Genomic DNA, 55,997 nt, shown 5'->3' with positions numbered 1-55,997 from the left:
GGAAATCGGCCTGACCCCGCAGACCCTGGCGCGCTTCCGTGGGCGCTTGGGCATTCCGGTACACGCGCTGCATTCGGGTCTGAATGACAACGAGCGCGCACGCGTGTGGGCCGCTGCGTCGCGCGGTGAGGCACGGGTGATCGTCGGCACCCGTTCGGCCGTGTTCACCCCGCTGCCGCAGGCTGGCCTGCTGATCGTGGATGAAGAGCACGACGGCAGCTACAAGCAGCAGGACGGCATCCGCTACCACGCGCGCGACTTCGCCCTGGTGCGGGCCAAGGCATTGGGCATTCCGGTGCTGCTGGGCAGCGCCACGCCCTCGCTGGAATCGCTGCACAACGCCTATGGCGGCCGCTACACGCACCTGCGCCTGAAGCAGCGCGCCGGCGAGGCGCGGCCACCGCGGGTGCGCATTCTGGACGTGCGCAAGCGGCCGCTGCGCGATGGGCTGAGCGACGAAGTGCTGGCCGGCATTGGCGAACACCTGCAGCGCGGCCAGCAGGTGCTGGTGTTCAAGAACCGCCGCGGCTACGCGCCGGTGCTGCTGTGCCACGACTGCGGCTGGACCGCACCGTGCCAGCGCTGCGATGCGCCGATGACCGTGCATGGCGGCGGCCGTCGCCTGCAGTGCCACCACTGTGGCGCCCGCCAGCCCGCACCGCTGGCCTGCCCGGCCTGCGCCAGCCTGGCCCTGCAACCGCAGGGCATCGGCACCGAGCGACTGGAAGAACACCTGGTCAGCGCCTTCGCCGATTACCCGGTCGTGCGCATCGACCGTGGTACCACGACGCGGCGCGATGCGCTGGAACAGCAGCTGGCGAACCTGGGCGACCAGCCCGGCATTCTGGTCGGCACGCAGATCCTGGCCAAGGGCCACGACCTGCCCAAGCTGACCCTGGTGGTGGTGGTGGGCATCGACGAAGGGCTGTTCTCGGCCGATTTCCGCGCCAGCGAGAAGCTGGCCCAGCAGTTGATCCAGGTGGCCGGTCGCGCCGGGCGCGCGCGCGATCCTGGGGAGGTCTGGCTGCAGACTCATCACCCGGGCCACCCGCTGCTGGAGACCCTGGTCAGCGGTGGCTATCACCCGTTTGCACAGGCCGAACTGAACCAGCGCCAGGCCGCCGGCTTCCCGCCCTTCGCGCATCTGGCACTGATGCGTGCCGAAGCGCAGCAGGTCGAGCATGCCAACGCCTTCCTGCTGGCGGCGCGGCAGCTGCTGGGCGAACAGAACGTAGTGGAGGCCTATGGGCCGATGCCCGCGCCAATGCCACGCCGCGCCGGTTACCAGCGCACGCAGCTGCTGTTGTCGGCACCGCAACGGCCACCGCTGCATGGAGTGCTGGCGCAGCTGGTGCCGCAGCTGTACGCGCTGCCGGAAGCACGCAAGGTGCGCTGGTCGCTGGATGTGGACCCGACGGATCTGTATTGAGCGGTGCGGGGTGGCCTCCGACGGGCATGGCCCGGCGCTACCGTGGTGGCCGACGGTGCGGGGTCAGAGCCCACCCGACGGGTGGGATCCGACCCCAATCAACGCGCGCTTACCGCCGTTGGTAGAGTCGAGCTTGCTCGACTGAACGTAGCACCGCAGTCGAGCAAGCTCGCAGCGGGGTCAGAGCCACCCGTCGGGTGGGATCCGACCCCACACAACCGGCGCTCAGGTCAACGGTGACATCACGCCGCGCTGGTAGGCCGGGCGTTCGCGCAGGCGTGCGTACCAGTCGGCCACATGCGGCAGGTCCGGACGCTGGATCGGCAGTTCGTACCAGGCATACACCAGCGACCCCAACGGAATGTCGCCCATCGCGAAGCGATCGCCGGACAGCCACGGCTGCGTGGCCAGGGTAGCGTCGGCCATGGCCAGATACTCGCCGGCGCGCACGATGGCTGCGTTGATGCGGGCTTCATCGCGGTCGGCCGGGGCGGTGCGCATGATGCCCCAGATCAGTTCGGAGTACAGCGGCGCCATCCGCGAGGTGCTCCAGTCCATCCACTTCTCGGCCTGCGCACGTTCCATCGCATCTTCGGCGTACAACGTACCCAGCGCGTAGCGCGCGCTCAGGTAGCGCACGATGGTGTTCGATTCCCACAGCGGCAGGCCGTGGTCTTCGATCACCGGCACCAGGCTGTTCGGGTTCATCGCCACGTACTCGGCCGACTGCGTGCCGCCGTGGCTGCCGCCTACTTCGATGGATTCGTACGGCAGCCCGATTTCCTCGGCACACCACAGCACCTTGCGGACATTGCTGGAATTGCGGCGGCCCCAGATCTTCAACATGCGTTTGTTCCTTGCCTGCAGCGGTGCGCCACGCTGGCGCGGAGCCGCTACGATACGCCGATCAAACGCGCTGTGCTGCGCTACCGGTTCTTCTTCGGCAACGCGCGCACGTAGGACGATTTTCCGTCTTTCTTCAGCTCGAACAGGCCGATCGCCGCCAGCAGGTCGCTGAGCTTTCCGTAGCCGTAGTTGCGCGGATCGAACGAGGCCTGGTTGCCGATCTGGCTGCCCACCGGCCCCAGGTGCGACCAGCCATCCTCACCTTCGGCCGACGACACCGCACGGCGCAGCATCTTCACCAGGCGGGTATCGCTGCGCATTTCCGCGCCGCTCTTGCGTGGCCGTGCTTCATCGCTGGCGGCCTGTTCGCTGGCGGTCCGCTCCACTTCGGGCGTGTCGGCATCGGGCACGCTGGCGTGGGCCTGGCCCAGCGCTTCCAGATAGGTGAACTTGGAACAGGCGTTGACGAATGGCTCGGGCGTCTTCTTTTCGCCAAAGCCATACACCTTCACCCCGTCGGTCAGCAGGCGCATGACCATGGGCGTGAAGTCGGCATCGCTGGATACGATGGCGAAGCCATCCAGGTTGCGTGCGTACAGCAGATCCATGGCATCGATCACCATGGCCATGTCCGACGCATTCTTGCCCTTGCTGTAGGCGAACTGCTGGATGGGGCGGATGGCGTACTCGTGCAGCACCACTTCCCAGCCCTTCAAACGCGGGCTTTTCCAGTTGCCATAGGCGCGCCGCACGTTGGCCACGCCATGGCGGGCCACTTCGGCCAGCACTTCGTCGATCTTCGATGCCGGCGCGTTGTCGGCGTCGATCAGCAGGGCAATGCGCTTTTCCGGTTCGGACATGGGTTCCTCGGCGAAGGGGCTGCGGCCTGAACCGAGTATCGCCGATCCCGTTGGGCGGGCATGTGACGTGCGATGATGCCGGGCGACATCCACCCCCTCTGGAGTACGTCGATGAGCCGCGAACCAGTCCCCCACCTGGTCATCATCGGCGGCGGTTTCGCGGGCCTCTGGGCCACCCGTGCCCTGGCACGCGAACGGATCAGGATCACTCTGGTCGACCGCCGCAACCACCACCTGTTCCAACCCCTGCTGTACCAGGTCGCCACCGCGGGCCTGTCCGCACCCGATATCGCCGCGCCCCTGCGGCATATCCTGGGCCACCAGCGCAATGTGGAAGTGCGCCTGGGCGAAGTGGTGAGCATCGAAAAACAGGCCCGCCAGATCACTCTGGCCGACGGCAGCACGCTGGGCTATGACAGCCTGCTGCTGGCCACCGGCGCCACCCACGCCTACTTCGGCAACGACCAGTGGGCCGCCGATGCGCCGGGCCTGAAGACGCTGGACGATGCGATCGCCCTGCGCCGCAAGCTGCTGCTGGCCTTCGAGCGCGCCGAAGCCGAGCCGGACCCGGAGAAGAAGGCCGCCTGGCTGAGCTTTGCGGTGGTCGGCGGTGGCCCCACCGGTGTGGAACTGGCCGGTACGCTGGCCGAGATCGCCCGCCACACCCTGCGCAATGAGTTCCGCCATATCGATCCGGCCAGCGCCAAGGTGCGCCTGGTGGAAGCGGGCCCACGCGTGCTGTCCTCGTTCCCCGAAGTGCTTTCGCTGAAGGCGCGCCGGCAGCTGGAAAAGCTGGGCGTGGAAGTGCTGACCGGCACCCCGGTCAGTGATATCGACAGCCAGGGCTTCAAGCTGGGCGACCAGTTCGTGCCCGCGCGCACCGTGGTGTGGGCCGCGGGCGTGGCCGCGTCACCGCTGGCAAAAACCCTGGACGTGCCACTGGACCGCGCCGGCCGGGTGCAGGTGCAGCCGGACCTGACCCTGCCCGGCCATCCCGAACTGTTCGTGGCCGGCGATCTGGCCGCGGTCAGCCAGGCCGATGGCCGCCCCGTGCCCGGCGTGGCGCCGGCCGCCAAGCAGATGGGCAAGCACGTGGCCGAAACGATCCGCGCACGCCTGCATGGCAAGGCCGAACCGGGCGCGTTCAAGTACGCAGACTACGGCAATCTGGCCACGATCGGCCGCATGGCCGCGATCGTGCACCTGGGCAAGCTGCAGCTGTCGGGCATCCTGGCCTGGTGGTTCTGGCTGGCCGCGCACGTGTTCTTCCTGATCGGCTTCCGCAACCGCATCGTGGTGCTGCTGAACTGGGCCGTGGCGTACTGGAGCTACCAGCGCAGCGCACGCATCATCTTCGGTGATGACCAGGAAGACCGGCGGCCGAAATAGCGGGCGGGAAAACGGGGTCGGATCCCTTTCCACAGGAAAGGGCTCTGACCCCATCCACGCATGGCGTGGATCTACTGGCTATGGCTACCAGCGCAGCGCGCGCATCATCTTCGGTGATGACCGGCAAGACCGGCGGCCCAGGCGCCAGGCCTGGGTCCCAGCGGCCTTCACCTGCAAGCTGCTAGCGTAGGCGGGTCGCTGAGGAAAGGAAGCCGCATGGACCTGCTGAAATGCTTACCCGCGCTGGCCGCAGCCGCCCTGCTCTGCGGCTGTCCGGCAGGGCACTCGCAGGCGGAAGCCTCCGCCCCCGCGCCAACCTCCTCTCAGCGCCTGTCTGCCGGTACGTACGCGACAGAACGAGGGTGGGGGCAACTGCAATTGCAGGCGCGGCCTGGCAGTACCGCGCTGCAGTTCCATCTGGAGACCGAATCCTCCGGTGCTGGATGCAGCCTGGCGGGCACGCTGGGCGACGATCTGCAGTCCGTCAAGGTGGATCCCGCACCCGGCGCGGCGCAATGCCTGCTCACGCTGCACCCTACGCCCCAGGGCATCGAGGTGGGGACGCGCACGGTCGATGCCTGCGCCGCCTACTGCGGCAGCAACGGCGGATTCAGGGGCCACTACCTGGCTGTGACCGACGCTTGCAGCACAGACAACGTTGCCGCCGCGCTGCGCAAGGCCGCTGAAACGACCGGGCCGTCTTCCGCCGCCGGGACCGCCAGCAGGCTTGACGCCCTGCAGGCGTCCTGCGCGGCCACGCTCTCGTTGACCACGATCGGCGATATCCGGCTGGCCATCGCCGCGGCCCAGCACGAGGCAGGAAACAACGATGCCTGCCGGGCGGCACTTTCTCCCTATGCCGAGGACGCCGGGCGCAGCGATGACGAGATCAGCGACGGGATGTCACCGGTTGTGGCGGAGGAATACGTTGCACTCATCGCATCCGTGCGCGACGCCCTGCTGATGTGCGGACACGCCGCCAACGACAAGGAGAACAGCCCATGAGCTCAGCACCGCAGCATGGCCCGCAGCTCAGTGATGCGCAGCTGCGCACACTGGCCTACTTCGCTATCGGCGTGGCCTCCGAGGGCAGCAACGCCGGCCGTAACGTGGCCTATCAGTTGTCCTTTGCCGGCAACATCAGCGGCAATGTCATGACGCCCGTGGGCAACAGTGGTTTCTCAATCGGCACCCTGCAGACCGACCTGGGCCAGCACCCAGAAGTCGCGACCCAGCTGGTGGACGCCTATCAGCGCTGGGCACGCCAGCAGCAGCCCTCGCTGGAGCTCGATGGACGCCAGCAGCAGCAGACGGTGTCCGACCTGCAGCGCGATGGTGCCGCCATCAGGGCGCAGAACGGGCGTGCACTGGAGGGTACTGTCCGCGCACGTCTGGACAATTTCCTCGCATCCAACGAGGGCGTGGCGTTCGTGCATGCACACGATGTCAGCCAGGTCGATCGCCTGCTGCGCCAAGGCGATGGCCGCCGGGATCCTGGCGGCGCGATGCAGCAGCTGCGCGGCACAGACCTGTACCAGCATGCGTCGCTGGATGACCAGGCCAAGCTTGCTACCATGCTGATGAAGCTGGAAAACCAGGCAGGACTGGGCCGCTATCCGGGTGTACTGCGCTCGATTTCCAGCGGCGACCTGGCCAGCGTGGATGACGTCAAGACGCGGATCGACGGCATGCTTCCCAACCGTATCGTGCGCGGCAGGGAGCAGCCCGATTACCTGGAAAGCGGCGTTGAGCATGCCTTGAAGGGCACCGAGGTCTTCAACCGGTTGCGGGCCGCAGGCCCAGGCAATCCGATGCGGGATGTGTTCGCCGGCGTCGCCGCCGCCCCGTTGGCCAGCCCGGTGGTGCTGGCGGCAGATCGCGCACATCCCGAGGCCTTGCATCGCTACGAAGTCGTCAAGACCCTGTTCCTGCAGAACACCGAGGCACCGGCGTACCTCGATGCGCTGCAGCACGGGCGCTCGCACGCCTGGGGCCGCCCACAGGCGGTGGGAAACTCGCCGGCCACCGCCGGCCTGTACGCCTCCGGCAATGATCTGGTCATCTGGAACCGGGATGGTCGCGGCCATGCCTTGATTGATGGCCAATGGTCCACCGTTCCGCGCGCGGAACTGCATCGCCAGCAGAACGCCGATGGCTCCATCGATCTCAACCGCGCCCCGCGCAACGGGATGCCCGAACAGCTGCTTCATGTCGAACCGGCACAACGGGGGCAACGGCATGCAGCGCTTTCCGACCCAATGCTGCAACAGGCCGAGGCGGCGGTTCGACGTTTGCAGGAAAGCCAGGGGCTGCCTTGCGGCGACAGCGCCCAACGCCTTGCAGCCAGCTCGACCTGCCTGGCTCGCGAGGCCGGGATGACACGCATCGACCATGTCGTGCTGGCTGCCCCGTCGTCGCAGGATGGCAGGGCGGAGACACTCTTCGTGGTGCAGGGCGACCCGTCCAACCCAGCCCATGTCAGGGCACAGATGCCGGCGGCGCAGGCATTTGCCACCCCCGTGGACACGTCGTTGGCACAGTTGCAGGCGATGAACGAAGCGCATCAGCGGACAGATGCGCTGTCCAGGCATGAAGAGCTGGATCGCCAGAGCAGCCTGTCGCAGCAGACGCGATCAGTCTGAGCAGCCGGGCGCGGGCCCGGCGCTGTAACCGGAGGTCACCGGCGGCAGAAATCCTCCTTCCTCGCGGTCTCGGCGATCTGCGCCGCACTCCAGTGACGGGTGATCCAGATCGTCAGCGCCGTGCTGCTCAACTGCCAACGCAGCATGCCGTGCCGCGGCTGCCGCATCAGGTGGCGGCGGGCAACCCAGGACGCCTCCTGCTCGGCCACGGGTACCTTCGCTTTCCTCGCGTCCTCGTCGAAGAACTGCGCGGCGAAGTGCCAGGGGTTCATTGGCTGGAACCCTGCGCGCGGTTCACTGCTGCACGCCGCCATGCCACTGGGCGCACGTTCTGCGGGTTGCGGCCAACCGTCCACCAGGGCCAGCCCGAGCAGGTACAGCAGGCCGGGCAGCAGCGCGATGCCGGCTGCCAGCAGGAGGATGGAGAGCCACGCCTTCCCCGCAGCGCGCATCGCGGTCATTCCGCCTTCGGCTTGGGGTACCACAGCGCGTTGACGATGACCCAGCGCTGGTCGAACCGGCCCATGTGGAAGTAGTCGACGAACCACGGGGTTTCCAACCGCACCGAGGCCGCGTTGCCCGTCACGTCGAGCACCGTGCAGCGGCGGTCCCATTGCGCCTTCGGGGTTTTCAGCGCGCCCTGCCTGGTCAGCGCGACCAGCTCCTCCTTCGACATGCGCCGCAGGCCGAGGCGTTCGTCGGGCGTATCGCCCAGCACGGCGCGCTTGGCCAGGTCCGGATGCAGGGAGCGGGCGACCCGCTGCGGGTCGGCTTCCAGCTGGCCATCCACGTAGTCATGGCAGGTCGCTTCGATGGCCGCGAGGGTGGCGGGGTCGGCGGTGGGGCTGGTGGCTGCAGCGACAGCGAACAACAGGGCGACGGTGGACATGGGTGTCTCCAGCGCTGGGCGTGGGGCGATGGTGGCATGGCTGGGGCGCCCCCATCCACGCAGGGCGTGGAGCTACGGGATCAGGCCCATTTCGTCGGCGCCCAACTGCAGGTACATGAAGGCCGCCGCTTCGTTGGGCATCGGCTGTCCCTGCGGGAACGTGTCAAGCCATGCGGTAATGCGCGCATGGCGGCCCTTCAGCGCGTCCGCCATGGCCTTCTTCTCGGCTGCCGTTGCCCGTTGCTGCATCGCGTCGCGCAGCGCGTCATCGGCGATGCCCCACGTTTCCGCCAGCGGGATCAGGTCGACCAGATCAGGGGGTACCTGATCGCGGCGCAGGTGGATCCCTTCGGGCATGGTCGCGCCGCGCTGCGCGGTCAGTTCGGCGGCGCTGCCGATCTGCCCGTGTTGCAGCGGCGGCTGGGCGTCGGCGCCTGCCGGCAGCGCGGTGCAGAGGGTCATCAGCAACCAGCGGGCTTTCATCGGACCGTCCCTGCGTCGATGGGTGTGGCGATGATGGCATGGGTGGGGTATCCCATCCACGCATGGCGTGGATCTACTGGATCGCGGCCTGCAGCCACGCCAGCTTCCGCTCGCGCGGCTGCTGCTTGAGCTGCCATTCGGCGCGCGAGGCAGCCGCACGATCGGGGTACTCGCGCACGGCCAGTATCTGCAGGGGGGGGCGGGCACGGGTATAGCGTGCGCCCTTGCCGGCCTGATGGGCGGCGAAACGGGCCGCCACATCGGTGCTGATGCCGGCGTAGTAGCTGCCGTCGCGGCATTCAAGCAGGTACAGGAACCACGGGCGGGGGGACGGAGCCATGCCGCCGATTATGCCGTGCTGCACTGCAGCGGATATACTGCGGCCCGAATGCAGGAGAGAGGCGCCGCGCTGGCGCCCGCCGAAGGCGCAGGCTCCCATGATCGCTCAGGCCGGTGGGCTGGAATCCCACCAACCATGCATTCGACACGCCGAGCTGGAGAGAGGTCGCCGGGCACGCCCGCCGCGATCCGCCGAAGGGGCACGCGGTTCATCCCGCTGAACTCTCAGGCAAAAGGACAGCGGGAGCGGCACCGGTCATCGTCATTCCGTCATTGCACAGGCAGTGGCGGTATACGCGCATGGCCGGCCCCACCGCGCCCGGAGCCTGACCCATGCTGCTGTCCATCATCTACCTGATCGCCATTTCCGCCGAAGCCATGACCGGCGCCCTGTCTGCAGGCCGCCGCCGCATGGATCTGTTCGGCGTGGTCATGATTGCCTGTGTGACTGCCCTCGGCGGCGGTTCGCTGCGCGACATCCTGCTGGGGCATTACCCGCTGGGCTGGGTGAAGCATCCCGAGTATCTGGCCTTCACCGTCTGTGCGGCGCTGATCGCCACCTGGGTGGCGCGCTGGATGCACCATTTCCGCCGCACCTTCCTGGTGCTCGATGGTCTGGGCCTGATCGCCTTCACCCTGATCGGCTGCGCGATTGCGCGCGAGGCCGGCCACGCGATGCCGATCGTGCTGATTGCCGGCATGCTGACCGGCGCGTTTGGTGGCGTGCTGCGCGACATCCTCTGCAACGAAGTGCCGCTGATCTTCCAGAAAGAGCTGTACGCGATCATCTCGCTGCTGACCGGTGCGGTGTATCTGCTGTTGCTGCACTGGGGCGTGGCCGATGCCACCGCGATCCTGTGCTGCCTGGGCGGTGGCTTCGCGCTGCGCCTGCTGGCGATCCACTACCGCTGGGAAATGCCCAAGTTCGTGTACCACGACGAAGTGCATTGAGCGGCGCGTAGGTCGACGGCCGTGCATTGTAGAGTCGAGCCATGCTCGACTGCTGTGCGTTGTAGAGTCGAGCTTGCTCGACTGCTCCAGGAAAAAGCAGTCGAGCAAGCTCGACTCTACGAATCCAGGCCCCGCCAAGCACCATCGCACACCGCACAAAACCAGGCTCCGCCAAGCACCATCGCACACCGCACAAAACCAGGCCCCGCCAAACAGCCCCGCACGCCGCACGCATGCACGGCCCCGCCCAGCAGCATCGTCAGCCGCACGCATCCATGCTGCCCACAGCCACGCCATGACCTTGGTCATGCGGCAATCGGCAGGCTGATTGGCTACCATGGGCGCCCCGTCGCACGCGCGACGGCATCCAGCCACGCCGCGCTGCGGCCCCGCCAGACAACTCCCCTCCCCCGCTGCCCGCGGCGCCCCCAGTGCGCGCGGGCGTACATGTCCCTGCGCGTGCGCAGGGCGCAGGATGCCCCATGTCCGCTGTCGAGTCGCCCCGTAGCACCCCGCCCCGTTTCCGTCGCGCGTGGCTGATCGCCGTCGTGCTCGTGGCCGCCGCCGCGCTTGCCTGGTGGGCCTGGCCGCGGGCCGATGCGAGCGCGGCCGCCAGCAGTCCGGGCAAGACGGTACCGGTGCGCGTGGCCCCGGCCAGCGCCGAGCCGCTGGTACTGCGCCTGAAAGCGGTGGGCACGGTCACCCCGCTGCACAGCGTGGTGGTGCGCAGCCGGGTGGACGGCGAGCTGATGCGCCTGCACTTCCAGGAAGGCCAGCAGGTGAAGGCCGGCGATCTGCTGGCGCAGATCGACCCGCGTCCGTATGAAGTGAAGCTGGCGCAGGCACAGGGCACCCAGCAGCAGAACCTGGCGGAGCTGGAAAACGCCGAGCGCCAGTTGCAGCGCTACCGCGAACTGCAACGCCAGCACTTCGTGTCGGCGCAGGAACTGAGCGACCAGCAGAGCAAAGTGCGCCAGCTGCAGGGCCGTCGCATCAGCGATCAGGCCGCCGTGGACGAAGCGCGCCTGCAGCTGCAGTACACCCGCATCGTGGCGCCGGTCAGCGGCCGCGTGGGCCTGCGCCGCCTGGACGTGGGCAACCTGGTGCAGGCCAGTGACACCGAAGGCCTGGTCACCCTGGCCCAGACCGCGCCGATCAGCGTGCTGTTCACCGTTCCGGAACCGGAACTGCCCGCGCTGCTGGATGCAGTACAGGCGCAGCCGGCACTGGCGGTGGAAGCCTGGGACCGCGAAGAACGCACGCAGCTGGCGCACGGTGCGCTGTCCAGCGTGGACAACCGCATCGACACCGCCACCGGCACGTTGAAGCTGCGCGCGCAGTTCGACAACGCGGACCAGGGACTGTTCCCCAACCAGTTCGTCAACGTGCGCCTGCAGCTGGGCGAGCACCCGGCGCTGCTGATTCCCGATGCCGCCGTTCAGTTCGGCAGCCAGGGCAACTACGTGCACATCGTAGACAAGGACAACAAGGCGCAACGCCGCACCGTGGTGCTGGGCCCGGCCGATGATGGCCGCGTGGCGGTGCGCTCGGGGCTGCAGGCCGGCGACCAGGTGGTGATCGAAGGCATCGATGGCCTGGAAGATGGCACCGCCGTGGAGATCGTGGCCGAACCCGCTACGCAGGCGAAGGCGGCCAAGGCCGGCGCATGAACCTGTCGCGCCCCTTCATCCTGCGCCCGGTCGCCACCACGCTGCTGATGGTGGCGCTGCTGCTGTCCGGCGTGCTGGCTTACCGGCTGCTGCCGGTGGCCGCGCTGCCGCAGGTGGATTACCCGATCATCCAGATCACCACGCTGTACCCGGGTGCCAGCCCGGAACTGACCACGCGCACCATTACCGCGCCGCTGGAGCGCCAGCTTGGGCAGATTCCCGGGCTGAAGCAGCTGTCGTCCACCAGCTCCGGCGGTGCCTCGGTCATCACCCTGCAGTTCGGCCTGGACGTGTCGCTGGGCGTGGCCGAGCAGGACGTACAGGCCGCCATCAACGCCGCCGGCAGTTTCCTGCCGGACGACCTGCCGGTGCCGCCGGTGTACCGCAAGGTGAATCCGGCCGACACCCCCATCATCACCCTGGCGGTGACCTCGCAGGGCCTGTCGCTGCCGCAGGTGCACGACCTGGTGGATACCCGCATCGCCCAGCGCCTGGCCCAGCTGCCCGGCGTCGGCCTGGTCAGCCTGGCCGGTGGCCAGCGGCCTGCCGTGCGCATCCAGGTCAACGCCGCTGCGCTGTCGGCCAACGGCCTGGGCATGGACCACATCCGCGCGGCCATTGCTGCCGCGAACGTGAACCTGCCCAAGGGCAGTTTCGACGGTCCGATCCGTGCGGTGATGCTGGATGCCAACGACCAGATGCGCAGTGCCGACGAGTACCGTGCACTGGTGCTGGCCTGGCGCGAGGGCGCGCCGCTGCGCCTGGGCGACGTGGCCAGCGTGACCGATGGTGCCGAGAACCGGCAGCTGGCGGCGTGGAGCGGTACCGAGCCCGCGGTTCTGGTGAACCTGCAGCGCCAGCCTGGCGCCAATGTGATTGCCGTGGTCGAACAGGTGCGCGCGATGCTGCCGCAGCTGCAGGCCACCTTGCCGGCCGGCGTGCAGATGACCGTGCTGAGCGACCGCACCGAATCGATCCGCGCCTCGGTACGTGGCGTGCAGAAGGAACTGGTGCTGGCCATCGGCCTGGTGGTGCTGGTGACCTGGGTGTTCCTGCGCAACGCTTCGGCCACGCTGATTCCCAGCGTAGCGGTGCCGCTGTCGCTGATCGGCACCTTCGCGGTGATGCTGCTGGCAGGCTACTCGCTCAACAACCTCACCCTGATGGCGCTGACCATCGCCACCGGCTTCGTGGTGGACGACGCCATCGTGATGCTGGAAAACATCGCCCGCCACCTGGAAGAAGGCGAAAGCCCGCAGGAAGCGGCGCTGAAGGGCGCCGCCGAGATCGGCTTCACCCTGGTGTCGCTGACCGTTTCGCTGATCGCGGTGCTGATCCCGCTGTTGTTCATGGCCGACCTGGTGGGCGCGCTGTTCCATGAGTTCGCGGTGACGCTGGCGGTGGCCATCGGCATTTCACTGCTGGTATCGCTGACGCTGACGCCGATGCTGTGCGCGCGGTTCCTGAAGCCGCATGCGAAGGGGTCAGAGCCCCACGGGGATCTGACCCCGGTCGGGTCTGTGGGGTCAGAGCCCCAAGGGGATCTGACCCCGAGGCGCGATGTGTTCGACCGCATCATCGCCGTGTACGACCGCCAGCTGCACTGGGTGCTGCAACGCCAGCCACTGATGCTGCTGGCCACCGTGGCCACGCTGGCGCTGACGGTCGCGCTGTACTTCGCGGTGCCCAAGGGCTTCTTCCCGGTACAGGATGCTGGCCTGGTGCAAGGCATCAGCGAAGCGCCGCAGGCGATCTCGTTCCAGGCCATGCGCGAGCGCCAGCAGGCACTGGCCGAGGCCATCGAGGCCGATCCGGCGGTAGCCAGCCTGTCGTCCTACATCGGCGTGGATGGCAACAACGCCACGCTCAACACCGGCCGCCTGCTGATCGAACTGAAGCCGCACGGCGACCGCGAACCTGCGGACGTGGTGATGGCGCGCCTGCAGCAGCGCGTGGCAAAGATCCCCGGCATCACCCTGTATCTGCAACCGGTACAGGAACTGGGCATCGAAGACCGCATCAGCCGCACGCAGTATCAGTTCACCCTGACCACGCCGGAACAGCAGACGCTGGAAACCTGGACACCGCGGCTGCTGCAGGCGCTGCGCCAACAGCCGGCGCTGCGCGACGTGGCCAGCGACCTGCAGATGCAGGGCCGACAGGCGCGGGTGAACATCGACCGCGATGCCGCTGCGCGCCTGGGCGTGAGCGTGGAAGCGGTGGCCGATGCACTGTACGACGCCTACGGGCAGCGGCAGATCTCCACCATCTTCACCCAGGCCAGCCAGTACCGCGTGGTGCTTGAAGCCGATCCGGCGCGGCAGCCCGGGCCCGAGGCGATCAGCGGCCTGCGCGTGCGTAACAGTGCGGGGCAGACCGTGCCGCTGGGCGCGGTGGCGCGGGTGGAGCTGGGGCCGGCCGCCCTGCTGCGCAACCATGTGGGCCAGTTCCCCGCGGCGACGCTGTCGTTCAACCTGGCACCCGGTGCATCGCTGGGCGAAGGCGTTGCCGCGGTGCAGGCCGCGCGTGCGGCCATCGCGCTGCCGGCCAGCATCGAACTGCGCCTGCAGGGTGCGGCCGCAGCGTTCAGCAGCTCCCTGTCGTCCACGCTGTGGCTGATCCTGGCCGCCGTGGTGGTGATGTACATCGTGCTGGGCGTGCTCTACGAGAGCTTCGTGCACCCCATCACCATCCTGTCCACCCTGCCCTCGGCCACCGTCGGTGCGTTGGCCGCGCTGTGGGTGAGCGGGCGCAGCCTGGACCTGATCGCGGTGATCGGCATCGTGCTGCTGATCGGCCTGGTGAAGAAGAACGCGATCATGATGATCGACTTCGCACTGGATGCGCAGCGCACGCGCGGCATGACCCCGCGCGAGGCAATCCACCAGGCCGCGCTGCTGCGCTTCCGCCCGATCCTGATGACCACCCTGGCCGCCCTGTTCGGTGCGGTACCGCTGATGCTGGCCAGTGGCTCGGGTGCTGAACTGCGGCAGCCGCTGGGCTGGGTGATGGTGGGCGGCCTGCTGGTCAGCCAGGTGCTGACCCTGTTCACCACGCCGGTGATCTACCTGGCCTTCGACCGTCTGCAGCGCGGTCGCGCGGCCGCCGCGGTCGGGGCTGCAGAGGCACGCGCATGAGCCCCATCGCGCGCCTGGCCCAGGCCTGCGTGCAACGACCGGTGGCCACGATCCTGCTGGCCGTGGCGCTGGTGCTGGCCGGCCTGCTGGCCCTGCGCCTGCTGCCGGTGGCACCGCTGCCGCAGGTGGACTACCCCGCCATTGAAGTGAGCGCCAGCCTGCCCGGTGCCTCGCCCGAATCGATGGCCGCTACCGTGGCCACGCCGCTGGAACGCGCGCTCGGCAGCCTGCCCGGCATCTCGCGCATCGATTCGGCCAGCACCCAGGGGCAGACCTCGGTGGAGCTGAAGTTCGTGCTCGGCCGCGATATCGACGAAGCCGCGCGCGAAGTGCAGGCGGCGATCAACCTGGCGCGCGGGCAGCTGCCCAGTGGCATGCCGGGCATGCCGCAGTACCGCAAGGTGAATCCCTCGCAGGCGCCGATCCTGGCCTTGGCACTGACATCGGACACGTTGCCGCCGGGCCAGCTGTACGATCTGGCTTCCACCGTGCTGGCGCAGAAGCTGTCCCAGGTGCCGGGCGTGGGCGAGGTGCAGGTGGGCGGCAGCGCATTGCCCGCCGTGCGCGTATCGCTGGACCCGAACGCACTGAACCATGCCGGCCTGGCACTGGAAGACGTGGCCCAGGCCATCGCCCGTGCCAATGCCGTGCGCCCGCTCGGCGCGGTGGGCGATGACCGCCAGCAGTGGCAGCTGGAAGCGCCGCTGCAGCTGCGCCAGGCCGCGCAGTACCAGCAACTGGCGCTGAAGGTCAGCGATGACCGCACGCTGCGGCTGGGCGATGTGGCGGTGGTTGCCGATGGGGTGGAAGACCGCTACGCCAGCGGTTTCCACAACGAGCGCCCGGCCGTGCTGCTGATCGTCAGCCGCCAGCCCGGCGCCAACATCATCGCCACCGTCGATGCCATCCAGGCGCAGCTGCCGCAACTGCATGCACTGCTGCCCACCCACGTGGACATGCGCCTGGTGATGGACCGCTCGCCGGTGATCCGCGCCACGCTGCACGAAGCCGAGCTGACCCTGGTGCTGGCCATCGTGCTGGTGGTGCTGGTGGTACTGGCCTTCCTGGGCCACTGGCGTGCCGCACTGGTGCCCAGCGTAGCCATTCCCGTGGTGCTGTTTGGCACGCTGGCGCTGATTGCGTTGATGGGGTTTTCGCTCAACACGCTTTCACTGATGGCACTGATCGTGGCCGCGGTGCTGGTGGTGGACGATGCCATCGTGGTGCTGGAAAACATCGCCCGCCACCGCGAACTGGGCGCCGACCGCTGGCAGGCGGCCGTGCGCGGCGCGTCGGAAGTGGGTGCCACGCTGCTGTCGATGAATCTGGCACTGGCCGTGGTGTTCGTCTCCATCCTGTTCCTGGATGACTTCGTGGAACGCCTGTTCCGCGAGTTCTCGCTGACCCTGGTGGCGGCGATGGGCGTGTCGGTGGTGGTGGCCCTGAGCCTGGTGCCGATGCTGTGCGCGCGCCTGTTCGTGGACGATGCGCAGCACAGCTCGCGCTGGCAGCGTGGCAGCAATGCGTTGTTTGAACGCGTGCGCGCGGCCTACCTGCGCACGCTGCAGGCCAGCCTGCGGCAGCTGCGCTGGCCACTGCTGGCCTTCGTGGCGGTCATCGCGCTCAACGCATGGTTGTTCCAGCAGGTGCCCAAGGGCGTGGTGCCCAAGCAGGACACTGCGCAGCTGCGTGGTTTCGCCCGCGGCGATGATGGCCTTTCGTTCCAGGCCATGCAGCCGAAGATCGATGCCTACCGCACGCTGCTGCTGTCCGACCCGGCCATCGAGGACATCATCGGCTATATCGGTGGCAGCAACGGGGTCAACAACGCCTTCATCATGATCAAGATGAAGCCGCTGGCCGAGCGCAAGGTGTCCAGCCAGGAAGTGATCGACCGCCTGCGCGCGCGCCTGCCGCAGCTTCCCGGCGGCAACCTGTACCTGTGGGTGGACCAGGACATCCGCCTGGAGGGTGGCGGCAGCAGCGGTCAGTACGAATTCCAGCTGCTGTCGGCCGACATGGCGCCGCTGCGTGAGTGGGCGCCGAAGGTGGCCGCCGCGCTGCGCGGCCTGCCCGAGCTGGTGGACGTGGAAGCGCAGGGCGAGGCCGGCATGCGCCAGGTGGTGCTGGATATCGACCGCGAGGCCGCTGCGCGCCATGGCGTGGACCTGCGCACCGTGGCCAACATGCTCAACAACTCCTTCAGCCAGCGCCAGGTCGCCACCCTGTACGACAGCCTGAACCAGTATCGGGTGGTGATGGAACTGGACCCGAAACACACCCAGGACCCCGGCACGCTGGCGCGCCTGCAGGTGATCGACGGCAGCGGCCAGCGCATTCCGCTGTCCAGCATCGCCAGCTGGCGCTACGGCATGGCACCGGATCGGATCTACCACAGCGAACAGTTCGCCTCGATCTGGATCGAATTCGCGCTGGCACCGGGGGTGGGCCTGGAACAGGCCACGCAGGCCATCAACACCGCCATGGCCAAGCTGATGCTGCCGCGTTCGGTGCAGGCCAAGCTGTCCGGTGAAGCCGGCGGCCTGGACAGCCTGCGTTCGCGCCAGCTGTGGCTGGTGCTGGGCGCCACGCTGGCGGTCTACCTGGTGCTGGGTGTGCTGTATGAAAGCTTCCTGCAACCGCTGGTGATCCTGTCCACGCTGCCGTCGGCCGGCATCGGGGCGCTGCTGGCCCTGTGGCTGTTCGGCAACGAACTGAACCTGATCGCGCTGCTGGGGTTGTTCCTGCTGGTGGGCGTGGTGATGAAGAACACCATCCTGCTGGTGGACTTCGCACTGGCCGGCGAGCGTCGCGGCCTGAGCGCGCAGGATGCGGTGATGGAGGCGGCACGCCTACGCCTGCGGCCGATCCTGATGACTTCGCTGGCCGCGCTGCTGGGCACCCTGCCGCTGATGCTGGCCAATGGCGAGGGCTGGGAACTGCGGCAGCCGCTGGGCATCGCCATCGTGGGCGGCCTGCTGGTCAGCCAGTGGTTGACGCTGTACACGACTCCGGCGATGTACCTGGCGCTGGCGAGGATTCGGGCGAAGCGATAAGCGGGTATGCATCGGGCGAGGCATGTAGAGTCGAGCCATGCTCGACTGCCTTTGGCGTTGGTCGAGCATGGCTCGACGCTACAAAAACCGGTATCACCACCCCGGCGATGTACCTGGCGCTGTCGCACTTACGCAGCGCCAGGCGCATCGCCGGTGCGGACGGGTCGGTCTCCAACTCCGACCGACCCTGATCGCGGCCGCACCCCCGCAGGCGCTGGCCGCCATCCACACACGTGCCGCACTCAAGCGGCTTCGGACACCTTTACCTCACGGCGGGCGCGCACGGCAGCGGCCAAGCGCTCCAGCACCTGCACGGTGGTGTCCCAGTCAATGCAGCCATCGGTGATGCTCTGGCCGTAGACCAGCGGCTGGCCTTCCACCAGTTCCTGGCGACCGCCCACCAGATGGCTTTCCACCATCACCCCGACAATGCGCTGTTCGCCATCTTCCAGCTGGGTAGCGATGTCCTCGATCACCTTCGGCTGGTTGTCCGGATTCTTCAGGCTGTTGGCGTGGCTGGCATCGATCATCAGACGGGTCGGCAGCTTGGCCTTGGCCAGCGCCTGGCAGGCCTCGCCCACGCTGGCCGCATCGTAGTTGGGCTGCTTGCCGCCGCGCAGGATCACATGGCAATCCGGGTTGCCGGTGGTGGACACGATGGCCGTGCCGCCCTGCTTGGTGACCGACAGGAAATGGTGCGGGTTCGAGGCCGCACCCACCGCATCGGCGGCGATCTTCACGTTGCCGTCGGTGCCGTTCTTGAAGCCCACCGGGCACGACAGCCCCGAGGCCAGTTCGCGGTGCACCTGGCTTTCGGTGGTGCGCGCACCGATGGCGCCCCAGGCGACCAGATCGGCGATGTACTGCGGCGAGATCACATCGAGGAACTCGACACCGGCCGGCAGGCCCAGCTTGTTGATGTCGCGCAGCAGGCCGCGGGCGATGCGCAGGCCCTTGTCGATCTTGCAGCTGCCATCCAGGTCGGGATCGTTGATCAGGCCCTTCCAGCCCACCGTGGTACGCGGCTTTTCAAAGTACACGCGCATGACGATTTCCAGTTCGCCGGCCAGCGCATCGCGCAGGGGCTTCAGGCGCTGGGCGTATTCGATCGCCGCGTGCGGGTCGTGGATCGAGCACGGGCCAACCACCACGGCCAGGCGGTCGTCGCGGCCGTGCAGGATCTGGTGCAGGGCCGCGCGCGAGGCGCTGACGGTGTCGGAGGCTTCATCGTCGCAGGGCAGCATCGCCAGCAGCTGGGCAGGCGGTGTGAGTGGTTCGATGGTGCGGATACGCAGGTCGTCGGTGTGCGGGGGCATGGTGGGGGGTCTCTACGGAACGTGGGGGTCCGCAGCGTGGCGACAAGAAAAAAGCCGCCAGGTTCGCTGGCGGCTTTCGGGAATGCGTCTGAAGGTTTCTTCAGGGTAAGCGCAGTCCTTCCTCCGCCGGGGGCTTCGGAAAGTAATACCAATAAAAGCTGGCGTGGGCTGCGTTCATGGGATGTATTGATAACACAGGGTTTTGGCAGGTGCCAACTGTTTCATTCGCAACTGGGGCCGCGGTTCAGGCGTGGTGGCATCAGCGCTTGCCGTGGACTTCCAGGTCCAGCAGCAGGCCTTCATGGATATCCACCCAGCGCTCCACCACGCGGTCCAGCTCGTGCCGGGCTTCATCCAACTGCTCGGGATTGAGCAGGGAACGCGCGGTGTAGAGGTCGGACACCAGCCGACGCAGGGTCGATTCCAGGATGGCCACCGACGGCCCGTCCAGCCCCGGCACCTGCAATGCCGGGCTGTCGCCAAGGGTTCCGTACAGCGTGACCTGGAGCTTGCTCTGCATGATCGACTTCCCTGCGGGTGGACATGGGCAATACCCATGTTTACCCGGAATCGATGACACGCGCATGTGCCGATGTGCGGCTGGGTAGAGTCGAGCTTGCTCGACTGAAGCAGCAAGAACCCGAGGTAGAGTCGAGCTTGCTCGACTGGAGCAAACGGCAGTCGAGCAAGCTCGACTCTACGAACGGCAGGAGCAGAAGCAGTCGAGCAAGCTCGACTCTACTTGTCGAGGGAGCGCTGGGCACGCTTGCGGATGTAGGCGTTGGCGGCGCTGCTGTATTCGCGCTGCCAGCGGGCACAGTGTTCGCGTACCCACTGCGGCTGGCTCTTGGCCGCATCATTGAGCCAGTTGCCCACCGAATCCTGCACGTAACGTTCGGGATCATTCGCCAGCGCGTCCAGCAGCGGCAGCGCATGCTCGGGTTGTTGCTTGAAGACGGCGATATGCGTGGCCCAGACCCCGCGTGGTCGCAACGCTTCACAGGCATAGCGGCGCAGGTACGGCGAAGCGTCCCGCGTCCATGGCAGCAATAGCTGCAGCGCCGGCAACGGCTGTGCCACAAGATCGCCGCGCAGCGCCAGCCAGGCCCATTCACGCACGCCGAAATGCGGATCGTCCGCCAGTGGACGGATCGCCTGCAGCTTGTCGGCCAGCCCCTGCGTGGAATCACTGCCGATGAGGTAGCAGGCCCAGCCCCGCACGGTGTCGGAAGGATGCGAGGACCACTGCGCGGCATCGCCCTGCCCCGCTTCGCGCAACAGTGCGGCGGCCAGCGCCATGCGCTGGGTGATGCCTTTGCTGGCAGCAGCCTGCATGCGCTGGATGGCAGCGTCTGGAAGTGCCGCTACGGCCTGCAGCAGTACTGCGAAGTCCACCGCAAGGCACTCGGTCAGGTGCGTCGTGGCCGCAGTTCCCGCATCGAGTTCGCGTTGCCGCGCACGGTGGATGGCGGCACTCATGGCAGGGCCTCGCGGCCGCGGTCGGTGTGCTGCCAGACCTTGGTCAACAGCTGCGAAAGCTGGCGCTGCTCGCGTGCGTCCAGCGCGTTGAAGAGACCGCCGATCCATTGCGTGTGCTGGTTGAACAGGTCTTCGGCCAAGCGCTTGCCGCGCGCGGTCAGCACGATCTGCAGACGCCGCCCATCGTCAGCATGGTGCCTGCGCTGCAGCAGGCCATCGCGTTGCAGACCGTCCACCAGGCCACTGATGGTGGCGCGGGTAACCCCGGCGCGTTCAGCCAGTTCATGGGGCGGCAGCGTTCCGCCGGCGCCATGCAGCAGGAACAGCACGATGAAACGGCCTTCGCTGAGGCCCTGCGGGGCGAGGCGTGTGGCGCAGTCCTGGTCGATCGCGCTGGACAGCGAGAGCAACTGGAAGCACAGGCGCAGCTGCGCCAGGTTCGCGTGGCCGCGGCGGGCGGCTTCGTCGATCAGCGCGATGTGTTTGGCTTCCAGCACCTTGCATATCCATATGATTAGGCGGCTAATCATATTCATGCAGGAATGGGTGATGCAAGACCTGGCGGTAGAGTCGAGCTTGCTCGACTGAAGCAGACAGCAGTCGAGCAAGCTCGACTCTACGAAAGGCAGGAGCAGGAGCAGTCGAGCAAGCTCGACTCTACGGGGGCAGGTGCATGCGGGCGATCAGGCCGCCGCCGTCGCGTTGCAGCAGCTGCAGTTGACCGCCGTGGCGGCGGGCGGCGTTGGCAGCGACTGCCAGGCCCAGGCCGGTACCGCCGGTGGCACGGCTGCGCGAGGTTTCGCTGCGCTGGAAAGGCTGCAGCAGGCGTTCACACTCTTCGACGGCAATGCCAGGGCCGCGGTCCATGACCTCTACCACCAGGCCTGCGTCAATGTGTGCGGCACGCAGCTCCACCGCGCCGGCATAGCGGTGGGCGTTGTCGATCAGGTTGTCCAGCGCGCGGCGAAGCAGCAGGGCGTCGGCGTGCCAGTGCAGTTCGCCGGGCAGCTGCGCAGCGAGGGCAACGCCGCGCAGGCGCGCCGCCTGCACGCAATCCTCCAGCAGGGGCGCCAGATCCACCGGTTGCAACTGCGGTGGCTGCAGTTCACCACGGGCGTAATCCAGCACCTGCTCGATCATGGCGTCCATGCGCTCGATGTCGGCCACCATGCGCGCCGCCTGTGCCGGTGGGGCGAACTCGGCGCGCAGGCGCAGGCCGGTCAGCGGCGTGCGCAGGTCATGCGCCACCGCGGCCAGCATGCGGGTCATCTGTTGCGCCTGGTCACGCAGGCGCGCGCGGCCCGCATCCAGCGCTACGGCCAGCATCTGCACTTCGCGTGGGCCATCGTCAGGCAGCGGCGCCTGGGCATGCAGATCAAGGCCGGCACTGGCATCGGCCAACCGCCGCAGCGGGCGGCCCAGCCGCACCGCCGCCCACGCGGCCAGCGGCGCCAGCAGCACGGTGCCGCCCAGCAGTGCCAGCACGACCTGCCGACGCCATGCCGCCAGATCGCTGTAGGCACTGCTGACCACGCGCCAGCGCCCGTCGGCCTGCTGCACGGCCAGTTCAAACGGAGGCCACGGCAGGCTGGCCAGCACCTGCTGCGCGGCGCGCACCACCGCGGCATCGCCCGCCTGCCCGCCTTCGGCGGCCACGACATGGATATCCGGCGGGCGGCTGTCGCCCGTCCACACCAGGCGCACCTGCCGGGCCGGTTGCTGCAGCCCGTCGGCGGCCAGTGCCAGCAATCGCGCATGGACGGTTCCCTGCGGTGCCTGCGTGCGCAGGTCCACGCGCAGCCCCACACTGGCAGCGGTACGCTCGCCGCGCAGCACGTGCATCGCCTGGTCCAGGCGCATCTGCGGCGGCGCCGGGCGCGGCAGCCAGCCCACCACCGCCAGGCTGACCGCGGTCGCCAGCAACAGGCTGCTGACCGCCAGCATGGCGATCCAGCGCGCGGTGCTCCAGCGCGCTCTCACAGCCGTTGCACCGTTGCACCGAAGCGATAGCCCTCGCCGCGCAGGGTCTGCACCAATCCTTCCGCATCGCCGGCGGCCTGGGCCAGCTTGCGGCGCAGTCGGCTGATGGCCAGATCGACGGCGCGGTCGACTCTGTCGCTGTCATCGCCACGGGTCAGCTGCATCAGCTGATCGCGGTCCAGCACCCGGCCGGGCCGCTCGGCCAGGGCCTGCAGCAGGGAAAATTCGCCGCGGCTGAGCACGACCTCGGCGCCGTCCGGTGCCAGCAGGCGGCGCTGCTCGGGCAGCAGGCGCCAGCCAGCAAAGCGCAGCTCGATGGGGGTCTGTGCGTGCAGCTTTTCCTGCCGGCGCAGCAGCGCGCGCACCCGCGCCAGCAGTTCGCGTGGGTCGAACGGTTTGCCCAGGTAATCATCGGCGCCCATTTCCAGCCCGATCACCCGGTCCGGCGCACTGCCCAGGGCCGACAGCATCAGGATCGGAATGGCCCGTGACTGCAGGCGACGGCACACCGACAGTCCGTCCTCGCCCGGCATCATCCAGTCCAGGATGATGGCGTCGGGACGCTCGACCTGCAGCAGCACATCCATGGCCGCGGCATCGGCCGCCACGCGCACGCGGTAGCCGTGCAGCAGCAGATGGTCGGCGATGGCATCGCGGATGCTGGCATCGTCATCCACGACGAAAAGGGTGGCGTTAGCATTCATGCTGCCAGTATGACGGCGCTGTGTATCGGCACGGTATCAACCCGGACATACCGGCAGTACGCGCCTGCGGCGAAATGGCCACTCGTTCCCGAGGAGTACACCGATGCGCCTGGCACTGCTGCCCCTGTTGTTGATCTCCCTGCCCGCCGTGGCCGAGCCCCCTGCATTGCACAGCCTGCCAATGACGATGCAGGCCAGCCATCCCACCGTGCAGGCCACGCTGGACGGGCGCGATGAATCGCTGCAGCTGGTCGTGGACAGCGCCGCCAGCGCGACCCTGCTGGACACGGCCGTGGTGCAACGCTTCGAACTGCAGGACCCGAACGCACGCAACCACGATGCGCAGGGTGCCAGTGCGGGCGGCCTGGCGCTGCGCAGCACGCGCGGCGTGGCGATGGCACTGGGCAGCCTGCAGCTGCAGGTGACCGCGCTGCAGGCCGATCTGGCCAGCCTGTCGTCGGCGGGCAGCGCGCCGTTACACGGCATCATCGGCCAGGACATCACCGCGCGCTTCGATACGCGCTGGGATTTCGCCAACGCACGCCTGATGCTGTGGCCAGCGCAGACCCTGCCGACCACCGGCACACAGTGCCAGCGCAATGCCCTGCCCGAACGCAGCGGCGTGCTGAAAGGCTTCGGCTTCGTCCGCCTGCAACTGGGCGAACAGGGCGTGGAGGCGATCGGCGTGGTCGATACCGGTGCCGCGCAGACGATCCTCAACAACGCGGCGGCCGGCGCGCTGGGGTTGCGCACCGATGGCAGCGATGTGCGTGTGCGGGCGCGCAGCAAGGGCAGCGAAGGGCTGGGCGGCAAGCCCACGCCAACGTGGCTGTACACCCTGCCGACACTGGCCAGCGCACGCTGGCGGCATCCAGCGGTGGAGGTGCGCATCAGCGAACTGCCGGTATTCCGCGCGATCGGCCTGGACCAGCGGCCGGCGGTGATCCTGGGCGCGGATGTGATGCAGGGCGGCCAGGTGGATATCAGCGCAGGTGCCGAGCGCATCTGCCTGCGCTAGGATCGCAGGACTCATCCCCGCAAGGAGCGCACGATGGATCGATCACAGGCCAAGGCAGTTGCCGAGGCGATGTTGCAACCCGACGACCGCCGTGACCGCCTGCAGGCGGAGCGGCAGCTGCAGAACGCGCACGATCGCCGGCGGCGCGTGTCCGCAGCGGTGTCGCTGGCGGGCATGGCGCTGGGCGTGGCGGCGGCCAGCCAACTGCCTGTCGCGTGGTCGCAGGGAATGCTGGTAGGGGGCGCCCTTGGGTTCCTGCTGGCCGAAGGCTGGCAGCAGTGGGCATCGCGTAGATAGCGGGCCCCCATCCACGCATGGCGTGGATCTACTGGCACAAAAAAACCCCGCCTTTCGGCGGGGTTTTTCATTGCATCGGGAAGGCGTGGACTTAGAAGTCCATGCCGCCCATGCCACCCATGCCGCCCATGCCACCGGCGCCGCCCATGGCCGGCTCGTCCTTCTTCGGAGCTTCGGCAACCATGGCTTCGGTGGTGATCATCAGGCCAGCGATCGAAGCAGCGTTCTGCAGCGCCGAACGGGTCACCTTGGTCGGGTCCAGGATGCCGAACTGCAGCATGTCGCCGAATTCACCGGTGGCGGCGTTGTAGCCGAAGCTGCCGCTGCCTTCCTTCACCTTGTTGATGATGACCGACGGCTCTTCGCCGGCGTTGGAGACGATCTCGCGCAGCGGGGCTTCCATCGCGCGCAGGGCGATCTGGATGCCGTGGTTCTGGTCTTCGTTGGCACCCTTCAGACCGGCCAGCGCGGTGACCGCACGAACCAGGGCCACGCCGCCGCCCGGAACCACGCCTTCTTCAACGGCTGCACGGGTGGCGTGCAGGGCGTCGTCGACGCGGTCCTTCTTTTCCTTCATTTCGATTTCGGTCGAGGCACCGACCTTGATCACGGCAACGCCGCCGGCCAGCTTGGCCACGCGTTCCTGCAGCTTCTCGCGATCGTAATCGGAGGAGGTGTCCTGGATCTGGGTCTTGATCTGGCCCACGCGTGCATCAACGTTGGCCTTGTCGCCCACGCCGTCGATGATGGTGGTGTTTTCCTTGGAAACCTGCACCTTCTTGGCGCGGCCCAGGTCCTTGATGGTGGCCTTTTCCAGCGACAGGCCCACTTCTTCGGAGATCACGGTGCCGCCGGTCAGCACGGCCATGTCTTCAAGCATCGCCTTGCGACGGTCGCCGAAGCCCGGAGCCTTCACGGCCACGACCTTGACGATGCCACGGATGGTGTTGACCACCAGGGTCGCCAGCGCTTCGCCTTCGACTTCTTCGGCCACGATCAGCAGCGGCTTGCCAGCCTTGGCGACGCCTTCCAGCACCGGCAGCAGGTCACGGACGTTGGAGATCTTCTTGTCGTGCAGCAGGATGAACGGATCATCCAGGTCAGCGGTCTGCGACTGCTGGTTGTTGATGAAGTACGGGGACAGGTAGCCGCGGTCGAACTGCATGCCCTTGACCACGTCCAGCTCGTTGTCCAGGCCCGAGCCTTCTTCAACGGTGATCACGCCTTCCTTGCCGACTTCCTTCATCGCATCAGCGATGATCTGGCCGATCGACTCGTCCGAGTTGGCCGAGATGGTGCCGACCTGGGCGATGGCCTTGTCGTCAGCGGTGGGCTTGGAGATGTTCTTCAGCTCGGCAACGGCGGCCACGACGGCCTTGTCGATACCGCGCTTGAGGTCCATCGGGTTCATGCCGGCGGCAACAGCCTTGGCGCCTTCGCGGATCAGGGCCTGGGCCAGCACGGTGGCGGTGGTGGTGCCGTCGCCCGCGTCGTCGTTGGTGCGCGAAGCGACTTCCTTCACCATCTGCGCGCCCATGTTCTCGAACTTGTCAGCCAGTTCGATTTCCTTGGCAACGGACACGCCGTCCTTGGTGATGGTCGGGGCGCCGAAGCTCTTTTCCAGCACGACGTTGCGGCCCTTCGGGCCCAGGGTGGCCTTGACGGCATTGGCGAGAACGTTGACGCCGCGCACCATGCGCGAACGGGCGTCTTCACCGAAACGAATATCCTTGGCAGCCATTGCGATTACCTCGATGTTTGCGCCGGGCCGGGCCCGGCGACGAAAAGGGATGTCTTACTGAAAAGCAGGTCGCGCCGGGGCTCAGCCGATGACGGCGAGCACGTCGTCTTCGCGCAGGACCTTGTACTCGACGCCTTCGCTCTTGTACGAGCTGCCGGCGTACTGGCCGTAGATGACCTTGTCGCCAACCTTCAGCGACGGCGCGCGCACGCTGCCGTTGTCCAGCGGCTTGCCCGGGCCGACGGCCACGACTTCACCCTTGGTGGACTTTTCCTTGGCCGAATCCGGAATGACGATGCCACCGGCGGAGATTTCGTCGGCTTCGATCGGCTTGACCACAACGCGGTCGTGCAGCGGCTTGATGCTCATGAGAGACCTCTTAAGTTATTGATTGGTCTGAAAAAGTCTGGCGATGTTAGCACTCACCCAGGGTGACTGCCAGCATTGCGCGTGAAAAAGCCCGACAGGTCGGGAGCAGGACAGAGATGGAGCCCCCCGGGGGCCTTTCAAGGCCATCGCGGCAAAATTTTTCGACGGTGCGCTGCGGCGCAGATCCGGCGAAGTTCCCGGATTTTTGGTGACGGGCGTCGCAGTGTCAGATATCTGGCGTTCAGTTACGACAAAGTGTCACCTGATCGGCCTTAGTCTCGCCCGGCATTCCCAATCACAAGGAGTAGTCGATGCGATTGCTGTCCCCGCTCGCCGCCGCCTGCCTGCTGGCGCTGGTCGCCGCGCCGGCCCAGGCCGAGGTCTTCATCAACGAACTGCACTACGACGACAGCACCGCTGCCGGTGACGTGGGCGAGGCCATTGAAGTGGTCGCCACCGCCGGTGAGGACCTGTCGGGGTACCGTCTGTACCTGTACAACGGCAGCAACCCGTCGGCCGCGGCGGTGTACGCCAACAACCCGGTGCCGGCAGGCGCTGCCGCCAGCTGCGGCAGCGCCACCATCGCGGTGGTCACCTACCCCACCAATGGCATCCAGAACGGTCCCAACGACGGCATCGCCCTGGTCGACGCCAGCGGCAAGGTCGTGCAGTTCCTGAGCTACGAGGGCGCGATCACCGCGGCCGGTGGCCCGGCGGCCGGCATGACCAGCCAGAACATTCCGGTGGCCGAAACCAACAGCACCGCCCCGGGTACCTCGCTGCAGCTGACCGGCAGCGGCAGCCAGTACGCCCACTTCACCTGGGCCGAATCGGCCGGCCAGACCTTCGGCCGCTGCAACACCAACCAGACCTTCACCGGCGGTGGCGGCACCCCGGGCCCGAACACCCCGCCGTCGGTCAGCACCACCACCCCGGCGCAGGGCAGCAGCACCTTCCCGGCCGCGGCCGATCTGGAAGTGGTGTTCAGCGAGACCGTGACCCTGGCCAGCGGCGCGTTCAGCCTGAGCTGCGGCACCTCGGGCAGCGTACCGCTGACCTGGCCGTCCAGCGGCCGCACGGTGAAGCTGTCTACCAACACCGCGCTGGTGGCCGGCGAAGCCTGCCGCTTCGACATCCGCGCCGCGCGCATCACCGACAGCCAGGGCGCACACCCGGCCGCCGACAGCCGCATCGCCTTCACCGTGGCCAGCACCACCGGCAACCCGGACCCGGGCAACCCCGGCAATCCCGGCACCCCGGAGGGCTACTATTCCAAGGTGAACACCAGCAGCCCCAGCCAGCTGCGCTGCTCGCTGCATGAAACCATCAAGGGCCACACCGCCTACCCGTACAGCGGCTCGGGCACCAGCACCTGGACCATCCTGGAAATCGCCGACGAAGACCCGAACAACAGCGGCAAGATCCTGGATGCCTACCGCAACCGCAGCTACACCAAGGTGACCGACCGTGCCGGCAGTGGCAGCGGCCTGAAGTACAACCGCGAACACACCTGGCCGAACTCGCTGGGCTTTGCCAGCACCACCGGCGACAAGGGCCTGCCGTACGCGCCGTACACCGACACCCACATGCTGTACCTGACCGACGCACAGTGGAACGCCGACCGCGGCAACAAGCCGTTCGGCAAGTGCGACAGCAACTGCGGCGAGCGCGCCACCGAGGCCAACAACGGCCAGGGCGGCGGCAGCGGCGGCTACCCGGGCAATTCCAACTGGGTGCGGACCCCGGACGGCAACACCGGCACCTTCGAAGTCTGGGGCCAGCGCAAGGGCGACATGGCGCGTGCGGTGATGTACATGGCGATCCGCTATGAGGGCGGCAAGGATGCGGCCACCGGCCAGTCCGAACCGGACCTGGAACTGACCGACGACCGCAGCAAGATCGTCAAGACCAGCAGCTCGCCGGCCTACATGGGCCTGCTGTCCACCCTGATCGACTGGCACCTGGCCGATCCGCCGAGCGACGCCGAACGCGCCCGCAATGACGTGATCTACAGCTTCCAGGGCAACCGCAACCCGTTCATCGACCACCCCGAGTGGGCCACCCCGGCCCTGTTCACCTCGGCCAAGCCGGCCACCTGCCAGCTGGCCAACTGAGCAGAGTTAAAGAAAGTTGCAATTCCCCTGTCCGGCCCTGACCCGGCCGGACAGGGGCCTTATACTCGGCGGTCATGTCGATCGCCGATCCCGTCCTGCTGTTGTTCACCACCTGTCCCGACGCGGACAGTGCCGACCGCATCGCCCACGCACTGGTGGGCGAACAGCTCGCTGCCTGCGTGACCCGCCTGGACGGCGCGCGCTCGACCTACCGCTGGCAAGGCCAGGTCACCACCGATGCCGAACTGCAGCTGCTGGTGAAGACCACGGCCAGCCGGGTCGATGCGGCCATTGCCCGCATCGTTGCCCTGCATCCGTATGAACTCCCGGAATGCATTGCGGTCGAAAGCCGGGCCGGCCTGCCGGCGTATCTGGACTGGATCCGGGCGCAGACCCGGGAGGACACCGTTTGAAGACTCTGTTTGCGCGTGGCGCCGCCCTGTGCGCCCTGTTGTGGCTTTCCCTGCCCGCCTTCGCTCTGGATGAGAAGGACCTGCTGCCGGTGGACCAGGCGTTCGCGCTGACCGCCACCGCGCCCGAACGCGGCCAGATCCAACTGCAGTTCAAGATTGCGCCGGGCTATTACCTTTACCGCCACCGCACCAGCGTCAAGGCCGACCCGGCCTTCAACGCCGCTGCGCTGCAGATGCCGGCCGGCGACAAGCACCACGACGATTTCTTCGGCGAGGTGGAAACCTACCGCCAGCGCCTGGTGGCGACCCTGCCCGGTGCGCCCACCGATGCCGCCGGCACGATCAGCCTGGAAGTGCGTTACCAGGGCTGCGCCGATGCCGGCGTGTGCTATCCGCCGCAGAAGCGCGTAGTGCAGGTCACCCTGCCCGGCGGCGACGGTGCGGCGGCGCCTGCCGCGCGCAGCGGCACGACCCCGGCGTTCAACAATCCGCTGGCCGGCGCCGGCACCGCGCGCGGCCTGCCGCTGCCCGGCGCCAGCACTGCCCAGGCCCTGCCGCTGCCGTCGGAACAGGCCTTCGCCTTCGATGCCATCGCCAGCGACGGCAACACCCTGCTGCTGCGCTTCAGCCCGGCACCGGGCTACTACCTGTACCGCGACCGCACCTCGCTGAAGCTGGAAGGCAGCAGCGGCGTGCTGGCCGACACCCCGCGCTGGCCGAAGGCGCAGTCGCACCGCGATGAACACTTCGGCGATGTATCGGTGTACTTCAACCAGGTGGAAGTGCCGCTGCCGCTGCGCCGCAGCCGCGCCGATGCGGTGGACGGCACCCTGGTGGTCACCTTCCAGGGCTGCCAGACCGACGGCATCTGCTACCCGCCGATGACCCGCCGGGTGAAGCTGGCCATTCCTGCCGGCAAGGTCAATGCCAGCGCATCGGCCACCGCTGCCCGCAGCGAGGTGATCCAGCCGCTGCCCGGCTCGGCCGCCGATGCGTCGCGCGAAGGCGGTGACGGCGCGCTGCGCCGCCTGCTACCCACCGTGCCGAACGATCCGGCCCCGAGCGCCGACGACGCCGCGCCCGGCGCAACCGCCTTCGCTGCCGATGCACGGCCGGACAACGCGCTGCGCACCAAGCCGCCGGGCACCGTGCCGAAGACTGACAGTTCGCTGCTGTGGGTGCTGTTGCTGGCCCTGGGCGGCGGCCTGGTGCTGAACCTGATGCCGTGCGTGCTGCCGATCCTGTCGCTGAAGGTGTTGAGCCTGGCGCAGAGCGGTGAAAGCGCCGAACGCGCCCGCAGCCATGCCCTGTGGTACACGCTGGGCGTGCTGGTGGCCTTCGCGGTGATCGGCGCCTCGATGGTGGGCCTGCGCATGCTGGGCAACGCCGTGGGCATTGGTTTCCAGCTGCAGCACCCGGCGGTGGTGGCCGCGCTGGCCTACGTGATGTTTGCCGTCGGCCTCAGCCTGTCCGGCGTGTTCACCATGGGCGGTGGCGTGGGCAACTTCGGCCAGTCGCTGGCCAGCCGCAGCGGTCCGGCCGGCGACTTCTTCACCGGCGTGCTGGCCTGCGTGGTCGGCAGCGCCTGCGTGGGTCCGTTCTTCGGCCCGGCCGTGGCCTACGCGTTCGTGGCCCCGCCGGTGGCGGCCATGCTGGTGTTCCTGTTCCTTGGCCTGGGCCTGGCCCTGCCGTTCCTGCTGATCGGCTTCGTGCCGGCGTTGGCGCGGCGCCTGCCCAAGCCGGGTCCGTGGATGGAAACCCTGAAGCACGTGCTGGCCTTCCCGATGTATGCCGCCGCACTGTGGCTGCTGTGGGTGCTCGGCAAGCAGCGCGGCGTGGATGGCATGGCGCTGGCGCTGGGCGGCCTGCTGGTGCTGACCGGCGGCCTGTGGCTGTTCGAAACCAGCCGCTGGCGCAGCAAGCGCGGCGGCATCCTGCTGGGCGTGCTGCTGGTGCTGACCGCACTGGTGCCGGTCTGGGGCGTGACCCAGCTGGCCCTGCCGGCGCGCGCGGCCCAGGCCAGCACCGACAACGTGGTGGAGTATTCGCCGCAGCTGCTGGACCGCCTGCGCGCCGACAACCGCGTGGTGTTCGTCAACATGACCGCCGACTGGTGCGTGAGCTGCAAGGCCAACGAACGTGCGGTGCTGTCGCGCCCGGAGTTCAAGGACCTGCTCCGCCGCACCAATGCGGTGTACATGCGTGGTGACTACACCAACGTCGACCCGCAGATCACCGATTTCCTGGAAGAGCACAAGGCCGTGGGCGTGCCGCTGTACGTGGTGTACGGCCCCGGCGCACCGCCCACCGTGCTGCCCACCCTGCTGACCCAGGCAGTGGTGGAAGAAGCCCTGCTGCGCACTGCCCGATGAGGTGGCAGCGGCCCGCACTGCTGTGGACAGCGGTGCTGGCCGCCGGCCTGGGCCTGTGGGCCGGGCACCGGCTGACGCCGGCACCGGTGGCGCCACGCGCGCCTGCCGATGCGCCGTCGGCAGCGATGCCCACGTTGCGGCCCGGTGATGCCTTGCCCGCCCTGGTCCTGCCCGACGCGTCGGGCCGGCCGCTGGACCTGCGCCAACGATTCGCCGGTCGGCCGCTGCTGGTGAATGTCTGGGCCAGCTGGTGCGGCCCCTGCGTGGAAGAGATGCCCGAGCTGCAGCGTTTCGCCCAGGCACAAGGCGATGCCGGCGTACAGGTGCTGGGGCTGGCGCTGGATACTCCCGAGGGCGTGGCCGAGTTCCTGCAACGGGTGCCGGTGCACTACCCCATCGTGCTGGACACCCCGGGCCCGCGCGATGCCAGCGTGCAGTTGGGCAACGCACAGGGCCTGCTGCCCTACAGCGTGCTGTTCGATGCGGACGGGCGCATGGTCAAGGCCAAGCTGGGGCCGTTCGCACACGGCGAGATGGCAGGCTGGGTGGAGTAGGTTTTCTGCAGGGCTGCGCCCTGCACCTGCTCAAGCAACGTCAACATCAACGTCAACGTCAACGTCAAAAGCCTGCTTTCCGTGGGATGGCGGGGCGGTGTGGGTGGGCAGGACACGCCGTAAACCCTTCCATGGGGGCTCGTAGGCGCCATCCATGGCGCCTGCGGTCCTGCCCACCCACACCGCCCCGCCTCTGACAGGTTCACTCGGCTGTTGGTAACGGCGACTGTTCGAACGCCCGGTTGTTGGTAGGTGTCGACCTTGGTCGACACATCTTTCAGACATCCAGAACTATCTGGGATCGGATCCCGTGCCGTTCCAACAGCTCGCGGAAAACTGTCGAAGGCGGGGTGGGTCCGGTTGCGGGGGCGTGAGCGCCATGGATGGCGCGACCGAGGCTACAGGGACGTACTTGCGCCGTCCCCCGCAACCGGACCCACCCCGCCATCCCACGGATAGCCCGCTGTTGCTTCGGCTTCGGCTCTGGCTCTGGCTCTTAGCGGGTGCAGGGCGCAGCCCTGCCGGAACACCCTCCTTGACCGGGGCCGGTCGCGACCGGGAGAATTCCGAGATTAATTCTCATTTACTGTTGCGCAGGGATGCCGCGGCAGACCCACGGCCCCTCTCCCGATGTTCAAGAACGTCCTGTTCCAGCTGCACTGGTTCCTCGGCATCACCGCCGGCACCATCCTGGCCATCATGGGCCTGAGCGGCGCTGCGCTGTCGTTCGAGGACGAACTGCTGCGTGCCGCCAACCCGGGGCTGGCCGGCATTGCCGAACACCATGAAGACGGTCAGCCGCCGCTGAGCCTGGACGAGCTGGTGCCGATGCTGCAGGCCGACAGCGACCGGCCCCTGCAGCGCCTGCGCGTCGATGCCACCGGCCAGCGGCCCTCGGTGGCACGCTTTGAAGGCGGCAAGGAACACTGGGTCTACTTCGACCCTTACAGCGGCGAGCGCTTCAGCACCCTGCGCGGCCAGGGCTTCTTCGATTTCGTGGAAGACCTGCACCGGCACCTGGCGGCAGGCGAGCGCGGCAAGCTGCTGACCGGCAGCTGCGCGATCATCCTGCTGTTCTTCGTACTGTCCGGCCTCTACCTGCGTTGGCCCCGGCAATGGTGGCGCCCGCGCACCTGGCTGGCGGTGGAATGGAAGCGCAGCGGCCGCAGCTTCCTGTGGAGCCTGCATTCGGTGGTCGGTACCTGGGTGCTGCTGGTCTACCTGGTCATCGTGCTCACCGGCCTGTGGTGGTCGTTCGACTGGTACCGCGACGGCGTGACCCGCCTGCTGGGCGATGGCCGCAGCGCCCCGCGCGCGCACGTGCAGTCTGCCCCGCTGGACCTGACGCGCGTGCAGGAAAGCCTGTATGCCGTGCCCGGCGTGCGCACCGGCTACATCGACCTGCGATTGCCCGGCAAACCCGGCCAGCCGATCACCGCGCGGGTGATGGCCGGTGATCCGGCGCTGCGTGGCGGCGGCCATGACCGCGCGCAGGACAGCCTGCAGATCGACCCGGGCAGCGGCGCCGTGCTGGAACACCGCCCGTACGCGCAGCTGGATGCCGGCGGCAAGGTGATGACCAGCATGTTCGCGCTGCACTCGGGCAGCTTCTTCGGCCTGCCCGGTCGCGTGATCGTCATGCTGTCCAGCCTGTGCATGACCCTGTTCTTCATCACCGGCTGGATGCTGTACCTGGACCGCCGACGCAGCCAACGCGCCGCCCGCGCATTGCGCCAGTCGCTGCCGGGCGGCGGCGCCAGCGACGGCCAGGAAGGCAGGCCGTGGCGGGTAGTGCATGCCAGCCAGAGTGGCCTGGCCGAGCAGCTGGCCTGGCGCGCAGCGGCGCAACTGCAGGCGGCCGGCCACCCGGTGCAGGTGCTGCCGCTTTCGCGGGTCAACCTGCAACAGCTGCAGGACACGCCGCAGGTGCTGTTCGTGCTCAGCACCTTCGGCGATGGCGAGCCACCGGACAGCGCGCGCCGCGCCGCACGGCAGCTGCTGGCGCAGTCGGCCGATCTTTCCGCCCTACGCTACGGCCTGTTGGCACTGGGCGACCGCCAGTACCCGCACTACTGTGCCTTCGGCGTGCAGGTGGACGACTGGATGACACGCAACGGCGCGCACGCGCTGTTCGCCCGCATCGAGGTGGACGCCGCCGCCGTGCCCGCCCTGCGTGAGTGGCAGCTGCAACTGAGCGCACTGACCGGCATCCAGACCGATGACAGCGTGCTGCCCGCGGCCACGGTGATGCACGCCTGGCCGTTGCTGGACCGCACGCTGCTCAATCCGGGCAGCATGGGCGGGCAGATCTGGAAGATCCGGCTGGCGGCCCCTGCGAACGTGCATTGGAAAGGCGGCGACATCCTGCATGTCGCGCCCCGCAACGCCGCCGCGCAGGTGAGCGCTGTGCTGCAGGCCCACGGCCTGGACCCGCTGCAGCCGATGCAGGTGGACCCGCAGACCCGCACCCTGCTGCAGCTGGCCAGCGAGCGGCTGCTGCCCGATGGCGCACCGGACGTGCCGGTGCAGGATGCCTGCCAGTGGCTGTCGGGGTTGCCGCTGTTGCCCAGCCGCGAGTACTCGATCGCCTCCTGTGCCGCCGACGGCGTGGTGGAACTGGTAGTACGCCTGACCCACGACAGCACCGGGCGCCCAGGCCTGGGATCGGGATGGCTGGCCCTGCATGCGGTGCTGGGTGAAAGCATCGCTGCGCGCGTGCACCACAACCCCGGTTTCCAGCGCGTGGCCGCATCACCGATGGTGCTGATCGGCAACGGCACCGGCATTGCCGGCCTGCGCAGCCTGCTGCGCGAAGCCGCTGCCGACAGCGAGCACGGACACTGGCTGCTGTTCGGCGAGCGCCAACGCGCGCACGATCTGCTGTTCGCCGAAGAGATTGGACACTGGCAGGCCGAAGGCCATCTGGCGCGCGTGGACCTGGCGTTCTCGCGTGATGCGGACGGCGGCGGCTACGTGCAGCACCGTCTGCAGGCCGCTGCCCCCGAACTGCTGGAATGGCTGGCACGCGGTGCGGTGATCCACGTCTGCGGTTCGCTGCAGGGCATGGCCGAAGGCGTGGACCAGGTGCTGCGCGCCACGCTGGGCGACGAGGCCGTGGAAACGCTGCTGGAGAACGGGCGCTACCGCCGCGACGTGTACTGAGTCGACAGGTCGGACACGGCTCGGCCGCTTGACCTCAACCCCGGTTGCGGTTGCACAGTAGGGTTCTGTGCCCCACCCGGTGCCGTGATGACCACGCTCGATGTCCCCCGCTACCTGCAACGCCTGCAGCTGTCGGCCGCGCCGGCGGCCACTCTTGCTGGCCTGGCCGAGCTGCAGCAGCGCCACAACGCCCACGTACCCTTCGAGACGCTGACCTGCCTGCTGCGCGATGCCGTGCCGATCGATCTGGACAGCGTGCAGCGCAAGCTGCTGCACGCCCAGCGCGGCGGTTACTGCTTCGAGCTCAACGGCGCCTTCCTGGCGCTGCTGCAGGCGCTGGGTTTCGACGCCCGCCCGCTGAGCGCGCGCGTGCTGCTGTCGGCCAGCGACGGTGAACTGACCCCGCGTACCCATTTGTTGATCCGGGTACGCCTGGATGACGGCGACTGGCTGGTGGACACCGGCTTTGGCAGCCTGACCCCGACCGTACCGCTGCGCCTGCGCGAGGCCGCCGTGCAGGACACGCCGCACGAGCGCTATCGGCTGCAGCGGCTGGACAATGGCGATTTCCTGCTGGCCGCCAGCAGTGGCAATGACTGGCGTTCGCTGTATCGCTTCGACCTGGCCTCACCGGCGCCGGCCGACAACGAAGTAGGCAACTGGTATGTGTGCACGCACCCGCACTCCAGTTTCCCGGGCGAGCTGCGTGCTTCGCTGACCGGCCCAGACTGGCGCCGCACCATCGGCAGCGGCAACTACACCGAGTATCGCCACGGCCAGACGCCGCAGAAGCGGGCGCTGCGCGATGTGGCCGATGTGCGGCAGGTGCTGCAGGACCGCTTTGGCGTGCGGCTTCCCGACGATGCGCGGCTGGACCCCGCCATTTCAGGGTGGTTGCAGCGTTGGCAGTCCGCTGCCGCGTAACCGGACGTCAGGCTGCCCGGGCCTGCACGGCAATGCGGTTGCCTTCGCTGTCAGCGATCTCGGCCACGTGCCACTCACCGGCCTGGGCGGGGCCGAACCGCAACGTGGCGCCGGCCTGCAGCGCACGGGCCAGGCTGGTGTCCAGGTCATCGACACCGATGTAGATGCGCGTGCCCTGCTCTGATGGACGATAGTCGGCCCCCTCTACCAGGGCCAGGCTGGCGCCGCCGGCGTCATCGTCGAATGGCAGGTAGGCCATCATGCAGTCATGCACGGGCACCGGGGCATCGATCACTACCTGCAGCCATCGCTGGTAGAACGCGATGGCCCGGGCCAGGTCGACCACCGGAATCTCGACATGCATGACAGGGTTCATCGCTGCGCCAGTTCGCTTCATATGATGCGCAGGGTAATCGCCTTCAGCACCGCGCGGGTACGGTCGCGGGTACCCAGCTTGTCCAGGATCGTGGACACGTAGTTCTTCACCGTGCCTTCGGCGAGGAACAGGCTGCGCGCGATTTCCTTGTTGCTGTAGCCGCCGGCCAGCAGGCGCAGGATCGCGACCTCGCGCTCGCCGAACGTATCGCGGGGCGGTGCTTCGTCATGGAACCGGTAACGCGCCCGCACCGGCTCGGTGCTGACCGGCAGCAGCAGGGTCTCGCCTGCGGCGACGCGTTCAATGGCATCGCGCAGATCGGCCGGGGCGGCGTCCTTCAACAGGAAGCCCTGCGCACCGGCTTCGCTGGCGCGCAGCAGCAGATCGCTTTCATCGAAGGTGGTCAGCAGTAGACAGGGCGTGCTGTCGCCGCGCGCGCGCAGTTGCCGCAACGCTTCAATCCCGTCCACGCCGGGCATGCGGATATCACTCAGCACCACGTCGACCGGCTGCGTGGCCAGGGCATCGAGCAGCGCCTGACCGTCGTCCGCTTCCAGCACCACCTGCACCCCCAAGCCCTGCAGCAGCGCCCGCAGACCTGCACGTACCAGCGCCTGATCGTCGGCCAGGGCCACCCGCACCGTGGCCGCGTTCATGCGGGCAGCCGTGCGATCAGGTGCATGCCACCACTCCGGGTACGTGCCAGGTCCAGACGTCCACCCACTTCGGCCAGGCGTTCGCGCATGCCCGCAATGCCGTTGCCTTCGCGGATCCGTTCGGCGCGCTGACCATCATCCTGGATATCGATCTGCAACTGGGAATCCTCTTCGCTCATCTGCAGCCAGACGGTTGCCGCATCGCCATGCCGCGCGGCGTTGGTCAGTGCTTCCTGCACCAGCCGCAGCACCGCCTCAGCAACCTGCGGGTCGGTCACGCACAGGCCTTCGGCGATCTGCACCTGCAGGCGCGGACGCGGGAACGGCGCAGCCAGCGCGTGCAACGCCGTGGCCAGGTCCAGCCCGCGATCATCACGCATGGACTGCACCACTTGGCGGATGTCCGCCAACAGCTCGCCGGACAACTGCTCGGCCATGCGCAGCCCCTCCAGCCCCGCCACCCGTTCGTCGGCGGCCAGCGCGCGCAGGTTCAGGCGCATGGCCGTCAGCTTATGCCCTGCCACGTCGTGCAACTCGCGGGCCAGGCGCAGGCGTTCAGCATCACGTGCGCTGTCGGCCAGCAGCGCGCGCGTGGCCAACAGGTCAGCGTTGACCCGGGCCAGCGCGTCGCGCGCCAGCGCACTGCTGCGCGCATAGTGGGCGGTGAGTGCGGCGAAGGCCTGGAAGCCGCTGTACAGCAGCACCACCATGAACGGCTGTGAGAAGCCGGCGTGCTTCAACACCAGGTACATGGCCAGGTTGGCCGGCAGGGCCAGGGCCAGCACCACGCGCGGCGGCCAGTGCTCGCCCAGTTGCGCCACCAACGCCACAAGCAGAATGGGCGCGGTGCCGGTACGCGGCTCCAGCGTCACCATGGCCACGGCCAGCCCGGTCTGCAGCACCGCCGCCAGCAGGCGCACGCCATGCCGGGTGGGCAGCTGCGAATGCAGCGCGAACAACAGCAGGAACAGGCCCAGCACGCACCAGCGCACGCCGGCACCGGCACCGTGGATGTCCAGGGTCAGACCGACCACCACGATGGTCAGCAGACCCGCCAGGCTGAGGGGACGCAGCAGGTGGCGGAAGAATGCAGGCATGGCCGCATGCTGCCGGTCGGCAGGGTGTGCCGGCAATGGGGTAGGCGCAGAAAGTGACTTCTGGCACGTCGAATCGATGACCACTGGCCCTGAACCCAGGCACGGCCCCGCGGTGAGACTGCAGACCTACCGCCCCTGGAGCCCACCGTCATGATCCGCACCGCCCTGCTCAGCACCACCCTCGCCTGCCTGACCCTGGCCGCCAGTGCATCGGCCGCCGACCTGACCTTGAACGTGCAGGGCATCCGTGCCCAGACCGGCACCGTGCGGGCAGCCCTGGTGAACAGTGCAGAGGGCTGGGACGGCAAGGCGGCCCCGCTGAAAGCGGCGCAGGCTAGGCCGAGTGGCGACCACCTGCAGTTCACCTTCAAGGATCTGCCGGCAGGAACCTACGCCGTAATGCTGACCCACGACGAGAACGACAACGGCAAGCTGGACACCAACCTGGTCGGCATGCCGGTGGAAGGCTATGGCTTCAGCAACAACCCCAACGTGATGCGCAAGCCGACCTTCGATGAGGCCCGCTTCGAGGTGCCGGCCACCGGCACCGTAATCGACATCACCCTGCGCTGACCCCTGCCCGAGAGCCGCCATGGACCGTCGTCGCTTCCTCCGCACCCTGCTCAGCAGCGCCGCCGGCCTGGCCGTGGGTGCCACCGCCCTGCGCAGCGCACCAGCCTTCGCCAACGACCCGGCGCAGTTCGCGCAGGGGCTGCACGACCACCCCTGGCTGCTGGGCTGGCGCGGTGTGAGCAGCGAAACGCTGGGGCCAGCCACGGTACCCCTGCAGGGCCGCCTGCCGGCAGGTCTGGCTGGCACGCTGTACCGCAATGGTCCGGCATGGACCGAGCGCAATGGCCTGCGCTACGACCACTGGTTCGACGGCGACGGCATGGTGCACGGTTGGCGCTTCAATGGCGATGGCAGCCTGACCCATCACGCACGAATGGTAGCCACGCCCAAGTTCAGCCGTGAACAGAAGGCCGGTCGCTTCCTGTACCCGGCCGCAGGCACCAGCGTTCCCGACACCAAGCCAGTACGCAACAACGATGACGCCAACACCGCCAATACCTCGGTGGTGACACTGAACGGGCGGCTGTTCGCGCTGTGCGAGGCCGGTTCGGCCTTCGAAGTACACCCGGACACCCTGGACACCATCGGGCCGGTCACCTGGCGCCCCGATCTGGCCGCCATGCCTTTTTCAGCCCATCCCCTGCCCGATCGCGACGGCAGCCTGTGGAACTTCGGCTCGATCAGTCTGGTAGGCGGTTCGGCATTACTGGTGTGGCACCTGGGCAAGGACGGCCAGCTGCGCAGCGCCAACGTGATCCAGACGCCCGAATACGGCTACCTGCACGCCTTCACCATGACCGACCAGCACCTGGTGTTCGTGCTGGCCCCGTTCGACTTCAAGCAGAGCGGCGGCAGCTTCTTCGAGCGCATGGCCTTCGCCCCGCAACGTGCCGCGCGCATTGCCGTGGTGGACAAGAACAGCCCGGACAAGGCGCAGTGGTTCGAGGCCCCGTTCGCCGCCATCTACCACTTCGGTGATGCCTACGCCCGCGACGGCGGCATCGTGGTGCGCGCCGTGCGCCGCGACGACATCAACGAGGCACGGTCGCCCATGAAGGAAGCCATGGCCGGCGATGGCGCGCACGCGGTGAATGGCCATACCACCCTGGTCGAGCTGCACCTGGACCTGCGCCGCACGCAGGCGCGCTGGCAGGACACCGGCATCAGCACGGTGGAGTTCCCGCTGTTTGATGCGCGTACGCCCAGCACCCGCGGTGCGCGACTGTATGCACCCACCATCGCCGGTGAAGCCACCGCCCCGTACTTCAACGCGGTGGCCGCGTTCGACGTGGACCGTGGTCGGCGCCAGGTCTGGCGCTACGGCACCGATATCCTGGCCGAAGAGCACGTTTTCGTACCGCGCCCGGGAAGCCGCAGTGCCGATGATGGCTGGCTGGTCGGCACCCTGCTGGACCCGGTGCAGCAGCGCAGTGGCCTCGCCGTGCTGGATGCACGCCATGTCGACGATGGACCACTGGCGCAGGCCTGGCTGCCGTACGCAGTGCCGTTGGGCTTCCACGGGACCTTTGCTGCGCGCGGTTGAGCACACCGGACGCACGGCGGTGCTGTCATGCTGGCACTCCGATTCCCTGCGGAACTGCGCATGCCCCTGATCGACTACCGTGAAGCATTGGCACCCCGTGGCCATCTACGGGTCGCCATCAACCTGGGCAACCCGGTGCTGGCGCAGGGCGACGCTTCCGCGCCGCGCGGCCCTTCGGTGGAGCTGGCCACGGCGCTGGCGCAGCGGCTGGGGGTCGAGCCGCGTTTCACCTGCCACGATGCCGCCGCATCGGTCGTGGCGGCCGCCGCCGATGATGCGTGGGACCTGGCCTTCCTGGCCGTCGATCCCGCGCGCGCAGATCGCATTGCCTTCAGCGCACCGTATGTGGAAATTGAAGGCACCTATCTGGTGCGTGATGACAGCCCGGCGCAGCACGTGACCGATCTTGATCGCCATGGCCTGCGCATCGCGGTGGGGCGTGGTGCGGCCTATGACCTGTTCCTCAGTCGTGCCCTGCGGCACGCGTGCATCGAGCGTGCTGATACGTCGGCAGCGGCCATCGCCTTGTTCAACCAGCAGCGCCTGGACGCGGCCGCCGGCGTGCGCCAACCCCTGCAGGCATGGGCGGCGCAACATCCCGGCCACCGCGTGCTGGACGACCGTTTCACCGCCATCGCCCAGGCCGTGGCCGCACCGGCCGCGCGCCCGGTTGCGGCGCTGCAGGCGCTGTTCGCGGAAGTGGATGCACTGCGCAGGACCGCGCTGCTGGCCGAAGCGTTTGAACGTGCCGGGCAGCAGGTCACGCTGCTGCGATAGGGCCCCGGCGCCGAGGCGTCGAGCTTGCTCGACTGCCGTGTTCTGTGGAGTCGAGCCATGCTCGACTGCTTCTGGCGGTCCAGTCGAGCATGGCTCGACTCTACAAAGAGCGAAGATCAGTCGAGCATGGCTCGACTCTACAAAGGGCGAAGAGCAGTCGAGCAAGCTCGACTCTACAAAGAGCGAAGTTCGCGGGTGATGCAGTCTCGCAGGCGCTGCAGGGCCGGGTTGCGGTTGCCGCTGCGCCAGAACAGCACCTGCTGCACCTGCGGCGCATCCTTCAGCCCGACAAAGGCCACGCCCGGTACGCCCAGCCGTCGCAGCGACGCAGGCACCAGTGCAACGCCCAGCCCTTCTGCCACCAGGCTGACGATGCTCTGCTGGAGTTGCACTTCCAGGCGGATCCGGGGTTCCAGGCCGGCAGCGCGGAAGCACGCATCGATCGCTTCGCGCAGGGTCGGCACGACCTCGGCGGGCGCCGTGATCAGGCCCTCGTCGGCCAACGCCGCCACGGCCAACTGGCGCCGCCGCGCCAGCGCATGGCCCAGCGGCAGCACCACGCACAGCGGCTCCTGCAGCAGCGGCTGCAGTTCCAGACCGCGCAGGGACGCCGGCGCGAAACCAATGCCGGCATCCAGCTCGCCACTGCGCACGCCTTCCAGCAACGCCAACGGCAGCGCCTCGCGGAGGCGCAGTTGCACCTGTGGGCAGGCCGCCATGAAGCGCCGTGCCAGGGGCGGTACCGAGCTGTGTGCCGCATGCATCATGAAGCCGACCTGCAGCTCCCCCTGTTCCCCCGCATCGATCTGCCGGGCGGTCTGGCAAGCCTGCTGCAGCGATAACAGCACGGCGCGTGCATCGTCGCGGAACCGCTGCCCGGCCGGGGTGAGCCGGACATGGCGCGAATCCCGCTCGAACAGCGCGACGCCCAGCGTCCGTTCCAGCGCCGCGATCTGGCGGCTGAGCGGTGGCTGGGTGACATGCAGGCGCTCGGCCGCCCGGCCGAAGTGCAGGGTGTCGGCCACCGCGAGGAAATAGCGCAACGGACGGATATCAATCATGCACAAAGGGTATCGCTAAACGCCGAAGAAAGCATTGGAAGGTATTGCTGGCGCTCTCTAGCCTTGTAAGCCCTTCCGTGGATCCCCGCCGCCATGTGGTCTGTGCTGGCCATCGTCCTTCCCATCTTTGCCCTGGTGCTGGCCGGCGGACTGGCGCGCCGCAGTGGTGCGCTGGGCCCGCATTCCACCAGCGAACTGAACCGGTTCGTGGTCTACCTTGCGCTGCCCGCGCTGCTGTTCGACGTGGTGGCCCATGCGCAATGGCGCACCCTCTGGCAACCCGGCTTCGTCCTCAGCTTCGGTATCGGCACGGCACTGGTGTTCACGGCCACGGTGCTGTTGCGCTGGCGCGCCGGACACGCCGTGGCCGATGCCAGCATCGACGGTCTGAATGCCGCCTACGCCAACACCGGGTTCATCGGCTTTCCGCTGGCAGCGGCGGTGCTGGGCCCGGCCGCCCTGGCGCCGACCCTGATCGCCACCCTGCTGACGGTCTGCGTGTTGTTCGCGGCGGCCATCGTCCTGATCGAAGCGGGCCTGCAACGCGAACAGCGCCTGCACCACCTGCTGTGGAAGGTCAGTCGATCGCTGGCACGCAATCCGCTGCTGCTGGCACCGGCGCTGGGCCTTGTGCCGATGGCAACCGGTCTGACCCTGCCGCCCCCCGTCGACGCGTTCCTGAAGCTGCTGGGCAGCGCCGCCGCGCCGTGCGCGCTGATCGCCCTGGGTCTGTTCCTGGGCGAGCGCCGCAACGTGGCTGCGGGCGCCGCACGCAGCGCACTGGGGCTGGGGGCTGCAAAGCTGCTGCTGCAACCCCTGCTGGTGTGGTTGCTGGCCACGCAGGTGTTTGCGCTGCCCACAGCGTTGGTGCATGCAGCAGTCTTGCTGGCCGCGCTGCCCACCGGCACCGGGCCGTTCATGCTGGCCGAATTCCATCGCCGTGAGGCGTCCACCACGGCGGCGACGGTGCTGGGAACCACCGTGATGTCGCTGCTGACGGTGACCGGCTATCTGGCCATGATCCGGTAGCGTAGCGTTTTGTAGAGTCGAGCCATGCTCGACTGCCAGGATTCGTAGAGTCGAGCTTGCTCGACTGGATTGTCAGATGCAGTCGAGCAAGCTCGACTCTACGGAGGGCGAAGAGCAGTCGAGCATGGCTCGACTCTACACAGAGCGAAGGGCAGTCGAGCAAGCTCGACTCTACGAAAGCGCGGATCAGCGGTTCAGCGCTTCCTGTACGGCCAGGGCCACGTCGGTGTTGTCGATGTAGCTGCCGTCGTTCCAGCCCACATGCTGGCGGTAGCCGGCATCCACGCCGCGCACGCGCCGGGCCAGGCCTTCTGCGCCGTTGCCCTTGGCCCACAGCGGCACCAGGCCGTTCGAGTGGTTGCCGGTAGGGCGGAAGCTCATGCCCGGCAGCTGACCGCGCCCGTTGTTGCGCACCGGCTGGAATGCCACCTGCTGCGCATCCGGGCCCATCGGCATGCTGTTGTCATGGTCAGTGGTAACGATCAACAGATTTCGCTCCCAGCCGCCATTGCGCTCGATCCACTCGACCACGGCAGCGACCGCATCATTGAACTCAACGGTTTCCTCGATCAGGCGGCCGAACTGCGGCTGATCGGTGCAGGCGCCGTAATGCCACTCGGTGCCGCAGGCACTGGTATGCGCGGCCCAATCTGTCGCGCCACCTTCCACCATCAGGAACAGGCCCTGCGGCGACCGCTGCTGCAGGAAGCGCAGTGCGCCACGGGTCATCGTAGCCAGATCGGGCACGCTGTCGATCTTCTTCACTCCGGATGGCGTTGCGGCATCGCGCCCGACCACCGCCAGCTGGCGTGCCTGCTGCAGGGTGTTGGCCACCTGCGGCACGCCAATCAGCGGGCGATCACTGGGCAGGCGGCCCTCGGCCAATGCGGTGAATTCATCCTTGCTGCGGATCATCCGCCAGGCCCCCGCCGGATTGCCGGCAATCGGCGTACCCGCCTGCAGCTGCTGCCAGTCCTGCTGCGAGACCCATTCCCAGGGGTTCTGGCAGCCTTCGGCGGCGACCGTGTCCATGCCGTCCACGCACGGCGTTCCGTCCACGCTGTAACCGGGCCCGCCGGTGCCCATCACCAGGTCCATGTGGCCCTGCGCCAGCATCTGGTGGGCGATGGCGTGGTAGCTGTTGCGCGACGCGTTCTGCGCCGCGAACGCTGCGGGCGTGGCGTGCGCGAACGGCACCGAGGTGACCACGCCAGTGGCCATGCCCAGGCGCTTGGCGCGCAGCGTGTTGAAGTCCACCGCCACGCCGTCGTTGCTGAAGTTGATTGCGTTGTTGTACGTCTTCACCCCGGACGACAGTGCGGTGCCGGCCGCTGCACTGTCGGTGGCTACGGCTGCCAGGTACTGATAGCCCTCGAACGGCAGATCGGTGGCGGGCACGGCCGAGGCATCCCACGCGCGCGATGTGTCGTAGCCGATGGTCTGCGTGGCTTCACCGGTGGGCTGGCTGCTGGCATTCAACGGGAAGGTGGTCACACCCAGGCGCTGCGGGAACTGCGCGTAGGGCGCGCCCTCGCGGCTGCCGTACTGCCAGTACGCCGCGGCATCCCAGGTGCCCCAGCCCGCACCGTCGTTGATCATCACGATCACGTTGTGCGGCCGGGTGGTTTCGGCCAGCGGCGCCTCACTGCGCGCGACCGGATGGCACGCGGCCAGGGTGGCCACGGTGGCCAGCAGCGACGGGCACAGCCAGCGTCGCGAAAGAACTCGGGTCATGCGTTACCTGCAGTACGAGCGGCGGCGATGGCGCCAACAACCGCCCGTTATACCCGTGCAATATTGCAGATTGGGTAGAGTCGAGCTTGCTCGACTGCGTGTGAACAAGAGCAGTCGAGCAAGCTCGACTCTACAAAGAGCGGGGCGCAGGCGCGGCGTTACGACACGCCAGTGACGATACCCACGATCAACCGTTGCAGCTCCGCTTCGGCGTCCACTCGTGGGAGCGCGGCGGCGGCCACCGCTTCGGACAGCGCCTCAGCGGCGCCCAGGATCGCCCAGCGCCCGGCCAAGGGCACGTTGCCACCGGCAACGAACGGGCCCAACCAGTGCCCACACTGATCTACGAAATCCTGTTGATAGCGATGTCGCACGTCACGTAGTTCCGGCGAGCCAGCCAACGCGGCAAGAATCGCCTGGATGTCGCTGCCCTGCGAGAGCACGCAATCGATGTAGCCCGATGCAATGGCCTGAGCCCGCTCCTCCAGGCGCACGGGCGCGGCGCCGATACGCGACTCGAACACCGCCGTCTGGCGCCGGTCGTAGTCGGCATACAGTGCAGCCAGCAGGCCATTGCGGGTGACGAAGTGATCGTACGCCACCGGCTTGGTCACGCCTGCCACCTCGGCCAGATGGCCCAGGCTGAGTGCATCGGTGCCCTCGCGGCCCACCAATGCCCAGGCCACATCCAGCAACTGGCGGCCACGCTGTTCGCGCGACATCCGGCGGCGGGTGGGTGTGGCGGCGGTGGACATGCAGCGGCTCTACATCACGGCGTGGGTGTGCCTATGGTAAGGCCGATGGCCGCAGCGGTCTGCAGATGTGCCTGGCCCTGGCCGCTGTCAGCATCGAGCAGCAGGTTGGAAGAACGCACGGTGGCACCGCAGTAATCGAAGATGCCCATATCGATCTGGGTCTTCATGGCCGCCCCATAGCCGCGGCGTTCGATCATCTCCGCACCAGCGCCACCAAGGCCGACCAGGTGCACCTGCAGTCGCTGCAGTTTCTTCTGCACCTTGCCATCGGCACCGTCGGCATACGCCCAGCCTTGGGTGAAAACACGATCAATCCAGCCCTTCAGCAGGGCCGGGAACGACCACCAGTACAACGGATAGACCAGCACAAGCGTATCGGCGGCATCCAGTCGTGCGTGCTCGGCAGCGACGTCAGGGGGCACTGCCCCACGCTGCCGGAACAGGGCCATGTCATCGGCGTTGAAACGGGGGTCAAACCCCTCGCTGGCAAGATCAGCCACGGTCACGCTGTTGCGGGCGTGGGCGCTGGCAATCGCATCGCCGATACGTGCGGCCACCGCGTGGGTAAGCGAGCGGGGCTCGGGATGAGCAACCACGATAAGGCTGTGCATGAAAGACACTCGAACACGGAACAAGTTACTAATAGTAGCTAACACCCCTGTTTCCACCAGTACGCATGGCAGGACGCTGATTTCAGCTGGATTGACACACCACAGGGCCCACCGTGGTCCTGTGTATCGCCGCGCATCAAATGCGAATGATTCGTGATACGATTGTTAAGGAATACTGAAACCCCCACACACGGACGTCCCAGCCATCGCCAGTGGACCCCCTCACAGGAGTACCTGCGCGATGTCGCACGCCTCACCGAACCGTCGCCGTTCCGTTGCCACCCTGACCGCTGCGATCGGTCTGGCGCTGGCCGCCCATGCCCATGCTGATGCCAGCGCCGATGCCTCCTCGGCGCGCCAGCTGGATACCGTGGTGGTCACCGCCACCGGCGCCCAGCAGTGGATCAAGGATGCCCCGGCCAGCATCAGCGTGATCACCCGCGAGGAGATCGAGCGCAAGCCGGTCAGCAGCATCGGCCAGCTGCTGAGCACCGTACCGGGCGTGACCGGTGGTTACGCGCTGTCCGGTGCGCAGTCGAAGATCCGCCTGCGCGGCCTGCCCGAGCAGTACACGCTGATCCTGATCGACGGCCGCCGCCAGGGCAGCTCGGCCGGCGTGAACTACCGTGATGACCTGGGTCCGCAGGATCTGAACTGGCTGTCGCCGGACATGATCGAGCGCATCGAAGTGGTGCGCGGCCCGATGTCCTCGCTGTACGGTTCGGACGCCATGGGCGGGGTGATCAACATCATCACCCGCAAGATCGCCGACCACTGGGGCGGCTCGGCCACCTTCAACTACAGCAAGCCCGATTCGGATACGCGCGGCAACACCACGCAGATGGGCGCGCTGTTCAGTGGCCCGCTCACCCAGAACCTGGGCGTGCGCGTGGGCGCCAACGTGACCGACCGCGAGTCGGATCGTGGCGCGCGGCAGACCCCGGGCAACAAGGCGGAAAATGCCAACGTGCAGTTCCACTGGCGGGTGAACGACAACCACAGCGTGGGCGTGGAAGCCTCGCGCGGCACCCAGCGCAACAGCGGTGCCGGCGCAGTCAGCAGCTGGGGCCTGTCCAAGCTGGTGCAGACCGGCTATGTGCTGAGCCACGACGGCAAGTACGGCGATGCCAGCACGTCCAAGACCACGCTGGTGCAGAACGATTACGAGGACAAGGGCAGCACGGTGGGCAACCACTCGAAGGAAACCGTCTTCGATACCGCCTTCACCACCGGCTTCCACTGGGGCTTCGAGCACAGCCTGAACGTGGGCGGGCAGTGGAAGCGCGAGGAACTGGAAAACAGCGACACCATCGGCACCGTGCCGGTCACCTGGACCGGCAGCGGCCGCATCAGCCCCACCAGCGAGGCCGATTCCTGGGCGCTGTTCGCCGAAGACCACATCACCCTGCACGAGCGTTTCGTGCTGACCCTGGGCCTGCGCTGGGACAACACTGAAAACTACGACGACAACCTGAGCCCGCGCATCTACGGCGTCTGGCACCCGGCCGATGCGTGGACCGTGCGCGGTGGCATTTCCAAGGGCTTCCGCGCGCCCAACCTGAAGCAGGGCACCGCCGGCGCGGCCACCCAGTCCGGTGGCAACGGCTGCCGCGCGTTGACCGTCGAAGGCTGGAGCAGCACCTCGGTGAATGCCGATGGCACGCGCGGCTGCTACATGGCCGGCAACCCGAACCTGGAACCGGAAACCAGCACCAACTACGAGCTGGGCCTGGGTTACGACCAGGGCGGCTGGTCGGCGTCGGCCACCTACTTCCTGACCAACTTCGATGACAAGATCGAGCAGGTGCCGCTGAGCCAGATTCCCGGCCAGACCACCAGCTTCGTCAACGGCTACTGGTGGACGGTGGCGCAGAACATCCAGAAGGCACGCACCCGCGGCGTGGAAGCCAGCGTGACCGTGCCGCTGCACGAGCGGCTGAGCTGGACCACCAATGCCACGCGCATGCTGGAATCGAAGAACCGCACCACCGGCGCCACCCTGCTGGTGGTACCGGAACTGACCGCCAACACCTCGCTGGAATGGCAGGTGACCGACGCCTGGTCGCTGAACGCCAGTGCGCAGCACATCGGCAAGCAGCTGGTGTCGGCCACCAGCGCGACCTTCGCCAAGGCGTACACCACCTGGGATCTGGTCACCGGCTTCGATGTGAACGAGAACCTGACCCTGCGTGCCGGCGTGTTGAACGTGGGCGATGTGTCCACCATCGACGAAGGCAACAACTACGACGGCGGCGCGCGCACGTTCTTCGTCGGCGCCACCGCGCGTTTCTGATCAGGCCGTGGGGTCAGAGCCCGTTGCCAGGCAACGGGATCTGACCCCGGGGTCGGATCCCTTCGCGCAGCGAAGGGCTCCGACCCCACGCACGACTCAGAGATCTTCAGCCGTTGCGAACTGCGCCAACGCAGTTGCATCGATCACCCGTACGCTGCGGTAACTGGCTTCTACCCACCCGTTGCCGGTGAACTGCTTCAATGCCGCCGCGACCTGCCGCCGCGAGGCGTTGGCCAGCTGGCCAAGTTCGGTCTGGGTGATCGGCAATGCTTCGCTCTCGGCAACCCGCAGGCGCACCATGGTCGAGGCAATGCGCTTGTCCACCTGGCTGATCTGCAGATCGTGCACCACGCGCAGCAGCACATAGACATTGGCCATCAGCATCTGCGCGAAATAGCCGTGCGCGGCCGGGTCCTGCCGGGCCAGCGCATCCATGGCCTGCAGAGGTACATGCACCACGCGCACATCGCCCCCTGCACGCAGGTCCAGTCGCCGTGGCTGGCGTGTCAGGAAGCAACCTTCGCCAGTCCATGAACCGGGCGTACCGTACTGCACCAGCCGGCAGTCTTCACCCGGCGGCGCGATATCCACGGCCACAACGCCGGACACCAGTCCGTAGATGCCGCCGAGAGGATCGCCACGCCGGTAGATGAACTGCCCGGCGCTGTAGTCCTGCACGCGCATGTGCGCCTGCATGGCCTGCTGGAATGCGAGCGGAAGCTGGGACAGCCAACCGTGCCGCAACACCACATCCAATGCCGCTGAATTCGTCGTCATTCCCTTGCTTCAACGATCGGGGCGGAATGTGCAGTCTTGCACAATCACAATGGAGGCGACTGCCTAGAATCGTTCCAGCGCCACGACAAAGCATTTCGCTGGCGCGTTACCGCATTCCAGGGAACGGGCATGGCCAGACTGATTCTCCCCCTCGTATTCGTCGCCGTGGGTTCTTCATTCTGTGCGGCACACGCCGCCGAGGGCTCCACGGGTGTGTACCTGCTGGGCATGAAGGGACAAGGTGCTGCACTGGCGCCACCGCCCGGCGTCTACTACCAGAACGACAGCTATTTCTATCGCGGCTCGCTGGGCAACAGCCGAACCCTGCCGACCGGTGGCAGCTTTGCCTCCGGCGTGGATGCCGATGCCTACGTGAATCTGTCCACGCTGCTGTGGTCCACGCCGTGGCAGCCGCTGGGTGGCCGCCTGGGCCTGAGCGCCACGCTGCCGATCGGGCGCAAATCGCTGGATGCGCAAGTGGTCACTGATTTTCCGCGATTGGGTGGCACCGGTGGGCTGACGCGTTCTGATGCATTGACCACCTACGGCGATCCGTCGCTGGGCGCAAGCCTGGCCTGGCAAGACGGAAAGCTTTCGGTGCAGACCGGCGTTTCGGTGAATGTTCCGGTGGGCGACTACCGGCGTGACCGCCTGGCCAACCTGTCGTTCAACCGGTGGGGCACCGATGTCTCCACGGCACTGACCTGGCTGGACGTGGAAAGCGGCCGCGAGGTCTCCGCAGCCCTCGGCTACACCTTCAACGGCCGCAACAGCGCCACCGACTACCGCACCGGCGACGAAGCGCACCTTGAGGCAGCGGTCAGCCAGTACTTCTCGGCGGCATGGTCGGTCAGTCTGCTGGGCTACCACTACCAGCAGGTCAGTGGCGATTCGGGTGCAGGCGCATTGCTGGGGCCGTTCAAGGGGCGCGTATCCGCACTCGGCGCCGGGGCGCAGTACAGCTTCCGTGCCGGGGCACGCCCGGTATCGCTGCGCATGAAGTATTTCCACGAAACCGCCGTGGCCAATCGTGCGCGCAGCAACAGCGTGTTCCTCACCGTTTCCCTTCCCCTGTCAACCAAGGAGTGATGACCATGACCCTGCCCAGACTGCTGTGCGCCGCCATTGTGCTCGGCTGCGCCGGTGCCGCCACCGCGCAGACCGCAACGCCGATTCCGGTGAACACGGACAACTTCGTGCGCGCCGAGAGTGATGTCTACCTGGGCAAGATCGCCGCCGACGGCGGTTTCGGCAAGTTCCAGCATGCGCGCGCGTTTCCGGCGCTGGACAAACAACTGATCATCCGCCTGAACCGGGACACGCTGTATTCGTATGCGGTGGTGGACCTGCAGGCATCGCCGGCCACCGTGGTGATGCCCGATACCGGTGATCGCTACATGGCCGCGCAGATCGTCAACCAGGACCACATCACCGTGGACCTGTGGCATGGCAAGGGCAGCCATGTGCTGACCCAGGAACAGGTGGGCACGCGCTACGCGCTGATCATCATCCGCACGCTGGTGGACGAAACCAGCAAGACCGACATGGCCACCGCCCACAAGCTGCAGGATGCGCTGTCGATCAAGCAGACGAACAAGGGCATGTTCGAGATTCCCGACTGGGACAAGACCTCGCTGGACGGCACGCGCAAGCTGCTGCTGGGCCTGGTTGCGGGCATCCCCGATTACAAGCGCATGTTCGGCAGCCGCGAGGAAATCGATCCGGTCCGTCACCTGCTGGGCACCGCTGCCGGTTGGGGCGGAAATCCCGAACGCGAGGCCATCTATGCCGGTGGCGGCGTGCCAATGAACGACGGCAAGACCGTGTACCGGGTGAAGGTGCGCGACGTACCGATGAAGGCCTTCTGGTCGCTGTCGGTGTACAACGCCGACGGCTTTTTCGAACAGAACGCGCTGGGGCGCTATTCGGTGAACAGCGTGACCGCGAAGAAAAGTGCCGATGGCAGCATTGATGTGCAGTTTGGTGGCTGCACGGCCAGCACCGCCAACTGCATCCCCACCATGCCCGGCTGGAACTATCTGGCGCGCATTTACCGGCCGGAGCCGGCGGTGCTGCAGGGGCAATGGACCTTCCCGGTGCCGGCGCCCGTGCAGTAACCCGGAGCGGGGTCGGATCCCTTCGCGCAGCGAAGGGCTCCGACCCCAGCCTGCGCGCCATCCACGCATGGCGTGAATCTACTGCGCCCGCGGCCGCTACGACCGGAACAGGTCGTTCAGGGCGGCACCCGCCGCGGCCTGCTGCAGCCCATCGAAGCGGCCCTCGCGCAGCAGCGGCTCGGTGGCCTGCATCAATCCACCCCACGCCGCGCGGGCCAGCGCACCGCCCAGGCTGACCCGGCGCACGCCCAGCGCCGCGATGTCGCGCAACGTAAGCGACGTCGGCCCACCCACCAGCAGGTTCACCGGCGTGCCACCGGCTGCGGCCACTACCGCCTGGATCTGTTCGACCGTGGTGATGCCCGGTGCGTACAGCACATCGGCGCCGGCAGCCGCGTAGGCACGCAGGCGCTGCAGCGTGTCTTCCAGATCCGGCACGCCCACGAAGAAGTTCTCAGCGCGCGCAACCAGCAGTACATCGGCCGCGGCACGATCAATGGCCGCACGCGCCGCGCGCAGGCGCTGCACGGCCTCTTCCAGCGGGCGCAGGGGTGCGTCGGCCAGACCGCTGGCATCTTCGATCGACAGCGCGGCAATGCCGGTGTCCAGCGCCGCGGTTACCGCCTGCCCCACATCATCGGGTGTTGCACCGAAACCATCACCAAAGTCGGCGTTCAGTGGCAGATCGGTGGCTGCGGCCATCAACCGCAGATGGTCCAGCGTGGCCTGCAGCGAAACCGCACCGTCGGGCCGGCCTTCGCTCCACGCACAGCCGGCGCTGGTGGTGGCCAGGGCCTGGAACCCCTGCCGCTGCAGATAACGCGCACTGCCCACGTCCCACGGGTTGGGCAGCACGAAGCAACCCTGCGCATGCAGCTGGCGGAAGGCGGCACGCCTGCGGGCGGTATCGGCGTCGGGAGCAGTCATGGCGGACATCCAGGGCAGCGGTCCGGCCACCCTAGCCCGGTCGCCAGCACGACTTCAACGTGGCAGGCCCGGCGCCAGGCCGGTGTGCTCGCGCAGGGTGCGTTCGATCACCGTACGGCTGATCCGCTCGGACAGGAACAGGCGATGGTCGACACCGGCATGATCGCGCAGGCTCAGTGCACGTTCGCCCTCTACCGATACGAAGGCGTAGCCGGCAATGGCCTGCCACGGCAGGATCAACGTGCTCTCGGCCTTGCTGATGATGATGCCGTAGGGGCCGTGATCGATCCTGCGCGGGCTGAGCCAGTAAACGGTGTAGAGCAGCAGCGCCAGTGCGGGCCCGAAGCCGGCGCAGATCGCCAGCGAAAGAGCGATGTCACCGGCACTACGCTCGCGGGTGAACGCCGTCAACACCACGAAGGCAGCGAGGACACCGCCGAACGCCAGCGCGGTTTTCAGTACCTGCCACTGCAGAGGATTGAATCGCGGCTGCTGCCGCAGGCCCGGCAACCAGGGTTCACGCCACTTCATCGAGATGCCACGTCCGTTGTGCAGTCACACGTTGTAGCGCATCACGGTTACAGCCGGAAGATGCGCGGCATCAGGTGATGCCGGCTGCTTATTGGACGGCGCCAGGCCCATCACCGAGCGTGACGGCTCCGCCACCAAGACGCTGGCCATGCCGACGCACCTCCCTGCCCTGCCCGTTGCGGCCGCCAGCGCCGCGCCCAACACCACCGAACCGGGCCGCCCCGGGTTCCGCCCGATCGTGCCGCCGCCCGCGCAGGGGCACAGCCCCTGGGGCCAGGACACGGTGAGCGAAGCGACGCCACGCCCGGCCAGCGTCCGTCCGGGCGAAACGCCGCTGCCCGACCGGCCGCGGCCCTATACCGATATCAAGAGTTACCACGCCCACATCTACTTCGATGAGGACACCTTCGAGAAGGCCGCGCTGCTGCGCCGCTGGGCGGCCGAGCGCTTCCCGGTGGAGCTGGGCAACTGGAACCTGCAGCCGCGCGGGCCACACGTCACCCCCTCGTTCTACTTCGGGTTTACCAACGACCTGCTGCCGGTGCTGCTGCCGTGGCTGCAGCTCAACAGCCTGGGTCTGACCATCCTCATCCATCCCAACACCGGCGATGGCCGTGCCGACCATCTGCACTACGCGCTGTGGGTGAACCGGGCGCAGCCGGTGAACGCCTACAACTGGCCCGCGCCAGCGCCGGGGGGAACCGAAGCGCTGGAAGAAGTCTTTCCCAACGTGGTGCCCACGGTACCGCTGGAAGTGTAAGCGCGCACGCCAGCGGGCTTACAGCAGCATGCCGCCCGCCACCTCGATCCGCTGCCCGGTGATCCAATGGCTGCCCGGTGCCAGCAGGTTGGCTACGGCGGCACCGATGTCATCGGCGCGGCCGGTGCGGCCCATCGCCGTGTGCTGCGCCACGTACTGGTTCACGCCTGCGTCGTCGCGTACCGCGCCCCCGAAGAAGTCAGTTTCGGTGGCACCGGGTGCCACCGAGTTCACCGCGATGCCACGCGCGCCCAGTTCCAGCGCCAGATAGCGCGTGGCGGTTTCCAGCGCGCCCTTCATGGCCGCATAGGCCAGGCTGCCAGCCGCCACGTGGCGGGTCAGGCTGGTAGAGATATTGAGGATCGCACCGCCGTCGGCCAGCTGCGGCGACAACGCCTGCGCCAGCAGCAGCGGGCCTTTGAAGTGCACGCGGTACAGCAGGTCCATGTCCTCGGCACGGATTTCACCGAAGGCCGAGGGCGCATGCAGGCCGGCATTGTTCACCAGGTACTGGAACTGAGACGCGCCCCAGCGCTGCAGTTGCGCCTGCATGGCGGGCACGAAGACTTCCAGCGTACCGGTGTCCGCCAGGTCCAGCGGCAGCATGGCCGCGCGGACACCACAGGCTTCGAGCTGGCGCACGGTGTCCGCCGCGTGCACCTGCTGGTGCTGGTAAGTGATCACCACATCACTGCCCTGCCGGGCAAGGTGCAGGGCGATGCTGCGGCCGATACCACGACTGCCACCGGTGACCAGGGCAATCGTGCGCGGGGTGTGTTCGCTGTGCATGCTGGGTTTTGTCTCGTTAACCGGAGCGTGACATGCTGCGCCCACGGCGCCGCCCACACTTGCCCGATTGCACACGATCCTTGCCCGATTCCCTTGCCACTGACAGCCTTCCTGCCACGTTGCATGCGTTGACCCTGCAGGCGCAATCGGTGCTGCGCGCGCGTGGCGCCGCCGCAGAATCGCTGCTGCAACTGCTGCCCGGCGCCTGGCTGGCACAGTCAGGCGCGCCGCGGGTACCCACCCCAGCGCTGTATCGTCCTGCGCTGGGCGCGGTCCTGCAGGGCGCCAAGCAGGTGCTGGTGGGCGATGCAGTATTGGACTATCGCGCAGGCGATGCGCTGCTCACCCGGCTGCCGGTCCCCGCCCGCGGTGTAGTGACCCGTGGCAATCCCCAGATTCCCTTCGTGGGCCTGGTGATCGAACTGGACACCGCTGCGCTGCGGCAGTTGCTGGATGAACTGCGCGACCAGCCGACGACTGGAGCTGCAGCGCCCGCGCCATTCAGTGTGGTGGCCCTGGGCGCACCGGTGTTGGGCTGCCTGCAACGCGTGCTGGAACTGGCCGTGGATACGGCGCAGGCCCAGCAGGTTCTGTGGCCACCCTTGCAGCGCGAATTGCTGTTCCGTCTGCTGCAGGGTGCGGCGGGGCCGACCTTGCGGGCCATGGCCCAGCCATCGCCGCTGGCGCGGCGCATGGCCAGTGCGATCCGCAGCGTGCAGCGCAGTTTCCGCCAGCCGTTGGATGCAGTGGCGCTGGCCAGCCGCGCGGGCATGGGCAGCACGCTGTTCTATCGCCATTTCCGCGCAGCCACCGGCCTGTCGCCGCTGCAATACCAGAAGCAGCTGCGCCTGCTGGAGGCGCGCCGCCTGCTGCAGCGGGGCGGCATCGGCATCGCCGCTGCGGCGTTCGCCGTGGGCTACGAAAGCCCATCCCAGTTCAGCCGCGAATTCAGCCGGCTGTTTGGGCACGCGCCGCGCGACAGCCTGCCATCGACGCACCCCTGAAGATCACCCCTGCGCCGCTATCTGGCTTTTCAGCAGCGCGACACCGGCCTCCAGCGTGAGCACCGGCCGATAGCCCAGTTCGCTGCGCGCGCGGCTGTCATCCAGGGTCACCTCCACCGCAGAGGATGCAAATTCCTGCCGGGTCATCGGTGCGCGCAGCGGCAGCCGCAGCGCGCGGAACAGATCATCCAGGCCGATGAACACGCGCAGCAGCGTGCGTGGCACCTGTTTGTCAGGCGGCTCCACCCCATGGGCCTGCAGCTGCGCACCAATCAGGCGCCGGAACGGCACCGGCGCGCCGTCGCACACGTGGTAGATGCGTGCGCCTGCGCCGCGGGTCAGCGCGCAGCACACCGCTTCGGCCAGGTTGTCCACGTGGGTGGCCGAGGTGAGGTAGTGGCCACCATCGATCCAGGCGAAGCGACCGCTGCGCACGGCCTGCAGCAGGTACGG

General features: G+C 67.7%; 51 protein-coding genes and 2 riboswitches (2 of these 53 cut by a window edge). Of the genes, 25 read left to right on the top strand and 26 right to left on the bottom strand.

Features of this window, described 5'->3' with window-relative positions; translation table 11 throughout:
• Positions 1–1,429, top strand: the 3' portion of a protein-coding gene (locus AC06FA_RS00750; protein WP_478066851.1) for a primosomal protein N'. 749 nt of this gene lie to the left of the window's left edge; only the last 1,429 of its 2,178 coding nucleotides appear in the window; the start codon falls outside the window, past its left edge; it ends in the stop codon at positions 1,427–1,429.
• Between the two features lie 225 nt (positions 1,430–1,654).
• Here the strand turns inward: AC06FA_RS00750 and AC06FA_RS00745 are convergent, their stop codons facing one another.
• Both AC06FA_RS00745 and AC06FA_RS00740 read right to left on the bottom strand, forming a co-directional pair.
• A complete protein-coding gene (locus AC06FA_RS00745; RefSeq protein WP_478066689.1) occupies positions 1,655–2,275 on the bottom strand; it encodes a glutathione S-transferase family protein in 621 nt (206 codons plus the stop codon).
• Between the two features lie 80 nt (positions 2,276–2,355).
• Positions 2,356–3,135, bottom strand: coding sequence for an NYN domain-containing protein (locus AC06FA_RS00740; protein WP_478066688.1), 780 nt, complete (start codon positions 3,133–3,135; stop codon positions 2,356–2,358).
• A 111-nt stretch (positions 3,136–3,246) separates the two neighbouring features.
• Here AC06FA_RS00740 and AC06FA_RS00735 point away from each other — a divergent pair, with 111 nt between their 5' ends.
• From AC06FA_RS00735 to AC06FA_RS00725, 3 genes are all read left to right on the top strand, one after another.
• Positions 3,247–4,524 carry an NAD(P)/FAD-dependent oxidoreductase gene (locus AC06FA_RS00735; RefSeq protein WP_478066687.1) on the top strand — a complete coding sequence of 426 codons (1,278 nt, stop codon included), beginning with the start codon at positions 3,247–3,249 and terminating at the stop codon, positions 4,522–4,524.
• Between the two features lie 216 nt (positions 4,525–4,740).
• Entirely contained in the window at positions 4,741–5,529 is a 789-nt protein-coding gene (locus AC06FA_RS00730; protein WP_478066686.1) for a hypothetical protein, read from the top strand.
• Positions 5,530–5,600: 71 nt separating this feature from the next.
• Positions 5,601–7,166, top strand: coding sequence for an XVIPCD domain-containing protein (locus AC06FA_RS00725; protein WP_478066685.1), 1,566 nt, complete (start codon positions 5,601–5,603; stop codon positions 7,164–7,166).
• A 35-nt stretch (positions 7,167–7,201) separates the two neighbouring features.
• Here AC06FA_RS00725 and AC06FA_RS00720 read toward each other — a convergent pair whose 3' ends face one another.
• The 4 genes from AC06FA_RS00720 to AC06FA_RS00705 all read right to left on the bottom strand — a co-directional run bounded on the left by AC06FA_RS00720 (position 7,202) and on the right by AC06FA_RS00705 (position 8,878).
• Positions 7,202–7,618 (bottom strand): hypothetical protein, encoded by a 417-nt coding sequence (locus AC06FA_RS00720; protein WP_478066850.1) that lies wholly within the window; start codon positions 7,616–7,618, stop codon positions 7,202–7,204.
• A 5-nt stretch (positions 7,619–7,623) separates the two neighbouring features.
• Positions 7,624–8,055 carry a nuclear transport factor 2 family protein gene (locus tag AC06FA_RS00715; protein ID WP_478066684.1) on the bottom strand — a complete coding sequence of 144 codons (432 nt, stop codon included), beginning with the start codon at positions 8,053–8,055 and terminating at the stop codon, positions 7,624–7,626.
• A 72-nt stretch (positions 8,056–8,127) separates the two neighbouring features.
• The gene (locus AC06FA_RS00710) at positions 8,128–8,538 is read right to left on the bottom strand and encodes a hypothetical protein (protein ID WP_478066683.1); all 411 of its coding nucleotides are present in this window, start codon (positions 8,536–8,538) and stop codon (positions 8,128–8,130) included.
• Between the two features lie 73 nt (positions 8,539–8,611).
• Entirely contained in the window at positions 8,612–8,878 is a 267-nt protein-coding gene (locus tag AC06FA_RS00705; RefSeq protein ID WP_199933438.1) for a GIY-YIG nuclease family protein, read from the bottom strand.
• A 41-nt stretch (positions 8,879–8,919) separates the two neighbouring features.
• Positions 8,920–9,009: riboswitch (glycine riboswitch) on the top strand.
• 13 nt (positions 9,010–9,022) lie between these two features.
• Positions 9,023–9,128: riboswitch (glycine riboswitch) on the top strand.
• Between the two features lie 82 nt (positions 9,129–9,210).
• Between AC06FA_RS00705 and AC06FA_RS00700 the strand changes: the two genes are divergently transcribed.
• From AC06FA_RS00700 to AC06FA_RS00685, 4 genes are all read left to right on the top strand, one after another.
• Positions 9,211–9,828 carry a trimeric intracellular cation channel family protein gene (locus AC06FA_RS00700; protein ID WP_478066682.1) on the top strand — a complete coding sequence of 206 codons (618 nt, stop codon included), beginning with the start codon at positions 9,211–9,213 and terminating at the stop codon, positions 9,826–9,828.
• Between the two features lie 482 nt (positions 9,829–10,310).
• The gene (locus AC06FA_RS00695) at positions 10,311–11,498 is read left to right on the top strand and encodes an MdtA/MuxA family multidrug efflux RND transporter periplasmic adaptor subunit (protein WP_478066681.1); all 1,188 of its coding nucleotides are present in this window, start codon (positions 10,311–10,313) and stop codon (positions 11,496–11,498) included.
• On the top strand, positions 11,495–14,635 hold the full coding sequence (locus AC06FA_RS00690; protein ID WP_478066680.1) for a multidrug efflux RND transporter permease subunit: 3,141 nt from the start codon (positions 11,495–11,497) through the stop codon (positions 14,633–14,635). Before AC06FA_RS00695 ends, AC06FA_RS00690 begins: the two co-directional genes overlap by 4 nt.
• Positions 14,632–17,691: an efflux RND transporter permease subunit gene (locus AC06FA_RS00685; protein ID WP_478066679.1), complete on the top strand. Its 3,060-nt coding sequence runs from the start codon at positions 14,632–14,634 to the stop codon at positions 17,689–17,691. Before AC06FA_RS00690 ends, AC06FA_RS00685 begins: the two co-directional genes overlap by 4 nt.
• Before the next feature lie 242 nt (positions 17,692–17,933).
• On the opposite strand, the gene AC06FA_RS00680 is transcribed toward AC06FA_RS00685, so the two are convergent.
• The 6 genes from AC06FA_RS00680 to AC06FA_RS00655 form a co-directional block, all read right to left on the bottom strand.
• Entirely contained in the window at positions 17,934–19,007 is a 1,074-nt protein-coding gene (locus tag AC06FA_RS00680) for a 3-deoxy-7-phosphoheptulonate synthase (protein ID WP_478066678.1), read from the bottom strand.
• A 259-nt stretch (positions 19,008–19,266) separates the two neighbouring features.
• Positions 19,267–19,527 carry a hypothetical protein gene (locus tag AC06FA_RS00675; protein ID WP_478066677.1) on the bottom strand — a complete coding sequence of 87 codons (261 nt, stop codon included), beginning with the start codon at positions 19,525–19,527 and terminating at the stop codon, positions 19,267–19,269.
• A gap of 218 nt (positions 19,528–19,745) precedes the next feature.
• Positions 19,746–20,486, bottom strand: coding sequence for a HEAT repeat domain-containing protein (locus AC06FA_RS00670; protein WP_478066676.1), 741 nt, complete (start codon positions 20,484–20,486; stop codon positions 19,746–19,748).
• A complete protein-coding gene (locus AC06FA_RS00665) occupies positions 20,483–20,983 on the bottom strand; it encodes a MarR family winged helix-turn-helix transcriptional regulator (protein ID WP_478066675.1) in 501 nt (166 codons plus the stop codon). The genes AC06FA_RS00670 and AC06FA_RS00665 overlap by 4 nt, the downstream gene beginning before the upstream one ends.
• A 160-nt stretch (positions 20,984–21,143) precedes the next feature.
• Positions 21,144–22,430 carry a sensor histidine kinase gene (locus tag AC06FA_RS00660; RefSeq protein WP_478066849.1) on the bottom strand — a complete coding sequence of 429 codons (1,287 nt, stop codon included), beginning with the start codon at positions 22,428–22,430 and terminating at the stop codon, positions 21,144–21,146.
• Positions 22,431–22,462: 32 nt separating this feature from the next.
• Positions 22,463–23,170, bottom strand: coding sequence for a response regulator transcription factor (locus tag AC06FA_RS00655; protein WP_478066674.1), 708 nt, complete (start codon positions 23,168–23,170; stop codon positions 22,463–22,465).
• Between the two features lie 103 nt (positions 23,171–23,273).
• Between AC06FA_RS00655 and AC06FA_RS00650 the strand changes: the two genes are divergently transcribed.
• Both AC06FA_RS00650 and AC06FA_RS00645 read left to right on the top strand, forming a co-directional pair.
• Entirely contained in the window at positions 23,274–24,188 is a 915-nt protein-coding gene (locus AC06FA_RS00650; RefSeq protein WP_478066673.1) for a pepsin/retropepsin-like aspartic protease family protein, read from the top strand.
• A gap of 33 nt (positions 24,189–24,221) precedes the next feature.
• The gene (locus AC06FA_RS00645; RefSeq protein ID WP_478066672.1) at positions 24,222–24,485 is read left to right on the top strand and encodes a hypothetical protein; all 264 of its coding nucleotides are present in this window, start codon (positions 24,222–24,224) and stop codon (positions 24,483–24,485) included.
• A 91-nt stretch (positions 24,486–24,576) separates the two neighbouring features.
• On the opposite strand, the gene groL is transcribed toward AC06FA_RS00645, so the two are convergent.
• Together groL and AC06FA_RS00635 are read right to left on the bottom strand one after the other, a co-directional pair.
• Entirely contained in the window at positions 24,577–26,226 is a 1,650-nt protein-coding gene (groL, locus tag AC06FA_RS00640; RefSeq protein WP_108750286.1) for a chaperonin GroEL, read from the bottom strand.
• Positions 26,227–26,307: 81 nt separating this feature from the next.
• Complete coding sequence (locus AC06FA_RS00635) at positions 26,308–26,595, bottom strand: co-chaperone GroES (protein ID WP_006396661.1); 288 nt, start codon at positions 26,593–26,595, stop codon at positions 26,308–26,310.
• Between the two features lie 311 nt (positions 26,596–26,906).
• Between AC06FA_RS00635 and AC06FA_RS00630 the strand changes: the two genes are divergently transcribed.
• From AC06FA_RS00630 to AC06FA_RS00605, 6 genes are all read left to right on the top strand, one after another.
• The gene (locus AC06FA_RS00630; RefSeq protein WP_478066671.1) at positions 26,907–28,709 is read left to right on the top strand and encodes an endonuclease; all 1,803 of its coding nucleotides are present in this window, start codon (positions 26,907–26,909) and stop codon (positions 28,707–28,709) included.
• 74 nt (positions 28,710–28,783) lie between these two features.
• Positions 28,784–29,122: a divalent-cation tolerance protein CutA gene (cutA, locus tag AC06FA_RS00625; protein ID WP_478066670.1), complete on the top strand. Its 339-nt coding sequence runs from the start codon at positions 28,784–28,786 to the stop codon at positions 29,120–29,122.
• Entirely contained in the window at positions 29,119–31,494 is a 2,376-nt protein-coding gene (locus AC06FA_RS00620; RefSeq protein ID WP_478066669.1) for a protein-disulfide reductase DsbD family protein, read from the top strand. Before cutA ends, AC06FA_RS00620 begins: the two co-directional genes overlap by 4 nt.
• Positions 31,491–32,048 (top strand): TlpA disulfide reductase family protein, encoded by a 558-nt coding sequence (locus AC06FA_RS00615; protein WP_478066668.1) that lies wholly within the window; start codon positions 31,491–31,493, stop codon positions 32,046–32,048. The genes AC06FA_RS00620 and AC06FA_RS00615 overlap by 4 nt, the downstream gene beginning before the upstream one ends.
• A gap of 630 nt (positions 32,049–32,678) precedes the next feature.
• Complete coding sequence (locus tag AC06FA_RS00610; protein WP_478066667.1) at positions 32,679–35,210, top strand: PepSY domain-containing protein; 2,532 nt, start codon at positions 32,679–32,681, stop codon at positions 35,208–35,210.
• 87 nt (positions 35,211–35,297) lie between these two features.
• Entirely contained in the window at positions 35,298–36,134 is an 837-nt protein-coding gene (locus tag AC06FA_RS00605) for an arylamine N-acetyltransferase family protein (protein WP_478066666.1), read from the top strand.
• 7 nt (positions 36,135–36,141) lie between these two features.
• Here the strand turns inward: AC06FA_RS00605 and AC06FA_RS00600 are convergent, their stop codons facing one another.
• From AC06FA_RS00600 to AC06FA_RS00590, 3 genes are read right to left on the bottom strand one after another with little or no spacing between them, the layout of a single operon-like run.
• Positions 36,142–36,510: a VOC family protein gene (locus tag AC06FA_RS00600; RefSeq protein ID WP_478066665.1), complete on the bottom strand. Its 369-nt coding sequence runs from the start codon at positions 36,508–36,510 to the stop codon at positions 36,142–36,144.
• Between the two features lie 17 nt (positions 36,511–36,527).
• Entirely contained in the window at positions 36,528–37,166 is a 639-nt protein-coding gene (locus tag AC06FA_RS00595; protein WP_478066664.1) for a response regulator transcription factor, read from the bottom strand.
• On the bottom strand, positions 37,163–38,263 hold the full coding sequence (locus AC06FA_RS00590; protein WP_478066663.1) for a sensor histidine kinase: 1,101 nt from the start codon (positions 38,261–38,263) through the stop codon (positions 37,163–37,165). The genes AC06FA_RS00595 and AC06FA_RS00590 overlap by 4 nt, the downstream gene beginning before the upstream one ends.
• Before the next feature lie 150 nt (positions 38,264–38,413).
• On the opposite strand from AC06FA_RS00590, the gene AC06FA_RS00585 reads away from it, so the two are divergent.
• Genes AC06FA_RS00585 through AC06FA_RS00575 form a run of 3 tightly spaced genes read left to right on the top strand, consistent with a single transcriptional unit; the run spans position 38,414 to position 41,156 of the window.
• Entirely contained in the window at positions 38,414–38,836 is a 423-nt protein-coding gene (locus tag AC06FA_RS00585) for a DUF2141 domain-containing protein (protein ID WP_478066662.1), read from the top strand.
• A 19-nt stretch (positions 38,837–38,855) separates the two neighbouring features.
• Positions 38,856–40,379 carry a carotenoid oxygenase family protein gene (locus AC06FA_RS00580; RefSeq protein ID WP_478066661.1) on the top strand — a complete coding sequence of 508 codons (1,524 nt, stop codon included), beginning with the start codon at positions 38,856–38,858 and terminating at the stop codon, positions 40,377–40,379.
• Between the two features lie 60 nt (positions 40,380–40,439).
• The gene (locus AC06FA_RS00575; protein WP_478066660.1) at positions 40,440–41,156 is read left to right on the top strand and encodes a transporter substrate-binding domain-containing protein; all 717 of its coding nucleotides are present in this window, start codon (positions 40,440–40,442) and stop codon (positions 41,154–41,156) included.
• A gap of 173 nt (positions 41,157–41,329) precedes the next feature.
• Here the strand turns inward: AC06FA_RS00575 and AC06FA_RS00570 are convergent, their stop codons facing one another.
• Positions 41,330–42,217, bottom strand: coding sequence for a LysR substrate-binding domain-containing protein (locus AC06FA_RS00570; protein ID WP_478066659.1), 888 nt, complete (start codon positions 42,215–42,217; stop codon positions 41,330–41,332).
• Between the two features lie 93 nt (positions 42,218–42,310).
• On the opposite strand from AC06FA_RS00570, the gene AC06FA_RS00565 reads away from it, so the two are divergent.
• The gene (locus tag AC06FA_RS00565; protein ID WP_478066658.1) at positions 42,311–43,246 is read left to right on the top strand and encodes an AEC family transporter; all 936 of its coding nucleotides are present in this window, start codon (positions 42,311–42,313) and stop codon (positions 43,244–43,246) included.
• Positions 43,247–43,432: 186 nt separating this feature from the next.
• Here the strand turns inward: AC06FA_RS00565 and AC06FA_RS00560 are convergent, their stop codons facing one another.
• The 3 genes from AC06FA_RS00560 to AC06FA_RS00550 all read right to left on the bottom strand — a co-directional run bounded on the left by AC06FA_RS00560 (position 43,433) and on the right by AC06FA_RS00550 (position 46,346).
• Positions 43,433–44,980: an alkaline phosphatase gene (locus AC06FA_RS00560; protein ID WP_478066657.1), complete on the bottom strand. Its 1,548-nt coding sequence runs from the start codon at positions 44,978–44,980 to the stop codon at positions 43,433–43,435.
• A 158-nt stretch (positions 44,981–45,138) separates the two neighbouring features.
• Positions 45,139–45,735 (bottom strand): TetR/AcrR family transcriptional regulator, encoded by a 597-nt coding sequence (locus AC06FA_RS00555; RefSeq protein WP_478066656.1) that lies wholly within the window; start codon positions 45,733–45,735, stop codon positions 45,139–45,141.
• Positions 45,736–45,749: 14 nt separating this feature from the next.
• Positions 45,750–46,346, bottom strand: a complete 597-nt coding sequence (locus AC06FA_RS00550) for an NAD(P)H-dependent oxidoreductase (RefSeq protein WP_478066655.1) — start codon at positions 46,344–46,346, stop codon at positions 45,750–45,752.
• Positions 46,347–46,587: 241 nt separating this feature from the next.
• Between AC06FA_RS00550 and AC06FA_RS00545 the strand changes: the two genes are divergently transcribed.
• Entirely contained in the window at positions 46,588–48,639 is a 2,052-nt protein-coding gene (locus tag AC06FA_RS00545) for a TonB-dependent receptor domain-containing protein (protein WP_478066654.1), read from the top strand.
• A 96-nt stretch (positions 48,640–48,735) separates the two neighbouring features.
• Here the strand turns inward: AC06FA_RS00545 and AC06FA_RS00540 are convergent, their stop codons facing one another.
• Positions 48,736–49,416, bottom strand: coding sequence for a Crp/Fnr family transcriptional regulator (locus AC06FA_RS00540; RefSeq protein WP_478066653.1), 681 nt, complete (start codon positions 49,414–49,416; stop codon positions 48,736–48,738).
• 129 nt (positions 49,417–49,545) lie between these two features.
• Here AC06FA_RS00540 and AC06FA_RS00535 point away from each other — a divergent pair, with 129 nt between their 5' ends.
• Both AC06FA_RS00535 and AC06FA_RS00530 read left to right on the top strand, forming a co-directional pair.
• The gene (locus AC06FA_RS00535; protein WP_478066652.1) at positions 49,546–50,505 is read left to right on the top strand and encodes a SphA family protein; all 960 of its coding nucleotides are present in this window, start codon (positions 49,546–49,548) and stop codon (positions 50,503–50,505) included.
• A gap of 5 nt (positions 50,506–50,510) precedes the next feature.
• Positions 50,511–51,533, top strand: a complete 1,023-nt coding sequence (locus AC06FA_RS00530) for a DUF1214 domain-containing protein (protein ID WP_478066651.1) — start codon at positions 50,511–50,513, stop codon at positions 51,531–51,533.
• Between the two features lie 96 nt (positions 51,534–51,629).
• Here the strand turns inward: AC06FA_RS00530 and AC06FA_RS00525 are convergent, their stop codons facing one another.
• Positions 51,630–52,460 (bottom strand): isocitrate lyase/PEP mutase family protein, encoded by an 831-nt coding sequence (locus AC06FA_RS00525; RefSeq protein WP_478066650.1) that lies wholly within the window; start codon positions 52,458–52,460, stop codon positions 51,630–51,632.
• Between the two features lie 54 nt (positions 52,461–52,514).
• Positions 52,515–52,991, bottom strand: a complete 477-nt coding sequence (locus tag AC06FA_RS00520; RefSeq protein WP_478066649.1) for a hypothetical protein — start codon at positions 52,989–52,991, stop codon at positions 52,515–52,517.
• Between the two features lie 148 nt (positions 52,992–53,139).
• On the opposite strand from AC06FA_RS00520, the gene AC06FA_RS00515 reads away from it, so the two are divergent.
• Complete coding sequence (locus AC06FA_RS00515; protein ID WP_478066648.1) at positions 53,140–53,751, top strand: DOPA 4,5-dioxygenase family protein; 612 nt, start codon at positions 53,140–53,142, stop codon at positions 53,749–53,751.
• Positions 53,752–53,769: 18 nt separating this feature from the next.
• Here the strand turns inward: AC06FA_RS00515 and AC06FA_RS00510 are convergent, their stop codons facing one another.
• Positions 53,770–54,540, bottom strand: a complete 771-nt coding sequence (locus tag AC06FA_RS00510) for an SDR family NAD(P)-dependent oxidoreductase (RefSeq protein ID WP_478066647.1) — start codon at positions 54,538–54,540, stop codon at positions 53,770–53,772.
• An 80-nt stretch (positions 54,541–54,620) separates the two neighbouring features.
• Here AC06FA_RS00510 and AC06FA_RS00505 point away from each other — a divergent pair, with 80 nt between their 5' ends.
• Entirely contained in the window at positions 54,621–55,544 is a 924-nt protein-coding gene (locus tag AC06FA_RS00505; protein WP_478066646.1) for an AraC family transcriptional regulator N-terminal domain-containing protein, read from the top strand.
• A gap of 3 nt (positions 55,545–55,547) precedes the next feature.
• On the opposite strand, the gene AC06FA_RS00500 is transcribed toward AC06FA_RS00505, so the two are convergent.
• On the bottom strand, positions 55,548–55,997 hold the 3' portion of the coding sequence (locus tag AC06FA_RS00500) for an NAD-dependent epimerase/dehydratase family protein (protein WP_478066645.1). 537 nt of this gene lie beyond the right edge of the window; 450 of the gene's 987 nt are visible here — the last part of the coding sequence; its start codon lies off the right edge, out of view — the gene reads right to left on this strand; the stop codon is at positions 55,548–55,550.

The organism is Stenotrophomonas sp. Steno-C17, assembly GCF_056393165.1.
This window is presented reverse-complemented; position numbering and strand designations above follow the sequence as displayed.

Coding starts and splice junctions, on each gene's coding strand:
- AC06FA_RS00745 (WP_478066689.1), bottom strand. CDS start 2,275: ATGTTGAAGATCTGGGGCCGCCGCAATTCCAGCAATGTCCGCAAGGTG.
- AC06FA_RS00740 (WP_478066688.1), bottom strand. CDS start 3,135: ATGTCCGAACCGGAAAAGCGCATTGCCCTGCTGATCGACGCCGACAAC.
- AC06FA_RS00735 (WP_478066687.1), top strand. CDS start 3,247: ATGAGCCGCGAACCAGTCCCCCACCTGGTCATCATCGGCGGCGGTTTC.
- AC06FA_RS00730 (WP_478066686.1), top strand. CDS start 4,741: ATGGACCTGCTGAAATGCTTACCCGCGCTGGCCGCAGCCGCCCTGCTC.
- AC06FA_RS00720 (WP_478066850.1), bottom strand. CDS start 7,618: ATGCGCGCTGCGGGGAAGGCGTGGCTCTCCATCCTCCTGCTGGCAGCC.
- AC06FA_RS00715 (WP_478066684.1), bottom strand. CDS start 8,055: ATGTCCACCGTCGCCCTGTTGTTCGCTGTCGCTGCAGCCACCAGCCCC.
- AC06FA_RS00710 (WP_478066683.1), bottom strand. CDS start 8,538: ATGAAAGCCCGCTGGTTGCTGATGACCCTCTGCACCGCGCTGCCGGCA.
- AC06FA_RS00705 (WP_199933438.1), bottom strand. CDS start 8,878: ATGGCTCCGTCCCCCCGCCCGTGGTTCCTGTACCTGCTTGAATGCCGC.
- AC06FA_RS00700 (WP_478066682.1), top strand. CDS start 9,211: ATGCTGCTGTCCATCATCTACCTGATCGCCATTTCCGCCGAAGCCATG.
- AC06FA_RS00695 (WP_478066681.1), top strand. CDS start 10,311: ATGTCCGCTGTCGAGTCGCCCCGTAGCACCCCGCCCCGTTTCCGTCGC.
- AC06FA_RS00690 (WP_478066680.1), top strand. CDS start 11,495: ATGAACCTGTCGCGCCCCTTCATCCTGCGCCCGGTCGCCACCACGCTG.
- AC06FA_RS00685 (WP_478066679.1), top strand. CDS start 14,632: ATGAGCCCCATCGCGCGCCTGGCCCAGGCCTGCGTGCAACGACCGGTG.
- AC06FA_RS00680 (WP_478066678.1), bottom strand. CDS start 19,007: ATGCCCCCGCACACCGACGACCTGCGTATCCGCACCATCGAACCACTC.
- AC06FA_RS00675 (WP_478066677.1), bottom strand. CDS start 19,527: ATGCAGAGCAAGCTCCAGGTCACGCTGTACGGAACCCTTGGCGACAGC.
- AC06FA_RS00670 (WP_478066676.1), bottom strand. CDS start 20,486: ATGAGTGCCGCCATCCACCGTGCGCGGCAACGCGAACTCGATGCGGGA.
- AC06FA_RS00660 (WP_478066849.1), bottom strand. CDS start 22,430: ATGCTGGCGGTCAGCAGCCTGTTGCTGGCGACCGCGGTCAGCCTGGCG.
- AC06FA_RS00655 (WP_478066674.1), bottom strand. CDS start 23,170: ATGAATGCTAACGCCACCCTTTTCGTCGTGGATGACGATGCCAGCATC.
- AC06FA_RS00650 (WP_478066673.1), top strand. CDS start 23,274: ATGCGCCTGGCACTGCTGCCCCTGTTGTTGATCTCCCTGCCCGCCGTG.
- AC06FA_RS00645 (WP_478066672.1), top strand. CDS start 24,222: ATGGATCGATCACAGGCCAAGGCAGTTGCCGAGGCGATGTTGCAACCC.
- groL (WP_108750286.1), bottom strand. CDS start 26,226: ATGGCTGCCAAGGATATTCGTTTCGGTGAAGACGCCCGTTCGCGCATG.
- AC06FA_RS00635 (WP_006396661.1), bottom strand. CDS start 26,595: ATGAGCATCAAGCCGCTGCACGACCGCGTTGTGGTCAAGCCGATCGAA.
- AC06FA_RS00630 (WP_478066671.1), top strand. CDS start 26,907: ATGCGATTGCTGTCCCCGCTCGCCGCCGCCTGCCTGCTGGCGCTGGTC.
- cutA (WP_478066670.1), top strand. CDS start 28,784: ATGTCGATCGCCGATCCCGTCCTGCTGTTGTTCACCACCTGTCCCGAC.
- AC06FA_RS00615 (WP_478066668.1), top strand. CDS start 31,491: ATGAGGTGGCAGCGGCCCGCACTGCTGTGGACAGCGGTGCTGGCCGCC.
- AC06FA_RS00610 (WP_478066667.1), top strand. CDS start 32,679: ATGTTCAAGAACGTCCTGTTCCAGCTGCACTGGTTCCTCGGCATCACC.
- AC06FA_RS00605 (WP_478066666.1), top strand. CDS start 35,298: ATGACCACGCTCGATGTCCCCCGCTACCTGCAACGCCTGCAGCTGTCG.
- AC06FA_RS00600 (WP_478066665.1), bottom strand. CDS start 36,510: ATGAACCCTGTCATGCATGTCGAGATTCCGGTGGTCGACCTGGCCCGG.
- AC06FA_RS00595 (WP_478066664.1), bottom strand. CDS start 37,166: ATGAACGCGGCCACGGTGCGGGTGGCCCTGGCCGACGATCAGGCGCTG.
- AC06FA_RS00590 (WP_478066663.1), bottom strand. CDS start 38,263: ATGCCTGCATTCTTCCGCCACCTGCTGCGTCCCCTCAGCCTGGCGGGT.
- AC06FA_RS00585 (WP_478066662.1), top strand. CDS start 38,414: ATGATCCGCACCGCCCTGCTCAGCACCACCCTCGCCTGCCTGACCCTG.
- AC06FA_RS00580 (WP_478066661.1), top strand. CDS start 38,856: ATGGACCGTCGTCGCTTCCTCCGCACCCTGCTCAGCAGCGCCGCCGGC.
- AC06FA_RS00575 (WP_478066660.1), top strand. CDS start 40,440: ATGCCCCTGATCGACTACCGTGAAGCATTGGCACCCCGTGGCCATCTA.
- AC06FA_RS00570 (WP_478066659.1), bottom strand. CDS start 42,217: ATGATTGATATCCGTCCGTTGCGCTATTTCCTCGCGGTGGCCGACACC.
- AC06FA_RS00565 (WP_478066658.1), top strand. CDS start 42,311: ATGTGGTCTGTGCTGGCCATCGTCCTTCCCATCTTTGCCCTGGTGCTG.
- AC06FA_RS00560 (WP_478066657.1), bottom strand. CDS start 44,980: ATGACCCGAGTTCTTTCGCGACGCTGGCTGTGCCCGTCGCTGCTGGCC.
- AC06FA_RS00555 (WP_478066656.1), bottom strand. CDS start 45,735: ATGTCCACCGCCGCCACACCCACCCGCCGCCGGATGTCGCGCGAACAG.
- AC06FA_RS00550 (WP_478066655.1), bottom strand. CDS start 46,346: ATGCACAGCCTTATCGTGGTTGCTCATCCCGAGCCCCGCTCGCTTACC.
- AC06FA_RS00545 (WP_478066654.1), top strand. CDS start 46,588: ATGTCGCACGCCTCACCGAACCGTCGCCGTTCCGTTGCCACCCTGACC.
- AC06FA_RS00540 (WP_478066653.1), bottom strand. CDS start 49,416: ATGACGACGAATTCAGCGGCATTGGATGTGGTGTTGCGGCACGGTTGG.
- AC06FA_RS00535 (WP_478066652.1), top strand. CDS start 49,546: ATGGCCAGACTGATTCTCCCCCTCGTATTCGTCGCCGTGGGTTCTTCA.
- AC06FA_RS00530 (WP_478066651.1), top strand. CDS start 50,511: ATGACCCTGCCCAGACTGCTGTGCGCCGCCATTGTGCTCGGCTGCGCC.
- AC06FA_RS00525 (WP_478066650.1), bottom strand. CDS start 52,460: ATGACTGCTCCCGACGCCGATACCGCCCGCAGGCGTGCCGCCTTCCGC.
- AC06FA_RS00520 (WP_478066649.1), bottom strand. CDS start 52,991: ATGAAGTGGCGTGAACCCTGGTTGCCGGGCCTGCGGCAGCAGCCGCGA.
- AC06FA_RS00515 (WP_478066648.1), top strand. CDS start 53,140: ATGCCGACGCACCTCCCTGCCCTGCCCGTTGCGGCCGCCAGCGCCGCG.
- AC06FA_RS00510 (WP_478066647.1), bottom strand. CDS start 54,540: ATGCACAGCGAACACACCCCGCGCACGATTGCCCTGGTCACCGGTGGC.